This is a genomic window from Nonomuraea sp. NPDC051941 (assembly GCF_044593615.1).
Genome location: NZ_JBIUCF010000032.1, coordinates 1 through 56,445, shown reverse-complemented (window position 1 = coordinate 56,445; position 56,445 = coordinate 1). Strand labels below are relative to the sequence as shown.

General features: G+C 72.6%; 52 protein-coding genes and 1 pseudogene (1 of these 53 only partly in view). 23 read left to right on the top strand and 30 right to left on the bottom strand.

Annotated features, from left to right (window positions below; all coding sequences use genetic code 11):
* A protein-coding gene (locus tag ACIHFD_RS41495; RefSeq protein ID WP_397371593.1) for a DUF305 domain-containing protein crosses the window boundary here: on the bottom strand, positions 1–495 show its 5' portion. Its footprint begins 123 nt before the window's first position; 495 of the gene's 618 nt are visible here — the first part of the coding sequence; the start codon lies at positions 493–495; its stop codon lies beyond the left edge, outside the window.
* A 92-nt stretch (positions 496–587) separates the two neighbouring features.
* Complete coding sequence (locus tag ACIHFD_RS41490) at positions 588–995, bottom strand: DUF6153 family protein (RefSeq protein WP_397371592.1); 408 nt, start codon at positions 993–995, stop codon at positions 588–590.
* Positions 996–1,294: 299 nt separating this feature from the next.
* Between ACIHFD_RS41490 and ACIHFD_RS41485 the strand changes: the two genes are divergently transcribed.
* A complete protein-coding gene (locus ACIHFD_RS41485; protein WP_397371591.1) occupies positions 1,295–2,275 on the top strand; it encodes an NlpC/P60 family protein in 981 nt (326 codons plus the stop codon).
* Positions 2,276–2,285: 10 nt separating this feature from the next.
* On the opposite strand, the gene ACIHFD_RS41480 is transcribed toward ACIHFD_RS41485, so the two are convergent.
* Both ACIHFD_RS41480 and ACIHFD_RS41475 read right to left on the bottom strand, forming a co-directional pair.
* Entirely contained in the window at positions 2,286–2,927 is a 642-nt protein-coding gene (locus tag ACIHFD_RS41480) for a class I SAM-dependent methyltransferase (protein WP_397371590.1), read from the bottom strand.
* 138 nt (positions 2,928–3,065) lie between these two features.
* Complete coding sequence (locus tag ACIHFD_RS41475) at positions 3,066–4,916, bottom strand: hypothetical protein (protein ID WP_397371589.1); 1,851 nt, start codon at positions 4,914–4,916, stop codon at positions 3,066–3,068.
* 139 nt (positions 4,917–5,055) lie between these two features.
* On the opposite strand from ACIHFD_RS41475, the gene ACIHFD_RS41470 reads away from it, so the two are divergent.
* From ACIHFD_RS41470 to ACIHFD_RS41455, 4 genes are all read left to right on the top strand, one after another.
* Positions 5,056–5,781, top strand: a complete 726-nt coding sequence (locus tag ACIHFD_RS41470) for a LuxR C-terminal-related transcriptional regulator (protein WP_397371588.1) — start codon at positions 5,056–5,058, stop codon at positions 5,779–5,781.
* Between the two features lie 79 nt (positions 5,782–5,860).
* On the top strand, positions 5,861–6,388 hold the full coding sequence (locus ACIHFD_RS41465) for a hypothetical protein (RefSeq protein WP_397371587.1): 528 nt from the start codon (positions 5,861–5,863) through the stop codon (positions 6,386–6,388).
* 385 nt (positions 6,389–6,773) lie between these two features.
* Positions 6,774–8,093 carry a cytochrome P450 gene (locus ACIHFD_RS41460; protein ID WP_397371586.1) on the top strand — a complete coding sequence of 440 codons (1,320 nt, stop codon included), beginning with the start codon at positions 6,774–6,776 and terminating at the stop codon, positions 8,091–8,093.
* Positions 8,090–9,337, top strand: coding sequence for an MFS transporter (locus tag ACIHFD_RS41455; protein WP_397371585.1), 1,248 nt, complete (start codon positions 8,090–8,092; stop codon positions 9,335–9,337). The genes ACIHFD_RS41460 and ACIHFD_RS41455 overlap by 4 nt, the downstream gene beginning before the upstream one ends.
* On the opposite strand, the gene ACIHFD_RS41450 is transcribed toward ACIHFD_RS41455, so the two are convergent.
* Positions 9,266–10,408: an AAA family ATPase gene (locus ACIHFD_RS41450; RefSeq protein WP_397371584.1), complete on the bottom strand. Its 1,143-nt coding sequence runs from the start codon at positions 10,406–10,408 to the stop codon at positions 9,266–9,268. The genes ACIHFD_RS41455 and ACIHFD_RS41450 overlap by 72 nt on opposite strands.
* A gap of 430 nt (positions 10,409–10,838) precedes the next feature.
* Between ACIHFD_RS41450 and ACIHFD_RS41445 the strand changes: the two genes are divergently transcribed.
* Positions 10,839–11,345: a hypothetical protein gene (locus ACIHFD_RS41445; protein WP_397371583.1), complete on the top strand. Its 507-nt coding sequence runs from the start codon at positions 10,839–10,841 to the stop codon at positions 11,343–11,345.
* Here the strand turns inward: ACIHFD_RS41445 and ACIHFD_RS41440 are convergent.
* From ACIHFD_RS41440 to ACIHFD_RS41415, 6 genes are all read right to left on the bottom strand, one after another.
* Positions 11,281–12,189: an LLM class flavin-dependent oxidoreductase gene (locus ACIHFD_RS41440; RefSeq protein WP_397371582.1), complete on the bottom strand. Its 909-nt coding sequence runs from the start codon at positions 12,187–12,189 to the stop codon at positions 11,281–11,283. The genes ACIHFD_RS41445 and ACIHFD_RS41440 overlap by 65 nt on opposite strands.
* Positions 12,190–12,245: 56 nt before the next feature.
* Positions 12,246–13,337: an NAD(P)/FAD-dependent oxidoreductase gene (locus ACIHFD_RS41435; RefSeq protein WP_397371581.1), complete on the bottom strand. Its 1,092-nt coding sequence runs from the start codon at positions 13,335–13,337 to the stop codon at positions 12,246–12,248.
* An 87-nt stretch (positions 13,338–13,424) separates the two neighbouring features.
* Positions 13,425–13,895, bottom strand: coding sequence for a MarR family winged helix-turn-helix transcriptional regulator (locus ACIHFD_RS41430; protein ID WP_350732244.1), 471 nt, complete (start codon positions 13,893–13,895; stop codon positions 13,425–13,427).
* 57 nt (positions 13,896–13,952) lie between these two features.
* Positions 13,953–14,303 (bottom strand): cupin domain-containing protein, encoded by a 351-nt coding sequence (locus ACIHFD_RS41425; RefSeq protein ID WP_357749056.1) that lies wholly within the window; start codon positions 14,301–14,303, stop codon positions 13,953–13,955.
* Between the two features lie 9 nt (positions 14,304–14,312).
* Positions 14,313–16,238 (bottom strand): DUF2264 domain-containing protein, encoded by a 1,926-nt coding sequence (locus ACIHFD_RS41420; RefSeq protein ID WP_397371580.1) that lies wholly within the window; start codon positions 16,236–16,238, stop codon positions 14,313–14,315.
* A gap of 77 nt (positions 16,239–16,315) precedes the next feature.
* A complete protein-coding gene (locus tag ACIHFD_RS41415) occupies positions 16,316–17,329 on the bottom strand; it encodes a LacI family DNA-binding transcriptional regulator (RefSeq protein ID WP_397371579.1) in 1,014 nt (337 codons plus the stop codon).
* 227 nt (positions 17,330–17,556) lie between these two features.
* On the opposite strand from ACIHFD_RS41415, the gene ACIHFD_RS41410 reads away from it, so the two are divergent.
* Positions 17,557–18,018: a GNAT family N-acetyltransferase gene (locus ACIHFD_RS41410; protein WP_355202357.1), complete on the top strand. Its 462-nt coding sequence runs from the start codon at positions 17,557–17,559 to the stop codon at positions 18,016–18,018.
* Here the strand turns inward: ACIHFD_RS41410 and ACIHFD_RS41405 are convergent.
* Entirely contained in the window at positions 17,995–20,586 is a 2,592-nt protein-coding gene (locus ACIHFD_RS41405; RefSeq protein ID WP_397371578.1) for a LuxR C-terminal-related transcriptional regulator, read from the bottom strand. The genes ACIHFD_RS41410 and ACIHFD_RS41405 overlap by 24 nt on opposite strands.
* A 77-nt stretch (positions 20,587–20,663) precedes the next feature.
* Between ACIHFD_RS41405 and ACIHFD_RS41400 the strand changes: the two genes are divergently transcribed.
* Together ACIHFD_RS41400 and ACIHFD_RS41395 are read left to right on the top strand one after the other, a co-directional pair.
* The gene (locus ACIHFD_RS41400; protein ID WP_397371577.1) at positions 20,664–21,743 is read left to right on the top strand and encodes a hypothetical protein; all 1,080 of its coding nucleotides are present in this window, start codon (positions 20,664–20,666) and stop codon (positions 21,741–21,743) included.
* A gap of 43 nt (positions 21,744–21,786) precedes the next feature.
* Positions 21,787–23,040, top strand: a complete 1,254-nt coding sequence (locus ACIHFD_RS41395) for an epoxide hydrolase family protein (protein WP_397371576.1) — start codon at positions 21,787–21,789, stop codon at positions 23,038–23,040.
* Position 23,041: 1 nt separating this feature from the next.
* Here ACIHFD_RS41395 and ACIHFD_RS41390 read toward each other — a convergent pair whose 3' ends face one another.
* Together ACIHFD_RS41390 and ACIHFD_RS41385 are read right to left on the bottom strand one after the other, a co-directional pair.
* Positions 23,042–23,917: a dioxygenase gene (locus tag ACIHFD_RS41390; protein WP_397371575.1), complete on the bottom strand. Its 876-nt coding sequence runs from the start codon at positions 23,915–23,917 to the stop codon at positions 23,042–23,044.
* 66 nt (positions 23,918–23,983) lie between these two features.
* The gene (locus ACIHFD_RS41385) at positions 23,984–25,288 is read right to left on the bottom strand and encodes a M28 family peptidase (protein ID WP_397371574.1); all 1,305 of its coding nucleotides are present in this window, start codon (positions 25,286–25,288) and stop codon (positions 23,984–23,986) included.
* 76 nt (positions 25,289–25,364) lie between these two features.
* Here ACIHFD_RS41385 and ACIHFD_RS41380 point away from each other — a divergent pair, with 76 nt between their 5' ends.
* Complete coding sequence (locus ACIHFD_RS41380) at positions 25,365–26,192, top strand: alpha/beta hydrolase (RefSeq protein ID WP_397371573.1); 828 nt, start codon at positions 25,365–25,367, stop codon at positions 26,190–26,192.
* A 46-nt stretch (positions 26,193–26,238) separates the two neighbouring features.
* The gene (locus tag ACIHFD_RS41375) at positions 26,239–27,246 is read left to right on the top strand and encodes a HEAT repeat domain-containing protein (RefSeq protein ID WP_397371572.1); all 1,008 of its coding nucleotides are present in this window, start codon (positions 26,239–26,241) and stop codon (positions 27,244–27,246) included.
* Between the two features lie 56 nt (positions 27,247–27,302).
* Here the strand turns inward: ACIHFD_RS41375 and ACIHFD_RS41370 are convergent, their stop codons facing one another.
* Genes ACIHFD_RS41370 through ACIHFD_RS41325 form a run of 10 tightly spaced genes read right to left on the bottom strand, consistent with a single transcriptional unit; the run spans position 27,303 to position 37,561 of the window.
* Positions 27,303–28,250, bottom strand: a complete 948-nt coding sequence (locus tag ACIHFD_RS41370) for a phosphotriesterase (RefSeq protein ID WP_397371571.1) — start codon at positions 28,248–28,250, stop codon at positions 27,303–27,305.
* A complete protein-coding gene (locus ACIHFD_RS41365; RefSeq protein ID WP_397371570.1) occupies positions 28,247–29,470 on the bottom strand; it encodes an FAD-dependent oxidoreductase in 1,224 nt (407 codons plus the stop codon). The genes ACIHFD_RS41370 and ACIHFD_RS41365 overlap by 4 nt, the downstream gene beginning before the upstream one ends.
* Positions 29,467–30,159: an SDR family NAD(P)-dependent oxidoreductase gene (locus ACIHFD_RS41360; protein WP_397371569.1), complete on the bottom strand. Its 693-nt coding sequence runs from the start codon at positions 30,157–30,159 to the stop codon at positions 29,467–29,469. Before ACIHFD_RS41360 ends, ACIHFD_RS41365 begins: the two co-directional genes overlap by 4 nt.
* Positions 30,156–30,920, bottom strand: coding sequence for an SIS domain-containing protein (locus ACIHFD_RS41355; RefSeq protein ID WP_355202383.1), 765 nt, complete (start codon positions 30,918–30,920; stop codon positions 30,156–30,158). Before ACIHFD_RS41355 ends, ACIHFD_RS41360 begins: the two co-directional genes overlap by 4 nt.
* Positions 30,917–31,780: an ROK family protein gene (locus ACIHFD_RS41350; protein ID WP_397371568.1), complete on the bottom strand. Its 864-nt coding sequence runs from the start codon at positions 31,778–31,780 to the stop codon at positions 30,917–30,919. The genes ACIHFD_RS41355 and ACIHFD_RS41350 overlap by 4 nt, the downstream gene beginning before the upstream one ends.
* Positions 31,777–33,765: a GH36-type glycosyl hydrolase domain-containing protein gene (locus ACIHFD_RS41345; protein ID WP_397371567.1), complete on the bottom strand. Its 1,989-nt coding sequence runs from the start codon at positions 33,763–33,765 to the stop codon at positions 31,777–31,779. Before ACIHFD_RS41345 ends, ACIHFD_RS41350 begins: the two co-directional genes overlap by 4 nt.
* A complete protein-coding gene (locus ACIHFD_RS41340) occupies positions 33,762–34,562 on the bottom strand; it encodes a carbohydrate ABC transporter permease (protein ID WP_350732213.1) in 801 nt (266 codons plus the stop codon). The genes ACIHFD_RS41345 and ACIHFD_RS41340 overlap by 4 nt, the downstream gene beginning before the upstream one ends.
* Complete coding sequence (locus ACIHFD_RS41335; protein ID WP_397371566.1) at positions 34,559–35,476, bottom strand: carbohydrate ABC transporter permease; 918 nt, start codon at positions 35,474–35,476, stop codon at positions 34,559–34,561. The genes ACIHFD_RS41340 and ACIHFD_RS41335 overlap by 4 nt, the downstream gene beginning before the upstream one ends.
* Positions 35,473–36,759: an ABC transporter substrate-binding protein gene (locus tag ACIHFD_RS41330; RefSeq protein WP_397371565.1), complete on the bottom strand. Its 1,287-nt coding sequence runs from the start codon at positions 36,757–36,759 to the stop codon at positions 35,473–35,475. The genes ACIHFD_RS41335 and ACIHFD_RS41330 overlap by 4 nt, the downstream gene beginning before the upstream one ends.
* Positions 36,760–36,793: 34 nt before the next feature.
* On the bottom strand, positions 36,794–37,561 hold the full coding sequence (locus tag ACIHFD_RS41325) for a GntR family transcriptional regulator (RefSeq protein ID WP_350732207.1): 768 nt from the start codon (positions 37,559–37,561) through the stop codon (positions 36,794–36,796).
* Between the two features lie 195 nt (positions 37,562–37,756).
* Between ACIHFD_RS41325 and ACIHFD_RS41320 the strand changes: the two genes are divergently transcribed.
* From ACIHFD_RS41320 to ACIHFD_RS41300, 5 genes are all read left to right on the top strand, one after another.
* The gene (locus tag ACIHFD_RS41320) at positions 37,757–39,484 is read left to right on the top strand and encodes an ATP-binding protein (protein WP_397371564.1); all 1,728 of its coding nucleotides are present in this window, start codon (positions 37,757–37,759) and stop codon (positions 39,482–39,484) included.
* A gap of 14 nt (positions 39,485–39,498) precedes the next feature.
* Entirely contained in the window at positions 39,499–40,638 is a 1,140-nt protein-coding gene (locus ACIHFD_RS41315; protein WP_397371563.1) for an exonuclease SbcCD subunit D, read from the top strand.
* Positions 40,638–43,064, top strand: a complete 2,427-nt coding sequence (locus tag ACIHFD_RS41310) for an AAA family ATPase (protein ID WP_397371562.1) — start codon at positions 40,638–40,640, stop codon at positions 43,062–43,064. The genes ACIHFD_RS41315 and ACIHFD_RS41310 overlap by 1 nt, the downstream gene beginning before the upstream one ends.
* Entirely contained in the window at positions 43,061–44,005 is a 945-nt protein-coding gene (locus ACIHFD_RS41305; protein ID WP_350732201.1) for a hypothetical protein, read from the top strand. The genes ACIHFD_RS41310 and ACIHFD_RS41305 overlap by 4 nt, the downstream gene beginning before the upstream one ends.
* Positions 44,006–44,157: 152 nt before the next feature.
* Complete coding sequence (locus ACIHFD_RS41300) at positions 44,158–45,162, top strand: ABC transporter permease (protein ID WP_397371561.1); 1,005 nt, start codon at positions 44,158–44,160, stop codon at positions 45,160–45,162.
* 5 nt (positions 45,163–45,167) lie between these two features.
* On the opposite strand, the gene ACIHFD_RS41295 is transcribed toward ACIHFD_RS41300, so the two are convergent.
* Positions 45,168–45,554: a cupin domain-containing protein gene (locus ACIHFD_RS41295; protein ID WP_363969380.1), complete on the bottom strand. Its 387-nt coding sequence runs from the start codon at positions 45,552–45,554 to the stop codon at positions 45,168–45,170.
* A gap of 166 nt (positions 45,555–45,720) precedes the next feature.
* On the opposite strand from ACIHFD_RS41295, the gene ACIHFD_RS41290 reads away from it, so the two are divergent.
* Together ACIHFD_RS41290 and ACIHFD_RS41285 are read left to right on the top strand one after the other, a co-directional pair.
* On the top strand, positions 45,721–46,134 hold the full coding sequence (locus tag ACIHFD_RS41290; RefSeq protein ID WP_355202410.1) for a ribonuclease domain-containing protein: 414 nt from the start codon (positions 45,721–45,723) through the stop codon (positions 46,132–46,134).
* A gap of 12 nt (positions 46,135–46,146) precedes the next feature.
* Positions 46,147–46,515, top strand: a complete 369-nt coding sequence (locus ACIHFD_RS41285; RefSeq protein WP_397371560.1) for a barstar family protein — start codon at positions 46,147–46,149, stop codon at positions 46,513–46,515.
* A 16-nt stretch (positions 46,516–46,531) separates the two neighbouring features.
* Here the strand turns inward: ACIHFD_RS41285 and ACIHFD_RS41280 are convergent, their stop codons facing one another.
* The 4 genes and pseudogenes from ACIHFD_RS41280 to ACIHFD_RS41265 form a co-directional block, all read right to left on the bottom strand.
* Positions 46,532–48,250: a hypothetical protein gene (locus tag ACIHFD_RS41280; protein WP_397371559.1), complete on the bottom strand. Its 1,719-nt coding sequence runs from the start codon at positions 48,248–48,250 to the stop codon at positions 46,532–46,534.
* The gene (locus ACIHFD_RS41275) at positions 48,243–49,568 is read right to left on the bottom strand and encodes an FAD-dependent monooxygenase (RefSeq protein ID WP_397371558.1); all 1,326 of its coding nucleotides are present in this window, start codon (positions 49,566–49,568) and stop codon (positions 48,243–48,245) included. Before ACIHFD_RS41275 ends, ACIHFD_RS41280 begins: the two co-directional genes overlap by 8 nt.
* Before the next feature lie 156 nt (positions 49,569–49,724).
* Positions 49,725–50,216: a fasciclin domain-containing protein gene (locus tag ACIHFD_RS41270; protein ID WP_397371557.1), complete on the bottom strand. Its 492-nt coding sequence runs from the start codon at positions 50,214–50,216 to the stop codon at positions 49,725–49,727.
* Positions 50,217–50,617: 401 nt separating this feature from the next.
* A pseudogene (locus tag ACIHFD_RS41265) lies at positions 50,618–50,989 on the bottom strand (MMPL family transporter); the annotation flags it as partial.
* Between the two features lie 150 nt (positions 50,990–51,139).
* Here ACIHFD_RS41265 and ACIHFD_RS41260 point away from each other — a divergent pair.
* Together ACIHFD_RS41260 and ACIHFD_RS41255 are read left to right on the top strand one after the other, a co-directional pair.
* A complete protein-coding gene (locus ACIHFD_RS41260; protein WP_397371556.1) occupies positions 51,140–51,622 on the top strand; it encodes an NUDIX domain-containing protein in 483 nt (160 codons plus the stop codon).
* A gap of 108 nt (positions 51,623–51,730) precedes the next feature.
* Entirely contained in the window at positions 51,731–52,546 is an 816-nt protein-coding gene (locus tag ACIHFD_RS41255) for an alpha/beta fold hydrolase (RefSeq protein ID WP_397371555.1), read from the top strand.
* Between the two features lie 9 nt (positions 52,547–52,555).
* Here ACIHFD_RS41255 and ACIHFD_RS41250 read toward each other — a convergent pair whose 3' ends face one another.
* Positions 52,556–53,410: a nuclear transport factor 2 family protein gene (locus tag ACIHFD_RS41250; RefSeq protein WP_397371554.1), complete on the bottom strand. Its 855-nt coding sequence runs from the start codon at positions 53,408–53,410 to the stop codon at positions 52,556–52,558.
* Between the two features lie 104 nt (positions 53,411–53,514).
* Between ACIHFD_RS41250 and ACIHFD_RS41245 the strand changes: the two genes are divergently transcribed.
* The 3 genes from ACIHFD_RS41245 (at position 53,515) to ACIHFD_RS41235 (ending at position 56,310) form a co-directional block, all read left to right on the top strand.
* Positions 53,515–54,081, top strand: a complete 567-nt coding sequence (locus ACIHFD_RS41245) for a TetR/AcrR family transcriptional regulator (protein WP_397371553.1) — start codon at positions 53,515–53,517, stop codon at positions 54,079–54,081.
* Positions 54,082–54,129: 48 nt separating this feature from the next.
* Positions 54,130–55,050, top strand: a complete 921-nt coding sequence (locus ACIHFD_RS41240; protein ID WP_397371552.1) for a LysR family transcriptional regulator — start codon at positions 54,130–54,132, stop codon at positions 55,048–55,050.
* 96 nt (positions 55,051–55,146) lie between these two features.
* The gene (locus tag ACIHFD_RS41235; RefSeq protein WP_397371551.1) at positions 55,147–56,310 is read left to right on the top strand and encodes an NAD-dependent formate dehydrogenase; all 1,164 of its coding nucleotides are present in this window, start codon (positions 55,147–55,149) and stop codon (positions 56,308–56,310) included.
* Positions 56,311–56,445: the final 135 nt, after the last annotated feature.

The following is a 56,445-nucleotide window of genomic DNA, read 5'->3' as shown; positions in this document are numbered from 1 at the left end:
GATCGCACCCTCGTGATGGGCGATCATCAGCTCGGCGAACTGCCGGTCGAACGCGCCGCCCTTGGCCTTCTCCAGCTTCTTCATGTCGTCCTCGGACATCATGCCGGGCATGTCATGGCCCATCCCGTGGTCCATGCCTTCGGACGGCATCGGCTTGCCCCACGCCGTGAGCCAGCCCTGCATGGTCTGGATCTCCGGGTCCTGAGCGGCCTTGATCTTCGCGGCCAGCTCCTTGACCTCCTTGTCGGCGGCCCTGGTCGCGGCCAGGTCGGCCATCTCGACCGCCTGCCGGTGGTGCGGGATCATCATCTGCGCGAACATCACGTCCGCGTCGTTGAACGCCGCCGCGGGCGAGGCGCTCGCCGTCGTCGCGGCGGGTGCGCTGCTGGACATGCCGGCCATGTCCGGCCCCATCGAGCCGCTGTCGGTGCCGCCGCAGCCGGCGACCAGCGCGAGCACGGCTCCGGCCGCCGCGGTGGCAGCCGGGATCCTCATATTCGTGAACATGGTGTTTTTCCTTCGGTGATGGAGGTACGCAGGCCGTCATCGCGAACCGGGCTTTTCAGCCCGTCCGCCGATATTTCGGCCTATATGCGCATCACCGAGAGCACTGCGGGGTTCGGCGCCAGGCGGCGCGGCGGCGCTCTGGCCGCCGTACGCGCCGGGGACCCCCAGCCGCCCATCCCCGCACGCCAGTAGAGCGTGGCGGCCCAGACGACCGCGATCAGAAGCGCGACGACCGAGGTGAGCACGGCCAGGCACACGTCGCTCGGATCGAACCCGGCCGCGTCCCGCGAGCAGATCGCGACCTCACCCCGGTCCGTCCCGAAAGACTCCACGGGAGAGGCGTGAACGTGCGAGCCTTGAACGACGGCGCCACCATGGTGAGAGCCGAGATGCCCCAGCGTGTGCATGCCGGCCACGCCGAACGCGATCAGCAGAGGCAGCAGAGGCAGCAGCCAGGGGAGGCCGGGCAGGAGCAACCGCCGTGCCACGCGCTCCCCCCCTCACAGCTGCCGACCTTAGTATTCGCGCCAGGATAGCCAGCGGCGTCACTGCTCACCCGGACAACAGAACAACTACAAGCCATAGCAGTAGACGTCCCAACACCATGAGTCTCCCGTTGAACGCCGGAGGCGCGGCGTGCGTATCTCCTCTTGGACCGGCGTGATCGTCCCCTAGTGCAGGTAGTACCCGCCGTTCCGGATTCTCGATGCCGCAAACAGGCCAGACAGCCCTTTCACTTCTGTACTATTTCGCCCCAGGTTCTGGAGATTTACGAGGAGGCGTCGTAGTGGCCCTGCCGACAAGGCTTGGACGAACAGCGGCGGCCGCGGCCCTGTCCCTGGTCGCACTGGCCGTCACTCCCGGCGCCGCCGTGGCCGAGCCGTCGCCGGCCAAGGCCAGAGCCAAGCTCGTGAAGCTGAACGAGCAGGCCGACCAGGTGGTCGAGCGGTACAACCAGGCCACGGAGGCGTACAAGAAGGCCAAGAAGAAGTACGACACCCTCAACACCGAGCTCCGCCTCAAGGACGCCCGAGCCGGCTCCCTGCGCGACGACCTCGTCCGGCTGGCCGTCAACGACTACCAGTTCGGCCCGATCAGGGGGTGGGAGGGGCTCGCAGGCCAGGCCGATCCCACGGCGATCCTGAACAGCATGGCCTCCTTCCGGGAGATGGCCGAGTCCCGGGCGGCCAAGGTCCGCGCCTACGAGGCGGCCACCAAGGAGCTGCGCGACCGGCGCAACGACGCCAAGACCACCCTGGCCGAGTCCGACGCCGCGCGCGACAAGGTCAGCGACGAGAAGTCCAAGATCGAGAAACTGATCGCCGAGCAGACCAAGCTGCTGCGCAGGCTGGGCGCCTTCAAGACCGGCGACCCCAACAGCGCCGGCATCAAGTACACGGGTCCGGCCTCCGGCAACGCCCGCCTGGCGCTGCAGTTCGCCTTCGCGCAGGTGGGCAAGCCGTACCGGTTCGGCGGCACGGGACCGGGCTCCTACGACTGCTCCGGCCTGACCCAGGCCGCCTGGCGGCAGGCGGGGGTCGAGTTGCCCCGTACGACCTGGACGCAGTGGAGCTGGGGCTCCGCCCGCCGCGTCCCCCTGAACGCGTTGCAGCCCGGGGACCTGCTCTTCAGCAAGGGGTTGGGGCACATGGGCATGTACGCCGGCAACGGGAAGATGGTGCACGCGCCGCAGACCGGGGACGTCATCAAGGTCGTCGATCTGGACGACTACTGGCGCACCCGCCTGCTCGGCGCGGTCCGCCCCTGACCGGGGTGCTCTACGTGGTCCGGTGAGCCCGGCCGAGGACGTGCGCGAGGGCGGGGACGGGCGGCTGCGGCGCGAAGGCGAACCGCTCGACCTCGTCCACGGCGAAGCCCGCCCGCCGGATCGCGGCGAGCGTGTCGCGGTTGGGACTGCACCTTCCGGCCATGCGCCGCCACACCGGGGTGATCGCGTCCTGGAGCAGGCCGAGCGCCGGGTTGGATGATCGTACGTGCTCGTAGAAGCGCAGCTCGCCGCCCGGCCTGAGCACCCGGGCGATCTCGGCCAGCGCCGCCGGTGGTGAGGGCACGCTGCACAGCACGAGCGAGACCACCGCGGCGTCGAAGGCCTCGGCTTCGCCCGGCAGAGCCTCGGCGTGGCCGGCCACGACCCGCACGGGCACGGGTGCCGAGGCGGCTTCGGCCTCGGCGAAGCGGCGCAGGGTGTCCTCCGGTTCGACCGCGACGACTTCGCTGACCGTCTTGGGATAGTGGGCGAAGTTGCGGCCGTTGCCGGCGCCGATCTCGATCACCCGGCCCTCGAGCCCGTCCAGGAGCCGTTGCCGGTGCTCCCGCCCGCCGCGCAGGTCCGCGGCGGCGGAGGCCTGGACGTACACGCGGGCCAGGCGGGGATGCTGAAATTCGGACAGGTCAGTCACGACGATCACCTCTGTTAGCGGGCTACCGTCTTCCAGACTGGCTCATGGCGGCCGAAAACGGCCTGCTACCGACTCGCGGGCCCCGGTCGGCGCGGGCGGTGTGCGTGCCGTCGCCGGGACGACGGCACGCACGGGTCGTCATTTCTCGCAGCGGATGGGATAGGTGGTCTGCGCCGTCGGCTTGTTGTGGTTCAGGACCTCGATCTTGATCGTGCCGTCGGTCCTGGCCGGTCGGCTCCAGCTGAACGCCTGGATGCCGAGGACGCCGCCCTCCGGCATCTTGTGGGTGAAGGTCTCCCCGGCCTGGCCGTCGATGACCCAGTGGTAGCTGACCTCCGTGCCCGCCGGCGCCTTGAACTCGCCGAAGGCCGTCAGGTACGGGTCGGCGACGCAGTCCCCGTAGTAGCCGACCGACTCGATCTCGGTGATCTGCACCGTGCCCGGCGACGGGTCGGGCTGCGTGCAGGTCCAGGTGTAGGGCTCCTGCTTGGCCGGCTTGTTGTGGTTCAGGACTTCCAGACGGACCACGCCGGAGCCGCTGGACCTGGCGTTGCTGTACCAGAAGTCGCCGATCCTGCTCCGTACACCGGGCTTGAGCGTGGCGGTCCTGAGCGTGCCCGGCTTGCCGTCGACGACCAGGCGGTACTTGACGTCGGCCTCGCGGTCCGTCACGACCATGGCGTCCGCCATCAGGCTGAACGAGCCGTCGCACTGGCCGGTGAAGTGGGAGGTCAGCATGTACTCGACGGTCAGCTTGGCGTCGCCGCCCTCGTCGACGCAGGTGAAGGAGAACTCGCGCTCGGTCGGCTCGCCGGGGCCGCCCTCGGTCGCGAGGCCGAGCGTGTGGGTGCCGTTCCGGCCGGAGTCGAGGCTCCAGGTGGCGGACACGTCACGGGTGCGGGGCTGGTCGCCGGCGGGGAAGTCGACGGTCTGCGGCGTCCACTTGACGCCGTCGAGGATCCACCGGTACGTGACCTTGCGCGCCGGGCCGGCCGGGAGCGCGATGCGGCCGGTGGCCTGGTACGAGACGGGCTCCAGGCAGCTGCCCTCGTAGTCGCCGGGGGTGACGTCGACGATCTGCGGCACCGGCTTCTGCGCGGGCGGAGGCGTCGTAGGCGGAGGCGTCGTGGGAGGCGGTGTCGTGGGAGGCGGCGTCGTAGGCGGAGGCGACGTCGGCGGAGGTGTCGTGGGCGGAGGCGTCGTGGGTGTGGTGGAGCAGGTAACCTGGTAGGTGGCGCGTCCGGAGTCGCGGCCGCCGGCGTTGAGGATGCGGATGGCCTTCCAGCCGCCGGTGGAGCTGCCCACGGACAGCGGCAGCGTCACCTGCCGGGTACGGGGCCCGCCCGCCGCGAAGTACAGCGACTCGGGCCGCCCCTCCCCCGCGCTGCTGTCGATCCACTGGTAGTCGACCTTGGCGGGCGTGCGCGACACCTGGACGGTGCCCGTGAACAACATCGTCGTGGGGCAGGCGCCGCGGTAGGTCGCCGGGCTCGCCTCGACGTCGGCCGCGGCGACCAGCGGCCTGCCGGGCTCGGCGGGCAGCGGGTGAGCGCCGTCCCACACCACGACGGGGCCCGCGCACGCGACGCTGAAGCGGCCCTTGGCAGACAGCCCCTTCCTGCCGAGGATCTCCACGGCCTGCCAGCCGGAAGTGGTCCGGTCGAACGTCTGGCGGTCGGTCACGACCACCTTGCGCGTGCCGTTGACGCGGAAGCTCTTGATGGCGCCCTTGCTGCCGTCACCGCGTACCCAGCGGTAACGCACGGTTCCCCGGCCCTTGGCCGCGACCACGGCGGAGAAGCCGACCGTGGTGGGGCAGGCGCCGGACTGCTTGGCGGGGCTCGCCTTGACCTTGGCCGTCCTGACCGCAGGCGCGGCCGTCCTGACCGCAGAGGCGGCCGAACTGACGGCGGGGGCGGCGAGCGCCGGAGGGGCGGCCAGCAGGCTGCTGAGCAGCGCGGCACCCAGCAGCAACGCTGTCCTTCTCATCGGGGGTCCCTTTCTTTCCGCAGAAGAGGGACCATGCTCCCCGGCCCGCCTTGGGACTCACTTGGACCTCTCTTGTAACCTCCGCCACAAGTGCCGCCAAGGGATCGGTCAGAATGTCCCCATACGGATGAGGGGGCGTGTGAACGAGAGCGTGGCGTTGGCCCAGCTTGCCCATCGGCTGGAGGAGGTGGTGGGCGAGCTACGCGGCATCCCCGTCGACGTCGAGCGGGTGGAGGACAGCGAGCTCGTCCGGCAGCAGATCGCGCAGGCCGCCGCCACGGCCCGCGAACTGCGCGCCATGCACCCCGTGGGCTCGGCGGAGCACGGCCGCGAGGAGCAGAAGAGCCGGCTCCGCGTGCTGGACGCCCTGCGGCGCGGCATGACGATGCGCACGATCGTCCACGCGAGCGTCCTGGACGACCCCCGCAAGGCGGCCCGGATCAGGGAGCTACACGCCACCGGCGACCTGCACCGGGTCATCGACGAGCCGATCCAGCAACTGCTCGTCTTCGACCGCGCGGTGGCGTTCGTCCGGATCACCCCCGTCCCCTACTCGCCGGGGGCTCTCGTGATCAGGCAGCAGAGCCTGATCGCCATCCTCATCGACCTGTTCGAGCAGACCTGGGCCAGGGCCAGGGAGACCACCGAGCCTGCCCACCGGCTGACCCAGCGGGAGCGCGAGGTGCTCGCGCTGATCGCCGAAGGGCGCTCCAACAGTGCCGTCGCCCGCGCCCTGTCGATCACCGAGGCGGCCGTTGGCAAGCACGTGGCCAGTGTGTTCGCCAAGCTCGAACTGCCCGCGACCGCCGACGACAACCGGCGGGTGCTGGCCGTGCTCGCCTATCTGCGCGGTGCAGCGGGGTAGGGCCAGGACTACCCTGTCCTCGTCCCAGCCCTCCTGTGGCCGGGATCCGGCGCGCACTTCAATGAACGTCATGCAACGTATGACTGGATTGCTGGTCGGCGCGGTCTTCGGCGCGGTCTTCGTCGTCGTCAACGCGCAGAGCCCGCTGAACACCTTGACCGTGAACGTCCTGCGGGCGGCCGCCTGCCTGGCCGCCGCGAGTGTGATCGCCATGTGGTTCGTCACGGCCCGGAGAGAGCACACCGGCGGGGGACCGCGGCCGAACATGTTCGGCCGTGGTTACCTGATCGTCGTCGCCGCCGAGGCGCTCCTGCTCTTCGGCGGGCTCCGGGTGCTGGCCGCCTGGGGGCTCCCCGGGCAGGCCAACGTGGCCTGGGTCGCGTTCGTGGTCGGCGTGCACTTCATCGCCCTGGCGCCGATCTGGAAGGACCGGGGCATCGCCGTACCCGGTGGGGTCCTCACCGTGCTCGGCGTCGCCGGCCTGCTCCTGGCCCCGACGGGCGCGGTCGTCTGGGTGCCGCTCGTCAGCGGCGTGCTGTCCGGGGTGGCGCTCCTGACCGGCGCCGTCGCCTTCGGCTGGCGCAGCGTGACGGCGCGAACGGCCTAGCCCGCGCAATGCCGCGCCTTTATGAAATGTGTGCCGATCCGTGCGGATGCCTGCCATTTCGTGCGACCCCTTGCGCCCCGGTAACCGGGGAAATCAAATGGGGTTCGCGACCGGGCGAATAAAGCCGCGTCGGTCTTCACGCAGAAAGGAGGTGTCGGAGAATGGCATTCGCCAAGCACACCGCTGCCACACTGCTGGGCCTGAACAAGGGCCGGATGGGCGGCCGCTACCCCTGGGCCGACTTCTAAAGAACGGGTGCCCGCCCGGTGGGCGGGCGAATACCCCAGGTGAATGACCGCGGTTTCCGCGCCGGTGCGAGCCCTCCGGCGCGTGCCGGCGTGGGCCGCGTTCGCGATTGCCGGCCACCACCGAAAGGGTCAGAGCGATGAGAAAGCCTGCCGACACAATGCCGCCGGGGCCGCGCGGACGCTGGCCCGTCGGCAACTCCTACGACTACGACCGGGACCGGATCGGATTTCTCCGGCGCTGCCAGGCCGATTACGGCGACATCTTCACCTTCAGCCCGGCCACCATCTTCGTGGCGGACCCCGAGCTGATCGGCGAGCTGTTCAAGAAGTCGAACGAGCTCTATCTCACCGAGGAGTCGCTGTTCCCGGCCCGGCATTCCGACCAGGAGGTGAGCGACCACCTGGACGGCTGGATGCGGGCCCGGGGCCGCGCCTGGCACGGCATGACCAGGAACGTCGTCAGGTCCCACGGGCACCGGGTGACGGACCTGCTCGACGAACGCCTCGCGTCGCTCTCCGGCCGGGCCTTCCACGTGGTGCCGTTCATGCGGAGCTACAGCGCCAAGCTCTCGGCGATGTTCTGTTTCGGCCTGGACAACGAGGCCGTTTTCGATGCCGCGGAGCGGCGTTCGGGGCTGGCGCTGCCGTTCATGGACTCGAGCCTGACCTTCCCGAGCTGGCTGCCGCTGCCGTCCATCAAACGGGTACAGCGGGCCGAGGCCGGGGTGAACGCGGCCATCACCGAGAAGTTCCGGCAGCGCAAGGCCGCGCCGCACGAAACGCCGGATGACCTGATCGACCTGCTGCTGACGGACGATCCCGACATGCCGTCCGAGGACGAGGCCATCAACTTCCTGACGTCGATGATTCTCGCGTCGTTCGGCTCGCCGGGGGCGACGATGGCGTGGGTGATCAGGGAGATGGCCCGGCGGCCGGAGGTGCGGGAGCGGCTGCGGGAGGAGGCGCTGGCCGTCATCGCCGACTCCGGCGGCCTCGCCAACGAACGGAGCCTGCCGTACGCCGACGCCGTGACGAAGGAGGTCATGCGGCTCTATCCGCCGACCTGGCTCATGGGGCGCAAGGTGCGCAAGACCTGCACGTTCGGCGGCTACACCCTGCGGCCCGGCATGGACGTGCGCTTCAGCCCGTACCTCATCCACCGCGACCCCCGGTTCTGGCCGGACGCGGAGGAGTTCCGCCCCGAGCGGTGGCTCGAAGCCACGCAGCAACCCCGGTTCACCTACTTCCCGTTCGGCGCCGGACCGCGGGTCTGCCTCGGCATGCACCTGGGCATCTACCAGGCCATCGTGGGGACCGCGCACATCGCGGCCCACTACGACATCGAGGGGCTCGACCTGCAGGACTCCGACGCCGTCGCCGGTCCGGTGCTGGAGCCGCTGGCGCTGCGGGTCAGGATGAGGCGCACCCACGCGGGACGGACCGTGGTGGGGGCATGACGGCGAAGGCCGGTCGCTTCCGGGACGCCCTGGCCATCGGCGAGTTCCGCGCGATCTTCGCCGCGCACACTGTGTCGATGACCGGGAGCGTCCTGGCCCAGCTGGCCCTGACCGTGCTGGTCTACCTGCGCTCCGACTCGCCGCTGCTGGCCGCGGTGACGTTCGCGCTGCCGATGCTGCCGCAGCTGGTCGCGGGGACGTTGCTGTCGGCGCTGGTGGACCGGGTGCCGAACCGGCGGCTGCTGGTCGGCTGCAACCTGATCTCGGCGGTGCTGGCGGCGGCGATGGCGGTGCCCGGTGCTCCGACGGCGGTGCTGCTGGCGCTCGGGTTCGCGCTGGGGCTGATCCGGCCGGTGTTCGGCGGCGCGCGGGCCGCCACGATGCCGCAGGTGCTGCCGGGCGACGCGTACGTGCCGGGGCGCAGCCTGATGCGGGTGGTGGCGCAGGTCGCGCAGATCGGCGGCTTCGCGGTGAGCGGCATCGCGCTGACCGTGGTCTCGCCCGGCACGCTGCTGCTGGCCGACGCCGTGTCCTTCGGCCTGTCCGCCGCGCTGCTGCGGTTCGGCACGCGGGAGCGCCCGGCGGCCGCGGGCTCCGGGCAGTCGCTGGTGCGCGACTCGCTGTCGGGGATCGGCCGGCTCATGGCGGTCCGGCCGCTGCGGCGCCTGCTGGTGTTCGCCTGGGCGGTGCCCGCGTTCGCGGTCGCGCCGGAGGCGCTGGCGGTGCCGTACGCGGCGGAGCTGTCGGCGGACGACACCGTGGGCGCCGGTCTGCTCCTGACCGCGCTGCCGCTCGGCACGGTGGCCGCCGAGTTCGCCGGGAACTGGACGCTGTCCGCCGGGCGGCAGGTCAGGCTGATGGCGGCGCTGGCCGCGCTGTGCTTCGCACCCCTGCTCGCCTTCGCGTTCCGGCCGCCGATCCCGGTGGCGGCGGGGGTGCTGTTCGTCGCGGGCCTGGGCGCGTCGTTCCAGCTCGGCCTGGACCGCATGCTCCTGGACGCCGCGCCGAAGGAGCTGCTGGGGCGGGCGCTGAGCGTGCGGGCCTCGTGGATGATGTTCTTCCAGGGGCTCGGGTTCGCCGTGGCGGGGCTGGCCGCCGAGTTCGCGCCAACCACGGCCGTGATCACGGGGGCGGCGCTGTGCGGGCTGCTGGCCGCCGGGGTGTTCGCGCTCTCAGGCGTTCAGCCTCGGTACGTTGCGCTCGCGGATCAGGCTCTCGGCCAGGATCCGCAGGGCGAGCGGTGAGCCTCCGGCCTCGACCACGTACCGGCGGCACGCCTCCCGGTCCCGGTGCGCGAACTCGACGTTGAGCGCGGCCGACAGCACCCGGAACGCGTCGTGGTCGCTCAGCGCGCTCAGCTCCATCGGCAGCGCACCCTCCCGGATCACCAGGTCGCTCAGGTACGTCCGCGCGCTCACGACGACCGTGCACGTGGGCGAGCCGGGCAGCAGCGGGCGCACCTGCCGTACCGACCGGGCGTTGTCCAGCACGACCAGCATCAGCTTGCCGGCCAGCACGCTCCGGTACAGGCAGGAGGCCTCCTCCTCGTCGTCGGGCGCCACCCGCACACCCAGCGCCCGCAGAAACCTGACGATCACCGGATGCGCCCCAGCATCTCCCGATAAATCCGCGTAAAGGTGGCCGTCGGGGAACCGCGCCGCCGACCGGTGCGCCCACTGGACGACCAGCGCCGACTTGCCGATCCCCGGCGGCCCGGTCACGAGGACGAGCGGGCCGGCCGCCAGGTCGCCGTACGGCCGCCGCGACCACTCCTCCAGCTGGGCCAGCTGCGGCTCCCGCCCGGCGAACCCGCGGATCGGGCGCGGCAGCTGGCGCGGCACCGGCAGCGCCGGATCCCGCTCGGTCGGGGCGGGATCCGGCGCCTCGCCCGCCGCCGCCGGCGCCGGATCCCGCTCGGCCGGCTCGGGCGTCCCCTCCTCGCCCGCCGCCAGCGCCCGCCAGGCCCGGCGCCACCGCCGCACCTGCTCGGCCGCGTGCCGCTGCTGGCCGCAGGACATCAGGCAGGCCCGTACGAACGCCTCCACCAGGGCCAGCCGCGGCAGGCCGCGCGGGCCGTGACCGCGCAGCACCGCCGAGACCGTCGTCTCCGGGAGCACGTCGACCCAGGTGCCGTCCGCGAGCTCCACCGAGCCGCCGAGGATGCGGAGCCTGCGCAGCGACGGCTGCCCCGACCATCGGCGCAGCGCCACCAGGCGCTGTAACAGCTGCTCCGCGACCGAGCAGCCCTCGGGACCCGGAATTTCCTGGTCGGGGTCTTCCGGGTAAACGGCGTTACCGGGCGTGGGCGCGCGCATTACGGCCGACTGATAACGTCGTGGGGAATGCGCGTAAATGGGGCCCCGGCGTGCTTCGCATGAGCATTTTGTCCCCCGCCGAGTCACGACTTATGCCGGGGGCCGATGTCCGGAATTTGACTTCTCCGCCGCACCCGTTTCTTTCTCGAGTTCGGCCTGGAATTACCGTGGGCGGCCCGGAAAAGATACGCGTTCAGGTGACCACTCTCCGTATATCGCCGGGCGAATTCCGCGGGGAGCGCCGCGCGAATGCCGCCGCACCGTCGACCGTGCGGCAGTTGAAGTTCCGGCTCCGAGCTGCTCGGCTGAGCCACCCCCGTCCTCCCGGCGGGTGCATGCTGAAGGGGGAAGCACACACCCGACCGGGAGGTGGGCGTTGCGGCAAGGACGGGGGCCCGGCGGATCAGCCGGAAAGACACGCAGGGCGAAGGTGGGGGCCCGTGGGGGCGGGCTCCGGCTCGGCGTCGTCGAGCTCTACGGCCTCGGCATGCTGGCGCTGGCCGTGGTGAGCGCGTACTTCGCCGTGCTCGCGGCGGCGCCGGAGATCCGGGCGGCGCGCGGCGAGGGCACCACGGGGACGTTCACGGCCGAGCATCTCGAATGCTCCATCTACGGCATCTGCTCGTGGCAGGGCTCGTTCCGCTCGGACGACGGCGGCCTGCGCCTTGCCGACGCCTGGCTCCACGGCCGCGACGAGGACGAGCTCTCCGCCGGCGACCAGGCTCCGGCCCTGTACGCGGGCCACGGCGGCGGCAAGGTCCACGCCCCGGGAAGCCACGACCTCTGGGCCCTGGGGGCGTTCTTCGTGGTGGACCTGCTCTTCGCGGGTTACGCCCTCACGTTCTTCCCGGGCGTACGGCTGACACGCCGCCTCAGGAGGCCTGGATCGCCTCGCGCACGGCCGGGACGATCTCCCCGGCCCAGCGGCCGAGGGTGACGAGGTCGGCCACGCCGTGATCGGCCGAGAAGAGGATGAAGCCCGACGCGTCGTGCTCCAGCACGGCCCCGGTCAGTTCCTCGACCCACTGGCCGACGGAGCCGCCGATCCAGCGGCCGTCGCCGTCACGGGTGGCGGGCAGCGGCCGGTCGGTGATGCGACCCGGGAAGTTGTAGATCGTACGGATCTCGCGTGGATCCCGGCCCGCGGCCGCCGCCGCCTCGTCGATGATCGGCCGCGAGGTCCGGTAGCGCTCGCTGAGCCAGTCCGCCGCGTGGCCAGGGAGCCAGCCGTCGGCCACCCGGCCGGTGGCGGCCAGGGATTTCGCGCCGTTCGATCCTGTCCACACCGGAGGAGCGGCCACGGGAGCCGGCTCGATCTGGTGCACCTGGTAGTGGCGGCCCTCGTAGGTGACCGGCGGGCCGCCGCCCGACAGCTTCTTGACCAGGACGATCGCCTCCTCGAAGGCGTCCACGGCGGCGCCCGGCGACAGCCGGGGCACGCCCATGTCGGCGATCCGGTCCCACAGCCCGCCCGCGCCCATGCCCAGCACGACGCGGCCCTGCGACAGCGCCGACAACGACGTGACGGTCCTGGCCAGCATGGGAGCCGGGCGGGTCGGCAGGTTGGTGACGTTGACGAGGCCGGCGACGTGCTGCGTACTCCCCAGGATGAACCCGAGGGCGGCGTACGCGTCCAGGCGCCTGCCGATGTAGGGGTGGTCCGACAGCGACAGGAGGTCGAGACCGTCGCGGTCGGCCTGCTGGGCCATGCGCAGCAGCTCCGGCGCCTCGTCGACGCCGCTGTGCGCGCCGAAGCCGAAGACGACGTCGTGTCCGGACAAGGTTCTGCCTTTCCTTTCGAATTTCATGAGCACACCTGCCGCGGCCGGGAGGCCCTTCAGGCGGCGCCGAACTGCTCGGTGAAGCGACCGGTGAACAGGTCGGCGCCCTTGTACGCCGACACCGTCTCGGCCGGGACGACGGCCGGGCCGTCGGGGCCGGGCAGCTGGCCGACGCCGCCGCGCGGACCCAGCGGGAGCAGGATCATGGGGTGGGGCAGGGGCCGGTAGGCGGCAGTGGGCCGCTCACCGCTCAGCTGGGCGAGGATGTTGCCCGCGACCACGTCGGCGTGCTGCATCGCGTACCCGGCCATCTTGGCCTCGGGCACGTCGGTGATGTCGCCGATCGCGTAGACGTGGTCGTACCCGCGGACGTTGAGCGTCTCGGTGACCCGCACCTGCCCTTGCGGGGTGCGGGTGGTGAGCCGGCCGTCGGCGAGGTAGTCGCTGTTGACGCGCACGCCGTAGGCGCGGAACCAGATGTCGGCGGTGATCTCCTCCCCATCGGCGGTGGTGACGGTGAAGGTCCCGGCCTCGCCGGGCTCGGTCGCCGGCGGCGCGGTCAGGTGGGTGCCCAGCCGCAGGTGGATGCCGAGCTCATCGAGCTGACGGTGCAGGTCCTGGCGCAGCTCCGGCTCGAACGCCGGCAGGAGTTGCCCGGCCGGGTCGACGACGGTCACGTGCTTGTGCGCCCAGACCTCCTTGATCTCCCCGGCCAGCTCCAGACCGACCGGGCCGGCGCCCAGGATCAGCACGTGTTCGGCGCCGGCCAGCTCCTTGTGGGTCGCGCGGAGGTCGTCCAGGACCTGCTCGGTGGAGTCGGCGACGGGCTTGGCCGGGTAGGTGTAGCTGGAGCCGGTGGCCAGGACCAGGTAGTCGGCCTCGACCCGCTGCCCCGAGGCCAGGGTGACGCCGCCGGGATCCACGGAGACCGCACGGTCGCGGACCACCGTGCCCCGGGTCAGGAACCCGCTGTAGGGGAAGAACATGTTGCTCCCCCACTCCGGCCGGGTCACCGACCGCAGCGACCCGGCGGTGTTGAAGAACGCGTCCCGGGGATCGACGAGGACGACCTCGGCCTCGGCGTCCAGCGCCTTGGCCAGCGCCGAACCGCCGTAACCGCCGCCGACGACCACAACTTTACGACTCATGATTGCACGCCCCGATCAACAGAATAGGTTGAGTTCGTGCTACGAACCATATTAGTTCGCTACACGAACTGCAACCCGGGGGCGGCTTTACGAGTGGGCCCCCTCGCCGGGCTCCAGGAAGACCACGGGGACCTTGTTGTCCTGCACGACCCGGCCGAGCAGGTCGGCGAGCGCGTCACGGTCGGCGGCGGCGAGGCCCGCCGTCAGGTTCTCGATCCGCGCGCAGGTCTCCGTGTAGAACTCCGCGGCGAGCTCGGAACCCTTCCTGGTCAGCGCGATCCGCAGCGCGCGCGAGTCGTGCGGGTCCGGTCTGCGCTGGACCAGGCCGTTGCGCTCGGTGCGGTCCACCAGGCCGGTGAGGCTGGACTTGGCCAGCCCCAGCATCGCGCCCAGCTCGCTCATGCCGTACGGCTGCGCCATCAGCACGCACAACAACTGCCCCTGTTGCGAGGTGAGGCCATATTCCCTGGCGGACTCGGCGTACACGGCGTTCGTCAGGAACGTGGACCGCACCAGCGCGGCCACCACCCCGATCCGCTCCTCATCATGCTTTTCCACGCGTTCAGGGTAACATTCAAATGCCTGACAATTCGTAGGACGAACTACCCCTTCGGGTCAGAGGCGGGTGGTCACATAGGTCTTGCGCACGGTCTCGTGCACGTGCCACTCCCCCTGCCAGCCCGCGGGCATGACCAGGGTGCTCCCGGGGCCGACCTCCTGGGTCGTGCCGTCCTGGCCGACGATGGTGGCCCGCCCGGACAGGATCTGGCACACCTCGTGGTAGCCGTCGCGCACGGCGGTGAACGTGCCGGGCGTGCACTCCCACACCCCCGCCGTGGTCCTGCCGTCAGCCGACGTCCACGCCTCGAGCGCCGCCTCCTGCTGCCCGCCGCCGACCGAGGTCGGCTTGGCGGCGAACGGCCCCAGGTCGGCGGTGCTCGCGTCCGGTACGACGATGCTGTTCATTCTCTGCTCCTAGTCGTCTGAGCTGCGGCGGGCGATCCTATCGACGTCCCCGACGGCGGGTGACGTCGCGGTATGCCCTTCGACGAGCTCGGGGACGGCGGCGAGGCGGACCGTGATCGGATCCCCGGCGGGCGGCCGCAGGGTGACCTCGTCCCCGTTCACCAGCACCTCCGGCATCGCCGGCTCCCGTTCGGCCGCCGTGAGCAGGACCAGGCCGACGTACACGGCGGTCCCGCCCGGGTGGGCGTCGCGGATCAGGTACGGCGTGGCGGAGTGCGTTCCGAAGGCGTTCACGCCGTGCCCGCTCGCCACGCCCGCCCCCGTGTAGCCGTGCAGCCCGCGCGCCACGCTGGTCAGGCCGTCCGCGCGCCGGGCAAGCGCCCAGGTGTCCCCGGACCGGGCCTCGGGCGGCCGCGGACCGGCCACCGCGTGGCCGCCGTCGCGTACCTGGTGTCCGGCGGGCGCCGTGACCTGGTGGATCCGGATCTCGGCCGCGCCGTCGACCACGGAGGCGGTCACCACGCGGACGGGCCCGTCCTGGTACGCCGAGGCGGCGAAGCGCTCGCCCACGGCAAGGGGTTCGATGCGGCGCCGCCGGGAGGGCGCCCCCTGCGGTGAGACGACGGCGAGCTGCCCGTCGACCGCCTGCTCGCCGATGTCGGGTCCGGTGTGGCTGGTGTAGGCGAGCCTCAGGTAGTGCGGGTCCGGCGGTCCCGCTGGGTCCTGGACGCGGTCGCGGTCGCTGCCGTGGTTGACCAGCCGGACGACGCCGTCCTCGCGGGTGGCGTGCAGCAGCCAGCCCGGCGGGGACATCGCCACGACCTGGTCGGCGCGGTCGACCGGCGCGGCCGCCTCGGCGTCCGTCCAGGCCGGGTGACCGGGCGGCAGCAGCAGGCCGAGGAAGGCCTTGCTGGCCCAGTACGGCGAGGCGGGGCCGGAGTAGTCCTGGGTGCCGGGCGGGAAGGCGTCGTACCAGCCGCAGGTGAGCAGGCCGCGCTCGTCGGGGGCGCCGCGTTCGACGAAGTGGCGCAGCACGCCGCTCGCGATCCGCCTGGTCCGCCCAGGGGGCAGGGGCGAGGCGCCGGTCAGCGCGCCCAGCCAGAGCGGCGCGACCGTCGCGAACCGGTAGATCAGGGACCGCCCCTGGTGCACCGGCCCGCCGTCGGCGGCGAACAGGTGCTGGTAGTGCTCCAGGAACCGGCGCAGGCGGTCCGCGTAGAGCCGCCCGCGGGCGGTGTCGCCGGCCATCCGCGCCCACAGCGACGGATACAGGTGCATCGCCCAGCCGGAGTAGTAGTCGAAGTTCTTGCCCTTGCCGTCGGAGTACCAGCCGTCGCCGACGTACCACTCCTCGATCCGCTCCAGCCCGCCGGCGATCTCGCCGGGGTCGTGCGCCCCGCCCACCTCGGCGAGGAACTGCTCCACGACGACCTGGAACAGCACCCAGTTGTTGTCCGGCGTGCGCCGCCCGACGAACCCGGCCAGCCAGGCCACCACCCGCTCCCGCTGCTCCGGTGACAGCCGGTCGAACAGCCAGGGCCGGGTCTCGTGCAGCGCGAGCGCGATGGAGGCGGCCTCCACGAGCGGCTGCGACATGTCCGTCAAAGGCGGCCAGGCGTACGGGTGCGCGGGATCGGTGCCGGCCACCAGCCCCGCGGCGTAGCGCTCCAGCAGGGCGGGCGGCACGTCGCCGCCCGCCCCGGCGATGCGGAAGGCCGCGAGCAGGAACGTGCGGGCGAACCCTTCCAGCCCGTCGCTGACAGTGCCCGACCGGCTCGCCCGCCCGGGCAGGCGGTATTGGGCGAAACCCTCCGTGGCGTACGGCGCCACGGAGTCGAGCAGGTGGTCCGCGACGCTCTCCCAGTGGGCGCGGGTCCAGCCGGTGAAATCGGACAGCTGCGGGTCGGCAGGCGGGAGGCGCAGGGGGGAGGACATGAACCGGATACTACGGCATCTACCTGGGCAGACCTTCGACGGAATGGCACCATCCCTGTAAACGGTTTAACTCCGCCTCAGACGTGCAGAAGAGGGCGGACGGAGTCACGGACGATGATGTGCGTGCCGAGCATCACGTGCCGGCTCATCCCGGCCGTGTCGGTGTCCAGGGCCAGCCGCACAGCGGTCCGGCCCAGCTCCTCGTGCGGCACGTGCACGGTGGTCAGGTCGATGTCGTCGGCCGGCGGAAGGTCGTCGAAGCCGACCAGCGACACGTCGTCCGGCACCCGCAGGCCGCGCTCCCGCAACGCCGCCCGGGCCCCGGCCGCCAGCAGGTCGTTCCCGGCGAACACCGCGGTGAAGTCACGCGGCCCCGCCTCCAGCCGCTCCCGCATCATGCGGTAGCCCTCGCGCCGGTCCATCACCACGCTGTCCACCTCGAGCCCGGTGTCATGCGCCACCCGGTGCGCGGCCAGCGCCGCCCGATAGCCCGCGATCCGGCTCTCCGGCGTCGTGTAACCGGCCCGCCGCCCGAGGAACAGGATCCGCCGGTGACCGACCGAGAGCAGATGACTGGTGATCGCATGGGCGCCACCGGTGTTGTCGTACTCCACCACGATGGCCGGCACCTCCTCCCCCAGCGCCGGACGCCCGCACAACACCAGCCGCGACCCCGCCACCGCCAGCGCCCGCGCGTAGTCCGCCATCCGCTCCCGGTAGGCGTCGTCGATCGGCATGTTGCCGACCAGGATCACCGCCTCGGCGTGCTCCTCCCGCAGCAGCCGCACCATGGCCAGCTCCCGCTCGGCGTCCCCGCCCGTGGTGCCCACGATGCACAGCCGGCCCTCGCGCACCGCCTGGTCCTGCACGCCCTGCGCCACATGCGCGTAATGCGGGGACACCACCGAGTTCACCACAATCGCCACGCTCTTCGGCCGCGCTCCCGCCAGCCCCCGCGCGTGCGCGTTGGCCACGTAGTCGAGCTCCCGGACCGCCCGCATCACCTTGCTCCGGGTGGCGGGAGCGCTCGGGTACGAGCCCGACAGGATCCGCGACACGGTCGCCACCGACACACCGGCGTGCTTGGCCACGTCCCGGATCGTCGAGGGACGAGGCCGACCATCCTCAGGAACGGCCCGGCGAGGCATCCATCCCCCTTATCCCCGCTGTTAAAGCGGTTTAACGATATCGCACGACCGCGCTTCAGGCGCGAGTCATCCCCTCGTGACCGGCACGCTACCGGGACGCCAGGCGGCGCAGCGGGCGCGACCGGCCGCTGATGACGGCGTCCGCCCCTGGGCCTCGTAGGCTGGCCCGCGTGGAGATCCGCGACAGAACCCCCGACGACCTGGACGCCTGCACGAAGGCCCTCGCCGAGGTCCAGGCCAGCGACCGCTACCCCGTGGACTGGCCGCGCGACCCGGCCGGCTGGCTGACGCCGGACGGCCTGATCGGGGCGTGGATAGCCGTCGAGGCGGAGGCGGTGCTCGGCCACGTGGCGCTCACCCGGGACATGGAGGTCACCCGCCTGTTCGTCACCCCCGCCGCCCGCGGGCGCGGCCTGGCCGCCCGGCTCCTCGACACCGTGCGCGCCGCCGTCGAAACCCCTCTCAAGCTGGAGGTCTCCTCCGAGGGGACGGCCGCCATAGCGTTCTATGAACGGTCCGGCTGGCGCAGGGTCGGCAGCGGCCGCGCCCGCTGGCTCAACGCGGCCGGTGAGCCGGCGCTGGTGTACCACTACGTGAGCCCGCCCCGGTCAGGTGAAGAGCAGGTCGGCTAGCTCGGCCCGGCTGTTCAGTCCGGTCCGCTCGTAGACCTGCACCAGCGTGTTCGCGACCGTCCGGCGGGAGAGCACCAGCCGGTCGGCGATGTCCTGGTTGCTCAGGCCCGAGGCGGCCAGCTGCGCGATCTGCCGCTGCCTGGCGGTCAGCTGCGGCGCGGCCAGGCCGGTCAGCGCCGGGGTGCGGGCGCCTTCGCAGCGGCGGGCCAGCCGCCACGCGCGGGTCTCGGCGGCCCGCTGCCGCCGCGGCAGTCCCTGCCTCCGGTACGCGGCCGCGGACTGGGCCGCGGCCTCCGCCGCGTGCAGCAGCATGCCGAGCGACTCGAAGGCCAGCGACACCGCGTCGAGCTCCTGGGGATCGTCCTCGGCCGCCGCGTGCCGGGCGAGGATCGGGGCCAGGTCGCCTTCCACGGAGGCGGCCAGCCGGGCGAGCCGGTCGGCGACCAGGCCGGAGGCGCCGAGCCGGACGGCGTCGTGCAGGGCGTACAGCTCGTACGCTCGGAGCTCCCCGGCCGCGTCGGCGGTCTCGAGCGCCGCCTCGACCGCCCCGGCCAGGTCGCCGTCGGCCGCGAGCGCCCACGGCCGCGCCAGCCGGAAGGCGAACTCGACCTGGTGACCGACCCGCAGGCCCAGCTCTCCGGCCAGCTCCGTGGTCGCCCGCACCGCGGCCACGTCGCCGGTGAGCGCGTACGCGTGGGCCAGCTCGGCCAGGCACAGCCCGCCGTGCAGCGTACGGCCCCGCAGCCGCACGGCGGCCTGCCTGCACAGCCGGACGGCCTCGGCGGGCCGCCCCTGGAGCCTGGCCACCCGGCCGCGCAGCGCCCCGAACATGATCAGCGCACGGTCCCAGCCCACGTAGTCCTCGCCGATGCGGTACCCCACGTCGGCGAACCGGCGCGCCGCGGCCAGGTCACCGGCGAGAACGGCGGCGCCGACCCCCGTCTCCGCCAGCGTGGCCGTGACCGACGGCAGCCCTCCGGGCAGGTCTCCGACGCTGCCGAGCGCCTCGTCCACGCGGGCGACGGCCTGCCGGGCGCGTCCTTCGTGGACGAGCCGGCCTCCCTCCAGCGGGGCCAGCCCGAGCTCGAACCGGGAGCTGAGCGGGGCGATCCGGCGGATCTCCGCGACCGACCGCCCGACCTGGTCGAACATGCCCATCATGTACTCGATGGAGCCGCGCATCACCAGCAGGCCCTGGCGCGGCTCCGTAGCGGTCATCGTGGCGCAGGCGTCCGTCAGCATGGCCCGGGCCTCGGCCTCCCGGCCCAGCCCCCAGAAGAGGTTGAGCGCATGCACGGACATCAGGTCGGCCCGCGTCATGTCGTCCGTCGGAGCGTCGGCCAGGTCCGGCAGGACGGTCTCGGTCTCGTCGTACCGGTCGTCGTAGAACAGCACCGACGCCAGCGCCAGGGCGGCCGTGAATCCACCCCCGGCCGCCAGCGCGGCCCGTCCGAGCCGGGCCGCGAGCCGCAGGTCGCGGACGTTCCGCGCGATGTTGCACGCCTCGACGAGCGCGGCGGGGTCGCCGGCCGTCCCGCTGTCGAGCCGCCAGACCGCGACGCGGAGCGGGTCCGCGCCGGTGCGGCCGCCCACCTCGTCGGCCAGGCTCCTGAGCACCTCGCGGGTACGCAGCGTGCCGCACCCGGCCCGGATCACCTCGCCGTAGAGCGGATGCGCGAGCCGTACGGACAGCGGCTCAGGAAAATACAAGGGTTCCAGGGGTCGGGCGGGCAGGGGCTCCGGGGAGATCGTGACGAGCTGGCGATCCTCCAGACGCCGAAGGGTGTCCAGCGGGGCGAGCGCGGTCAGCGCGTCCACGGACAGCGGCTCGCCGTGGGCGACGAGCTCCAGCGCGGCCCGTTCGCCGGGGTCGACGTCGCCGATCCGGCTCTCGATCAGCTCGCGCAGCCGCGTCGTCACCGAGATCTCGCCCGACCAGTGCCACACCCCGCGCCGCTCGGCGAGCGCGCCGCCCGACTCGCCGGCCAGCACCAGCTCGCGCAGGAACAGCGCGTTGCCCTCGCTGGCCCGCCACAGCCGCCGGACCGTGGGCGCCTCGACCTGCCCGCCCAGCGCTCCGGCCAGGACCAGGCCCGCCTCCCGGAGCGTCAGCGGGGCCAGGTCCAGACGCGGGAGCAGGTCGTCCTTCCACAGCGCCGTCACGGCGTCGGGCGCGCGTTCCCCGCTGCGCGTCGTCACCAGCACGCGTGCCCGGCCGCCGGTCACCAGGTGGTGCACCAGTACGGCCGAGACCGGGTCCAGCAGGTGGGCGTCGTCGACCATGAGCACCAGCCGCTCGCGGTCCAGGGCGTCGGCGGCCCAGCGGATCACGTTGCCGTGCGGCGGCTGGGCGGGCAGCAGGTGGGCCATGGCGCCCAGCGGCAGGTCCGAGGCGGCGGCGGTGGCGAGGATCCAGGTCACGTCGCCGGCGCCGGACAGCGCCTCGGCCGCCAGGCGGCTCTTGCCCGCGCCCGCCGGCCCGGCCACGACGGCGCCGCCGGCCTCCACCGCCGATCGGATCGCCGCGAGCTGGGATTCCCGACCGGCGAAGGGCCACAGATGACGCACAGAGGGATGGTACGGGCGAACGTTTGAGTAGGCCATGCTCTATGCGGGACCTCGCGGGGCGGGAGACGGTTCTGTACATGACCGCGATGCCATCCCGCGCCCACCTCACCCCTCTTGTACGGAAATATCTGGACGATGAGGGCGCCGAGGTGGAGTCCATCCGCGTGGAGCCGATCGACCACACGTCCGGCACCCCGTCCACCGGCGGCCTGCGCCGGGTCAGCGGCACGACCGCGTGCGGCCGCACCTGGTCCTTCTTCGTCAAATCCCTGCATTCCGCCCGGCACTGGGCGAACATCGACGTGATCCCCGAGCCCGCCCGCACGGAGTTCGTCGCCGGGTTCCCGTGGCGGACCGAGGCCGACGTGTACACCTCCGGCCTGCCCCTCCCGCCCGGACTGCGGCTGCCCCGCCTGTTCCTGGTCGACGACCTCGGTGACGAGCGCCTCGACCTGTGGCTGGAGGACGTCCGCACCGCCCCCGGGGAGTGGGACCTGACCAGGTACGCCGCCGCGGCCCGCGCGCTGGGCCGGCTCGCCGGGCGGCGTCCCGCCGACGACTCCCGCCCCCGTACGGCGCTGCGGACCTACGTCGGCCAGTTGCTCACCCGACACGCGCTGCCCATCCTGCGCGACCCCGCCCTCTGGCGGCACCCGCTCGTCGCCGCGCACGCCGACCCGCTCCTGCAGATGGACCTGGACACCCTGGCCCGCCGCATCCCCGCGCTGCTCGCGGCCGCGGACCGCCTGCCGCACACCATGGCGCACGGCGACGCCGGGCCGCAGAACCTCCTCGTGCCCGCCGACGACCCCGGCCGGTTCGTGGCCATCGACTGGGGCTGGCAGGACCCGGTGCCGATCGGCTTCGACCTCGGCCAGCTGCTCGTGGGCCTGGCGCACGACGGCCTGACCGAGCCCGGCGAGCTGCCCGTGATCCATCGCGCGATCCTGGCCGCGTACCAGCGAGGGCTGGCCGACGAGGGCGTGCCCGCCGGTGACGCCGCAGCCGGGTATGTCACGACGCTGGTCCTGCGCAGCGCCTTCACCGCGATCCCCGCCGAGCACCTCGGCGAGCCGGTCACCGACGACCTGCGCGAGCTGTTCCGCAAGCGCGTCGGCCTGGCCCGCTTCATCGCCGACCTCGGCCTCGCACTCTGATACATCACGAAATTAAATAAATCTCTGATATATTTTGCCGTCGATGGCACCTGAGCAGGAGACGACGATGAGCGACGAGACCCGGAGCCCGCTGGCGCCGGAGCCGATCCACGTGCCCGACGACGTGCTCGCCGACCTGCGGCGGCGCCTGGAGCTGACCCGCTGGCCGGACGACGCGGGCAACGACGACTGGAGCTACGGCGTCAACCGCGCCTACCTGCGGGAGCTCGTCGACTACTGGCACACCGGCTACGACTGGCGCAAGGCCGAGGCCGCGATCAACGCCTACGAGCACTACCGCGTCGAGGTCGACGGCGTCCCCGTGCACTTCATGCGCAAGCCCGGCGTGGGCCCGAGCCCGACGCCGCTGATCCTCACCCACGGCTGGCCGTGGACGTTCTGGCACTGGTCCAAGGTCATCGACCCGCTGGCCGACCCCGGCGCGCACGGCGGCGACCCGGCCGAGGCCTTCGACGTCATCGTCCCCTCGTTCCCCGGCTTCGGCTTCTCCACGCCGCTGCCGGACCACCCGGACATGAACTTCTGGAAGGTCGCCGACCTCTGGCACATCCTCATGACCCAGGTCCTCGGCCACGAGCGGTACGCCGCCGCCGGCTGCGACGTCGGAGCCATGGTCACGGGGCAGCTCGGGCACAAGTACGCCGCCGAGCTGCACGGCATCCACATCGGCTCCGGGCAGAAGCTCACGCTGTTCAACGGCGACCGGGCCTGGGACCTCAGCGGCGGGCAGCCCATCCCCGACGGCCTGCCCGCCGACGTCCACGCCCGGATCGTCGCCCTGGACAGGCGCTTCGCCGTCCACCTCGCCGCCCACGTCCTGGCCCCGAGCACGCTCGCCTACGGCCTGACCGACTCGCCCGCCGGAATGCTCGCCTGGATCCTGGAGCGCTGGGCCAGTTGGAGCGACCACGGCGGCGACCTGGAGTCGGTCTTCACCAAGGACGACCTGCTCACCCACGCCATGATCTTCTGGGTGAGCAATTCGATCGGCACCTCGATCCGCACGTACGCCAACAACAACCGCTACCCCTGGACCCCCTCCCACGACCGGCAGCCGCCCGTCGAGGCCCCCACCGGCATCACCTTCGTCGGCTACGAGAACCCGCCCGGCGTCACCACCGACCAGCGCGTGCGGCACTTCGCCGGCAGTGACCGCGGCGCCTGGTACAACCACGTCAACCTGACCGTGCACGACCACGGCGGCCACTTCATCCCGTGGGAGATCCCCGGGGAGTGGGTCGACGACCTGCGGCGCACGTTCCGCGGCCGCCGATAGGTCACCGGCTCTCGCGCAGCCGCAGCTCCACGTGCGCGTGGCGGAACGGGACGGGCACGCCGTACGCCGCCGCCAGGTCCGCGTCCTCGGCGCGGACGAAGTCCAGCACCAGGCTGTCCTTGACCCCGAACACCGCGTCCGAGTCGAGGTAGGGCGACTCGGAGACGAACACGTGCGTGGTGAGCGGCGCGTGGCCGTCGGCGCCGGCGATGAAGTGGATGTGCGCGGGCCGGTAGGGGTGGCGGCCCGCCGCCGCCAGGAGCTCCCCGACCGGCCCGTCGTCGGGGATCGGGTACGGAGCCGGAAGGATCGTGCGGAACGCGAAACGTCCCTGGTCGTCGCAGGTGAACAGGCCGCGCAGGTGCCCAGCGGGGACGTCGTCCCGCTGGACGTCATAGAAGCCCTTCTCGTCGGCCTGCCAGACGTCCACGACCGCGCCCGGGAGGGGGTCGCCGCCGGCCGCCAGCACCTGCCCGGTGACGAGCGTCGGCTCGCCGCCGGGCACCAGGGAGATCGGATCCCCGAGCCGCCGCGGCGGGGAGTCGACCATGTGGAACGGCCCCAGGACGGTGGAGTCCGTGGCCCCGGCGGGCGCCCGGTTGGCCATGGTGTCGACGAGCATCGACAGGCCGAGCACGTCGGACAGCAGGACGAACTCCTGGCGGGTGTCGTCGCAGGTCTGCCCGGTCCTGGTGAGGAAGCCGACGGCCGCGTCGAGCTCGGACTGGGTGAGCTCGACGTCCTTGGCGAAGGCGTGCAGGTGGCGGACGAGGCTGGTGAGGACCTGCCGCAGCCGGGCGTCATGGGCACCGGCGAACGACGCCGCGACGACGTCCTCGGAACGCTCTTCGGAGAACCGAACGGGAGTCTGTGACATCGTGATCACGTCCTGGCGGCGTTGGGGGCGTTGTCCCCCAGCATGACCATGGCCGGCGGGGCGCCGCTACCCGCGGAGGTCCGCCGGGGTCCAGCCGGCGGTGCCCGCCACGATCCGGACGGCCGCGCGGGCCAGCGGCTCCAGCCCTGCCACGTCGATCTTGTCGATCGTGTCGGCCGAGTCGAACAGGTACATCGGCGCCGACAGGAAGTGCACCAGCGGCACCCCCTCGGGGTGGAAGAACGCGCCGTCCGTCGGCGGCATCGGCGAGAACACGTCCGGGGGCAGGACGAACGACCGCCGCAGGTCCTCCGCCTCCAGCGTCGCGGCGACCAGTTTCTCCAGCCGGGGGGCTCGTGTCGTGAACCACCATCTGACCTCGGGCTCGGCGGTCGGCACGAGCGTGCCGTCCACCGCCTCGCAGCGGAGCGCGGCGTGCTCCAGGTGCAGTTCGAGCACGACGCCGGCCAGCTCCGGCCGGTGGCGGTCGATGAAGGCGCGGGTGCCGGCCGCGTGGGCCATGTGCCCGGAGGTGAGCAGGAACGTCAGGTTGTGCGGGCGCTCCTCGGCCGGGACGCGGGCCCAGCGGCGGGCGGTGGCCAGGACGAGGGCCAGGCCGGAGGCGTCCTCCACGGCCGAGGCCCACGGGGCGTCGTGGTGCGAGGCGACGATGACCGTGTGGGGCGAGCTGCCCGGGAGGGTGGCGACCACGTTGTGGGTGATCACGGTGTCGGTGGCGGACTCGGCGATCAGCTCCCCCTCGCACGGGAGGCGGGCCAGGAGCCGGCGGGCGTCCGTCCCGGACAGCCACAGCGCGGGGATGGGCCGCTCGACCGCGTCGTACGGCACGTAGTAGTCGCGGGTCTCCCAGGGGAGGCCGGTCAGCGCGCCGATGAAGCCCGCGGCCCCGGCGGCCAGGGCGGGCTCGACGACCTCCATCATCCGCGGGCCGAACGGGATCGTCTGGACGAGGGTGTCGAAGACGCCCTCGGGGTCGTACGCCGAGGTGGCGAGCGTCTTGACGTACGACTGCGGCAGCTCGCCGAAGGTCACCTCGTCCACGACGATGTCGCCCGGCCGGGCGTCGGCGAGCCGCGCGATCCGGCCCCGCAGGCCGCCGGTCGGCGCGGTGTGGGGCAGCGGCATGCCGGTCCACGAGGTGCCGTCGTCGAGGCGCAGCAGCCCGGTGCCCGGCTGCCAGCGCGGCACCTCGACCGGCTCGAGCGTGACCTCCAGGCCGAACTCCGCCAGGCGCTCGGCCAGCCACCGCTCGGTCCACGCGTCCGCCGGGTAGCCGGGGCGGCGGACGCCCTGCCCCACGACGGTCTCGATCCAGCCCAGCATCTCCGCCGCGGAAGGCACGTGCTCCATGGCCACGATCCAACCATTGACACGACCCACTTGTGAAGCGAGAGTTTCGGTCATCCGTACAAATTATGGAGGCTGTATGAAGTTCGTCGTGGCCGCCGTCGCGCTCGTACTCGGGCTCCTGGCCAGGCCCGCCCAGGCCGCGGACACCATCGAGGCGCACTACAAGGTCGCGGGCCCGTGGACGGTCGCGACCGCCGATGCGACCGGATACAAGCTCTACTATCCGGCCGACCTCGGGGCGGGCGGCTTCAAGCACCCGATCATCACCTGGGGCAACGGGACCAACGCGGTGCCCACGCAGTATCCGGGGCTGCTCAACCAGCTGGCCTCCTGGGGGTTCGCCGTGGTCGCCTCCACCGACACCACGACGGGCACCGGGTCCGAGATGATCGCCGCGGCCCAGTACTTGATCGACCGGAACACCGACAGCTCCAGCGTCTTCTACGGCAAGCTCGACGTGACCAAGGTCGGCGCGGTCGGCCACTCCCAGGGCGCGGGCGGTTCGGTGAACACCGCCACCAAGTCCGGCGGGCTCATCGACACCGTCGTCCCCATCGCGCTGCCCGCCCCGATCTGGGTGAGCGCGGGCGACGCGTTCCACGTGGACCAGCTGACCTGCCCCGTGCTGTTCGTCAGCGGGTCCAGCGACACGATCATCTCCCCCAACTCGGCGCTGCAGACGTACTACGACCAGGTCCCGGGCGCGGCGGCCAAGGCGCTGCTCAAGGGAGCCGGCCACAACACGATCCAGGGCACGGGCGGCGGCTTCCTCGGCTACGTGACGGCGTGGCTGATGTACCAGCTCCAGGGCGACACGTACGCGCGCGGCGCCTTCGCGGGCACCTCGCCCGAGATCAACACCAACGCCAGCTGGCAGAACCAGGTCGAGAAGAACCTGCCTTGAGGAAAACGGATGGCCGCACGACGCTCGGCGCGCGACCATGCCTCCCATGGACGTCATCGCCGAAGCGGTCGAGTTGATCAGGAACGCCACCTGTCCGGGCGACTACGACCAGGCGTGGGAACTCGTGGGCAAGGCCACACAGGATCGGGAGACCGCGGCGGGGCGGGGTTTCGCTCTGGTGCGGTCGCCCGATCCGGCCGAGCGCAGGATCGGCTGCGACCTGCTGGGCAGCGTGGCGCAGGTCGAGGAGTCCCTGCGGGAGCCGGTGCTGCTCGCGGCCCTGGAGCTGGTCGCGACCGAGACCGAAGACGCCGTGCACGCCTCGATCGCGCGGACGCTGGGCTGCACGGGCGACGAACGGGCCGTGCCCGAGCTGCTGCGCCTGGCCGAGCACCCCGACGAGGACGTGCGCTTCAACGTCGCGTGGTCGCTGCCGCTGGGCCGCGCGAACGACGACGCGGTGATCGAGGCGCTGATCCGGCTGACCACCGACCCCGAGGACGAGGTACGGGACTGGGCCACGTTCGCCCTGGGGACCCAGTGCCAGGCGGACAGCCGGGCGATCCGGGAGGCGCTGTGGGCCCGGGTCGGCGATCAGGACACCGAGGCGCGCGAGGAGGCGATCGCCGGGCTGGCCCGCCGTCGTGATCGCCGCGTCGTGCCGCATGCCGCCCGTCTGCTGGACAACGGCGGATTCAGCCCCAACACGCTGACGGCGATCGCCTGCCTCGGGGATCCGGCGCTGGTGCCGTACCTGGAGGACTACGAGGAGGACCAGGGAATCACCGATGCGCTGGGCGAGTGCGATCCGGCGTCGCGCGCGGCGCGCGACGCCTTCGCCGCCGGTCTGGCCGAGGCCCTGCACGCCCGCCTGCCCGAGCTGGACTTCGGCGTGTACGGCGAGCTCTGCGAGCCCGGGCTCACCCTGGCGGCGTCCGGCTACATCTGGTCGGTCGAGCGGCTCCGCGACCGGGTGAGCGGAGACCCGGTGCGCGCCGCCGACCTCGTCGCCGCCGAGCTCTCACCAAGCGAGTCCCCGAGCGACGCCGCCTGAGCCCGCGAGTCGCCTGACGGCCCGCCCGCAGCACGGAGGCGACGCCAGGTTGGCGATCAGCGCGGCCGTAGTGCGAAGGCGACGCGCGGGTTGGCGATCAGCGCGGCCTTGGCCGCCTCGCCGAGCCCTTCCGCCTCCAGCCGCGGCACGAACCGCTCCAGCAGATACGTCAGCCCCGGCCCGCCGCCCAGCCCCGGCCAGTACGACCGCCGCGCCAGGTCCATCCCGAACAGGAGCCGATCCCCCAGCCCGCGCCCGGCCAGCTCGGCGACGAGCGCGACGATCTCGCTGTCGGGCCCGTACTTGATCCGCCCGGGGCGGTCGAAGGCCAGGTACGCCCCCCTCTCCGCCAATGAGGTGAGATATCCGGCGTCGGGATTATGGTCGATGTGCCCGAGCACCACCCGATCGGCCTCCACGCCGTGCGAGGACAGCGCGTCCAGCAGCTCGTGGCCCATCGTGCCCTTGTCGCAGTGGGTGACGACCGGCACGCCGGTGCGCACGGCGGCCGCGGCCACCGCGCCGACCAGCCGCTCCACCCCGCGCCCGAACGCGTGGTACGAGGTCGCGATCTTGATGGCCCCCGCCCGCGCCGGCGACCGCCGCACCAGCGGCCCGACCAGCCCGTACTCGTCCATGCCGAGCTCGATCTCGGCCACCAGCAGCTCGGCGATCTCGTCGGTCGAGTAGTGGTGCAGCCAGTGGGCGTCGCTGTAGTAGGTGCTCTTGTGGAAGCCGGTCACCGCGATCACGTGCAGCCCGGTCCGCTCGGCCAGCGCCTTCATCAGCGACGGGCTGCGGCCGAACCCGAGCGGCGTCATCTCGACCACCGCAGACAGCCCGAGCCGCCGGGCCGCCGTCACCTCGGCGACGGCCGCGTCCAGGGAGTCGAGCCGGTAGTCGGGCTCGTTGCGGACAGGCCAGTCACCGGTCATGAAAAAGTGCTCATGCGCATAGGTGAGGCCGATCTGCTCGACGTCCCCCAGCACCGTACGAACCGTCACAGGAGCGCTCCTTCCTCGCGAAGCCGGGCGCGCAGCAGGTCCACGTCCACCGCCGCGGGCTCCACCCCGGCCTGTACGGCCAGCGCCGCCGCCGTCCCGGCCGCCTGCCCCATCGCCATGCACTGCCCCATCGACCGGGCCGAGGCGTGCGCGTCGTGCGTGGCCGACAGGCACCGCCCCGCGACGATCAGCCCCTCGACCTCGACCGGCAGCAGGCACCGGTACGGGATCCCGTAGGTGCCGTAGTCGTGCACGTACTCCCACCGGGTGGCCGCCCCGGCGGCGTGATCCTCGATGGGGGCGCCGCACCGGGCGATCGTGTCGGGAAAATCCCTCCCGGCCAATACATCATCAGAAGTCAGGACATATCGTCCGACGAGGCGCCGCGACTCCCGCACCCCGATCCGCACGGACGTGCTCAGCAGCACCGCCGACTCGTACCCGGGCACCTTGGCCCGCAGGAAGCGGACGTACTCCCGCACCTGCGCACGTCCCTCGCGTTCGGCGCGCGACAGCTCGAACGGGTCGGTCGGGTCGAGCCCGATCACTCTGGTCAGGTTGGTGTGCACGATCCCGTCGTTGACGGTCCTGTGCACGGAGCCCTCGCGCCTGGGCAGGTCGGCGTCGGCCATCAGCGCGTGCAGCTCGGCCGTGCTGGTGGCCGACAGGTCCACCCCGCCCATCCGGAACGTGGCCGTCATCGGCTGCGAGCGCATGCTCGGCCGCTCCAGCGTGGCCCCGGCCCGCCAGGCCACCTCACCGTCGCCCGTCGCGTCCACGACCACCCGGGCCTTGACCAGGAACCGGCCGGCCACGGTCTCCACCTCGACCCCGGTCCCCGGCACGTACGCGCACACCCGCGCGTGCAGCAGCACGCCCGCGCCGGAGGTGAGCTCGTCCCAGACGAGCTTGAGCTCCTCCGGCTCGTACGTGACGCCGGTGCCGGCTCCGTACGTGTTGGGCCGCTCGAAGGCGGCTCCGGCGGAGAAGAGCCGTTCGCACGCCTCCCAGCCGATCCCGCCGACGACCCGCCGCGAGACCGGGCCGGGGGCGTAGAAGCCGTAGAACGTGTCGAGCACGGCGACGCCGGTGCCGCCGAGGAAGCCGGACGGCTCCACCAGCAGGCACGACGCGCCGGCGCGGACCGCCGCCACGGCCGCCGCGCACCCGGCGCTGCCGCCACCGGCGACGACCACGTCGCCTTCCCACAGGACGTTCACCGCAGATGCCACCCTCCGTCGACGGGAATGACCGCGCCCGTGGTCCGCCCCGACGAGGGCGAGAGCAGCCACAGCACGGCCTGCGCGACCTCCTCCGGCCCGCAGGGGCTCGCGCCGAGGGGCATGAGCGCGGGCATCCTGGCCTGGACGGCGGCGGACGTGCGGGCGCGGACGCTCATCGGCGTGGCCACCAGGCCGGCCGATACCAGGTTGACCCGCACCCCGCGCGGCGCGGCCTCGCGGGCGGCGGTCCTGATCAGCGGGATCAGCGCGCCCTTGGCCGAGGCGTAGGCCACGGTGCGGAAGTCGTCGTCGATCGACGTGCCGAGCGCCGAGCCGATCACCACGATCGACCCGCCCTCGGGCAGCGCGGGGATCGCCGCGCGCAGCAGCCGGAACACCGACTCGTGGTTGACCCGGTGCACCTCGTGCCAGGCCTCGTCGGTGCACTCGGTCACGCCGCCGTCGCCGAACCTGCGGCCGGACATGCCGACCGCGTGCACGACTCCGGCCAGCCGCCCGTGCCGGGCCGTGGCCTGGGCCAGCGCCTTCTCGACCCCGCCTGGCTCGGTGATGTCGATGCCGCCGGCGAGGTCCACGCCGTACGCGCTCGTGCCGGACGCCTCGACCGCCTCCACGCAGGCGCGGCCGATGCCGCCGTCCGAGCCCGCCACCAGGACGGCGCTCATGGCTTCCTGAGCACGGCGGCGGCGCGGCGGGCGTGTTCGAGGTAGGCGGCCTCGAAGAGCTCCTCGGAGCGGGGTCCGCCGACGAGCTTGGCGCTGGAGATGACCGGCGGCGTCCAGCCGCCCGCGACCAGCAGCTCGGCCGTGCGCACCTTGATCTCGTTGACCACGGAGACGGCCGCCAGCGTGCTGCCGGGGCCGACCGGCTCGGCCAGCCCTTCGACGTGGCACAGCGCGTCGCCGACCGGGGTGCGCAGGTCGACCACCACGTCGGCGTGGTCGGCCAGCCGGGTGCCGCTGGGGTGTCCGGGCTCGACGGCCATGGTCTCGTTCATCGAGGTCACGGCCACGACGGACAGGCCCGCCTTGCGCAGCCCCATCGCCATCTCGATGGGCACGGCGTTCAGCCCGCTGACGCTGAAGACGATGGCCGCGTCGCTCGGCCGCAGCTCGAAGTTGCCCAGGATGGCCTCGGCCAGCCCTTCGACGCGTTCGATGAACATGGCCTGGCGCATCCCGTTCGAGCCGGCCACCTGGGTGTAGAAGGTCGTGGACAGGTCGACGATGGGGTGGAAGCCGGGGTAGGAGCCGTAGCGGGGGAACATCTCCTCCACGCCCATCCGCGAATGTCCGGTTCCGAACGTGTGCACCACTCCTCCGCCGAGGATCGCCTCAGAGGCGATGCGAGCGGCTTCGGCGAGGGCGTCCTCCTGTGTCCGTTCGATCTCGCCGAGCAGCTCCATGGCGCGGCTTATCCACTTCATCCAGATCTCCTCCCATAGAGTGCGGCGCCGATGGCCCCCGCCATCGGGCCGAGTACGGCGGGCAGCACCGTGACGTCTCCGATCAGCGGTCGTCTGCGCGCGAGTTCGTTGTGCAGGGTGTCTCGCATGAGGTCGAGCGCGCCGGAGACGCCGCCGCCGACGACCACCGAGCCGACGCCGAAGAACGCGGCCGCGTCGCCCAGCGCCACGCCGAGCGCCCATCCGGCCTGCTCGAACACCTGGGCCGCACGCTCGTCCCCGGCCCTGGCGGCCTCGGCCACCTCCGCCGCGGTGGCCTTCGGCGTCCCCGGGCGGAAGGCCCGCACGATGCCCGGCCCGCCGGCGAACGTCTCCACGCAGCCCCGGTTGCCGCAGCAGCAGACCGGCCCCCAGGGGGAGACGGTCAGGTGACCGATCTCGCCGAGGTTGTCGCGCGGCCCGACGAGGACGGTCCCGCGCAGCGCCACGGCCCCGCCCACGCCGGTGCCGAGCACGGCGAACAGCACGTCGGCCAGCCCGCGGGCGGCTCCCAGCGCCAGCTCGGCGCGGGCGAACGCGCGGGCGTCGTTGACGACGGAGACGGGGACCCCGGTCAGCTCGCGCAGCCGGGCCCCCACGGAGTAGCCGTCCCAGTCACCCGGCGGATTCGGGACGAACAGGGCGGTCCCGGTGTCGCGGTCCACGTGGCCGGGGAGCCCGATCCCGATGGATCCGGCGTGCGGGGCCAGCGAGGCCGCGAGCTTCACCGTCTCGTCGGGGCCGGGCGGCGTGGCGACGGTGCCCGAGCCGGAGACCGCGTCGCCTTCCAGCGTCACCCATTTGATGTACGTGCCGCCGACGTCGACCCCGAGCGCGGTCACGGCCCGACCTCCAGCGCCCGGGAGGCGAAGCGGGCCCCGCCGCGCGGCCGCCGGAAGGGTTCGACGCCGAGCAGCCGCAGGTAGGCCAGCAGCGGCTGGGAGTGGCTGTGCAGGTTGGCGACCGGGTACGCCTGCATGGCGACGCCGACCTCGGCCAGGTCCCAGGTGCGCCCGGGGCGGCCGGTCTCGGGGGCCAGGTAGGCGTCGGGGCCCGACAGCGTGCCCTCCCAGACGTCCGGGTAGGCGGCCGTGTGCGCGGCCAGCGTCATCCGCCGCCACCAGTCCCAGGCCAGGTCGGGGAGGTGTTCGGCGGCGGCCCAGACGAGCGTCATGTTGATCGCGTACCAGATCGTGCCGACCCCGCCGGGGCCGTACGCGTCGGCGGCGGGCCAGCGCAGCCGGGCGCCCAAAGGGGAATCGGCGGCTGAAGTGCGCTCGATCGTGCGCAGCAGCTCCACGGCCCGCTCAGGTGGGGCGGCGCCGCACAAAATGGCCCAGGGCTGCACCTCCAGCCACAGATCGTCGTCGCCGACGACCGCTCCCGGGCCGTACGCGCGGCGGTACCAGCGCCCGTTCCACTCCCCCGCGACCAGGTCGCGCAGCTCCTCGCCGAGCTTGCGGGCCTCGGCGGCGGTCGCCTGGTCGCCGAGCCGCTCGGCCAGCGTCGCGTAGCGGGGCAGGACCCAGGCGGCCATGGCGGAGTTGAGGACGGACTCGCCCCGGGCGATCATCACCTCGCGCGGCACGCCGCTCTCGGTGATGGCCATGTCGTTCCAGTCGGCGTTGAGGATGCGGACGTGCCCGTGCTCGCCCCGTCCGACCACCTCGGCGAAGAACCTGAACTGCCTGCGCAGGTTCTCCAGCAGCGGCACGCCAGGGGTCTCGTGGACCGGGTGGTACGGCACGTCCGCGTGGAAGGCGGCCTCGTCGCCCGTCGCGCTGAGGTACTCGGCGGCCAGCCACAGGGCCCACAGGTTCTGGTCCGACGGGCGGAACAGGTCGGTCCAGGGCCGCTTGTCCGGTCCGAGCGCATACGGCAGGTCGCCGTCGGGTCCGCCCCACGCGCACGTGTTGCGCAGCACGGACAGCGCCAGATCGGGCTCGATGTAGACGAGCGGCAGCGCGTGCTGGAGCGGGTCGCGGGCGGCGCCGTTGAAGCCGTGCCGGAAGGAGTAGCAGGATCCCTGGTCGAGGGTGTGGCCGCCGAGCACGCCGTCGGCGCAGGCCGCGCCGGTGAGCAGGGCGGCGTGCCAGGGGATCTCCCGCTCGGCCTCGGGCGCCCGCGCGGCGGACGCGCGCGGCAGCCGGCCGCGCAGGGCCTCCAGGCTCTCCTCGAACGTCGCGGTCCCGGTCGAGGAGCCGAGCAGGCCGTAGCGGAGGTCCAGCACCCGCTCCTCGCCCGCCGCCAGCTCCAGCGGGAGCACGAGCCGCCCGGTCCGCGTCCTGGCGCCGCTGATCAGCTCCAGTTCGAGCCCGGGGTCGTCGGCGTCGGCGCGACACTCGACCGGGCCGGTGATGAGCTCGACCCGGGCCGGCCTGGCCGCCCACTCCTCGGTCGCCTCCAGCCGTACCGGCGTGTCGAGCAGGTTGCGCACCCGCAGCCGGATCAGCACCCACGGCTGTTCGCCCTCCGGGCAGAGGACCGTGCGTTCCAGCGCCACCCGCTCGTCGGCCACCCGGACGACGGCGAAGGTCGGCCCGAAGATCCGCTCAGATCCCGAAATATCGGTGGAAAGCTCGCCGATGCGGGTCACGCCGGTCCCCCGGGTGAGCCACAGCAGGCCGGTGTGCTCGTCGAACAGGTCGCTCAGCCCGTAGTTGTCCGACACCAGCGTGATCCGCCGGTTGCCCACGTGCGCGAAGTGCCGCCGCGTGGGCGGGTCCAGCACGGGGTCCCACTCGGCGCGCGGGTCCCGCTCCTGGTCCAGCGTGTACGCGAACGCGGGCAGCCCGTACGCCGTCGTCCACTCCCCGTACGAGCTCATTTGCGCACCCCTCCCAGGGTCAGCCCGGCGACGTAGTAGCGCTGCAGCAGGAACATCAGCGCCAGGGGCGGCACCGCCGTGATCAGCGCGGCGGTGCTGACCAGGCCGATGCTGAAGTCGTACTCGGTCTGGAGCTGCGACAGCCCCACCGGCAGCGGCCACAGGCCCGGGTTGTTGGCCACGATGAGCGGCCAGAGCAGGTTGTCCCACTGCGCGAGGAACTGCAGCAGGAAGAGCGTCAGCAGCGCGGGCCGCAGCAGGGGCACGCCGATGCGGGCGAAGATGCGCAGCTCGCTCGCCCCGTCCACCCGCGCGGACAGCAGCAGCTCGCGCGGCAGCGCCAGGGCGAACTGGCGGACCAGGAACACCCCGAAGGCGCTCATCATGAACGGCACGATCATGCCCTGGAAGGTGTCGATCCAGCCCAGCGCCTTGACGATGAGGTACATCGGCACGAGCACCACGATCGGCGACAGCGACAGCGTCCCCACGATCACCGCGAACAGCGCGCGGCTGCCGGGGAAGCGGAGCTGCGCGAGCGCGTACCCGGCGGCGGCGGACAGGATCACCTCGAGCACCGCGATGCCGAGCGAGAGGATCAGGCTGTTGCGCAGGTAGAGCGGGAAGCCGCCCTGGCCGAACAGCTGCGCCACGTGCGCGCCCAGCTGGGAGACGTCGAACGACAGCCCGCCGAGATCGCTCGCGTCCGAGGCCGAGGAGACCGCGAACATCGCGTACACCGGCAGCAGCATGACGGCCACGACCAGCGTCAAGACGGTCCCGCGTAAGACCTTCACCCGTCATCGCCTCCCCGCAGCACGCGGAACTGCGCGATCGACAGCGCCAGCATGGCCACGAGCAGCACCATCGCGATGGCCGACGCGTAGCCCATGCGCTCGAACGTGAAGCCGGTCGCCCACATGTAGAGCGGCAGCACCTCGGTCGCGCCCGCCGGGCCGCCCTTGGTCAGCAGGAAGGCCGGCACGAACGACTGCATCGCCCCGACCACCGCGATCACCAGCACGAACAGCAGCGTGCGGCGCAGCAGCGGCAGCGTGATGCGGAAGAAGATCCGCACCGGCCCGGCCCCGTCGAGCCCGGCGGCCTCGAAGACGCTCAGCGGCAGCCCCTGGAGGCCCGCCGTCAGGATGATCACGAACAGGCCGAGGTGCTTCCACGTCGTCATGATCACCAGGGCCCAGAGCGCCAGACCCTCGTCGGTCAGCCACGGCTTCGGCTCCGCGCCGGCCAGCCCGATCAGCGCGTTGGCCAGGCCGTCCTCGGCGAAGATCACCGACCAGGTCAGCGAGGTGGCCACCAGCGGCATCGCGGCCGGGATCATGATCAGCCCGCGCAGGAAGGCGTTGTAGCGGCCCGGCTTGCTCAGCGGCACGGCGATCGCCAGGGCGAGCACGATCGACGGCACCACGGAGCCGGCGGTGTAGACGGCGGTGACCCTGGCCGAGTTCCAGAAGCCGGGATCCTCCAGCATCCTGCGGTAGTTGTCCAGGCCCGTCCACTCGGGGGCGCCGGCGAGGTCGTAGCTGGTGAAGCTGAGGTAGACCGCCGACACGAACGGCACGACCCAGAAGACCAGGAAGTACAGGGCGGCGGGGAGGGACAGCAGGGCGCCGGTGCGCGCCTCCACCCAGCGCTGCCCCTGGCCCGAGACCCGCGCGACGCGAGGTGCGAGCCCCAGCGACAGCGTCATAGGGCGATCCGCATCGCCTGGTCGAAGTCGGCCGCGGCCTGCTCGGGGGTCTTCTTGCCGAACGCCACCGCGTCGCCGGCGTCGGTGAGCGCCTTGGCCATCTCGTTCCAGACGGGCGTCTGCGGGCCGAAGTCGGCGTGCGGGGCGGAGGCGGCCATGATGTCGATGGCCTTCTGGTCGGCCCCGGGCAGCTTCTCCCAGCCCTTGACCGGGGTGAGCAGGCTGGCGTCCTTGAGCTGCTTGGCGGCGACGTCCTCGCGCTGGAGGTAGTCGATGAAGTGCCAGGCGGTGAACTGGAGCTTGGACTTCTGGGCGACCGCCCAGCCCCACGTGTAGGCGGGGGCGACCGGCCGGCCCGACTCCCAGCGGGGCATCGGCGCGATGTCGAAGCCCTTGCCGAAGGTCAGCTTGGGGTTCAGCGTCGGGAACAGGTCCATCGCGAACAGCCCGGACACCAGCATGGCCGCCTCACCGGTGGCGAACAGCCCGAAGCCGGACAGCGGGTTCGACAGCTTGGGGTTGCCCAGACTGCCGTAGTAGCGCAGGGCCTCGACCCCGGCGTCCGAGGCGAGCGTGGCCTTGGTGGCGTCGGGGCTGAGTATCGTGCCGCCCTTGCCCTTGACCAGGGCGAGCAGCTGCATCAACGTCCACTGCGGGCTGCCCAGGATCCACTGCAGGCCCACCTTCTTGCCGTCGGCCGAGGTCAGCCGCTTGCTGTACTCGGCGACCTCCTCCCAGGTGGTGGGCGGCTTGTCCGGGTCGAGCCCGGCTTCGGCGAACCTGTCCTTGCGGTAGTAGAGGTAGCAGATCGTGTAGTCGATGGGGACGCCGTACAGCTTGCCCTCGTACGACAGCGAGCCGATCGCGTGCTCGTCGTACGCCTGGACCAGCGCCTTCTCGTCGGCCACGCCCATGGCCTTGGGGATGATCGGGGCGAGGCGACCCTTGCGGGCGTGGCCCGGGATCGTCCAGCCGCCGATCTTGACCAGGTCGGGCGGGACGTCGCCGGCGAACGCGGTCAGCAGCTTGGCGTCGAGCTTGTCGACCGGCACGTACAAGGGGGTGATGTCGACGCCGCCGAACTCCTGCATGTAGCTGCGCAGCAGCGGGTTGAAGACCTTGTCGTACGCCTTGGTCTGGTGCAGCCAGACGGAGAGTTTCCCGCGCGGCACCCCGTCGGCGGGGACCGTGGCGGCCGGTTCCGAGCCGCAGGCGGCGAGCAGGCCGGACGCCGTCGCGAGGGTGGCGGTTCTGAGCAGGGCACGGCGGGTCAACCTGGTCATGCTCGACCTCCCGGTATGGGGCCGGTATGGGGGTTTACTGGCCCATGAGAGCGTTGTTGGGGTCGTTGAGCTCCACGGAGAACACGGTGAGATCGCCGCGGGCGTGGCGGATGGTGTATTCGAGGGCGATCCCGCTCTCGGTGCACGTGCTGCGGGCGGTGGCCAGCAGGGCCGCGGCCATGGGCACGCGCAGCAGCTCGGCGAGCCGGTAGTCGGCGTTGACCGCGCCGATCGTCTCCCGGCCGCTCGCGGGGGTGAGGCCGTACTTGGTGCGCAGCAGGTCGTAGAGGGAGCCGGTGAGGTCCTCGTCGAGGATGCCGGGGACCAGCTCGACGGGCAGGTGGGCGCTTTCGAGCATGCAGGGCACGCCGTCGAGCAGGCGCAGCCGCTCGACGAAGACGATCTCCTGGTCCTCCCGCACGCCGAGCGCGGCGGCGGCGTCGGACCCGGCCTGCTGGAGGTGGGCCTTGAGCAGCCGCGTCGCGGGCTTGCGGCCCAGCCGCGCCATCGTCTCGGTGAACCCGACCGGCCGTGAGCCCAGCTCGGGGGCCACGGCCTGCGGGGCGGTGTAGGTGCCGCTCCCCTGCCTGGCCACCAGCAGCCCTTCCTGGACCAGGTCGCCGATCGCCCGCCGGGCCGTCGCCCTGCTCACGCCCGCGTAGACCATCAGGTCCTTCTCCGCGGGGATCATCGTGTCGGGCTCGCAGTCGCGGATCACCGCCCGCAGGCGCTCGCGCAGCTGGTAGTAGAGCGGCACCGCGGCTGACGGGTCGAGCGCCAGCCTGCGTTCCCAGTCGGTCATGACGTCTCCGCCTCAGTTGTACGGACGACCGTATCTTTTCTGCTCACCGGTCGAGTGTCAACCATGTGATCCCGCAGGACGCGAGCGCACGTGAAATGCGCCGGACGCACACCTCGGGGCCACTACGCTCCTTTAGAAGGGCGTTTCGTGGGGGCGGAGGGATGAGTGACGGTCAACGGGGCGGTAAACCATCAGGTGAGCACGGCGGCGGCCACAGCGGGTGAGGCCGTCGGGCGGGTGCTCGGCACGCAGGCGGCCTCGCCGCTGTCGTTCTGGGTCGGCCTGGAGCCGGGCAAGGTCGTCCAGCTCGACGACGTGGTGGTGACCAGGCGCGAGGTGCCCGGCCACGGTACCGTGCTCGTGGCCGGCGTGGTGACGACCGTGGAGGCCAGGCACGAGGGCGCCGCGTACGACTCCGACGTCTTCCTGATCGCCGACGGCGCACTGCCGGCCGCTGTGGTCGAGGTGGCGGAGGTGCGGGTGACGCGGGTCGAGCCGGAGGTGTTCGTGCCGCCGCTGCCCGGCTCCAAGGTCTTCCTGGCCGGCTCGGGCGACCGCGACCAGGCCCTCTACTTCGACGTGATGGACCGCCGCATCCCCTTGGGCATGGGCCGCGACGGCCAGCCGCTTTACGTCAACTTCGACTTCCTCGACGGCACCCGCGGCGCCCACGTGTCTATCTCCGGCGTCTCCGGCGTGGCCACCAAGACCTCCTTCGCGACCTTCCTGCTCTACTCGATCTTCAATTCGGGCGTGCTGGAGGGAGAGGCCGCCAACACCAAGGCGCTGATCTTCTCCGTCAAGGGTGAGGACCTGCTCTTCCTCGACCACGACAACGTGCGGCTCGACGAGCGCGCCAGAGGCGTCTACGCCCGGCTGGGGCTGCCCGCCAGGGCGTTCGGCAGCGTCCACGTCTTCGCCCCGCCCCGGCCGAACGACCCCAACGGCGTGCCGCACGTCTCGGCGCGCACGCAGGGGGTGAGCTCCTTCTACTGGACGCTGGTCGAGTTCTGCCAGGAGGAGCTGCTGCGCTTCGTGTTCGCCGACTCCGACGACGAGCGGGCCGGCTACTCCCTGCTGGTCGGCCAGGTCGCCGCCCGGCTGAAGGCGTGGGCCGAGCCGGTCGGCGACGGCGGCGCGGTCATGGTGCGGGGCACGTCCTGCCGTACGTTCACCGACCTCGTCGAGCTGCTGTCCGACGAGCTCCAGGACGAGGGCACGCGCGGCGAGTGGACCGGCGCGCAGACGCCGCTCGGCACCGTCAACGCGTTCCTGCGCAGGCTCCGCAGCGCCGTGCGGCCGCTGTCCCCGATCGTCCGGGGCGACCTGCCGTTCTACCGCAACCACTCGGTCCGCACCTCCGACGCGCAGGTGTCGATCGTGGACCTGCACAATCTGCCGGAGCGGGCGCAGCGGTTCGTGGTGGGCGTGGTGCTGCGCGGCGAGTTCCACCGCAAGGAGTCCTCGGGCACGGCCCGGCCGCTGCTGTTCGTGGTGCTCGACGAGCTCAACAAGTACGCCCCGCGCGAGGGCGACTCCCCGATCAAGGAGATCCTGCTGGACGTGGCCGAGCGGGGCCGCTCGCTGGGCGTCATCCTCATCGGCGCCCAGCAGACCGCCTCGGAGGTGGAGCGGCGCATCGTCTCCAACAGCGCCGTACGCGTCGCCGGCCGCCTCGACCCGGCCGAGGCCGCCCGGTCCGAGTACGGCTGGCTGCCTCCGGCCGTCAGGGAGCGCGCCACGATCGCCAAGCCCGGCACCATGTTCGTCGCCCAGCCGGAGATCCCGGTCCCGCTGGCCGTCGCGTTCCCCTTCCCGGCCTGGGCGACCCGGCCGGCCGAGGCCGCGACCGAGCCGGCGAAGGTGTCGGCCGATCCGTTCCAGGGCCTGCCCGGCGTCGAAGACGACATCCCGCCCTTCTGACCACAGGTGGTTTCGTGAAGATCCTGCACACCGCGGACTGGCACGTGGGCAAGGTGCTCAAGGGCCGCCCCCGCTTCGACGAGCACCGGGAGGTGCTGCGCGAGCTGGTCGCCGCCGCCCGCACCCACGACGTCGACGCCGTCATCGTGGCCGGCGACCTGTTCGACACCTCGGCGCCCACGCCCGAGGCCCAGTCGCTGGTGCTCAACGCGCTCATGGCGCTGCGCGGCGACGGCAGGGACGTGGTCGTGCTGGCCGGCAACCACGACAACCCGCAGCTGCTGGAGGTCTACCGGCCGGTGCTCGGCAAGCTGGGCCTGCACGTCATCGGCTCGTTCCGGCGCCCGGACGCGGGCGGCACGCTGGCCTTCACGGCGCGCTCGGGCGAGCCGGTGCGGCTGGCGGTGCTGCCGTTCCTGTCGCACCGCTATGTCGTACGCGCCGCCGAGGTCCTCACCGGCACCGCCGCCGACCACAACCGCGACTACGCCGCCCGCATCGGCGAGCTGATCGGCGCGCTCACCGCCGGCTTCCACGCCGACACCGTCAACCTGGTCACCACCCACGGCACCCTGCCCGGCGGGGCGTTCGGCGGCGGCGAGCGGGAGGCGCAGTCGATCTTCTCCTACTACTTCGAGCCGACCGCGTTCCCGGCCACCACCCAGTACGCCGCCCTCGGCCACCTGCACCGCCGCCAGCAGATCCCCGGTCCGTGCCCGATCTGGTACAGCGGCTCGCCGCTGGCCGTCGACTTCGGCGAGGAGGGCAACACCCCGGGCGCGCTGCTGGTCGAGGTCACCCCGGGTAAGCCCGCCGTGGTGCGGGAGCTGGCCTTCGCCTCGGCGCGGCGGCTGCGCACGGTACGCGGCACGCTGGAGCAGCTGGAGGCCATCGAGCCGGGCGACGACTGGCTCAAGGTGATCGTGGAGGAGAAACCCCGGGTGGGTCTCGCCGACGACGTGCGCGGCCTGCTGAACGGCGCCGTGGACGTGGTCCTGGACGAGCGGTTCCGGCCGGTGCCCGCCACGCGCAGGACCGGCTCGGCCGAGCACAGCCCGCGCGAGCTGTTCCGCGAATACCTGACCGCCACCGGCCGCCACGACGAGCAGGTGGCCACGCTGTTCGACCGGCTCTACGACGAGGTGACCGGCTGATGCGACCCCTCCTGCTGCACCTGGACCACTTCGGCAGCTTCCGCGAGCCGGTGACCGTCGACTTCTCCGACACCGAATACTTCGCGCTCGTGGGCCCGACCGGCGCCGGCAAGAGCACGATCATCGACGCGATCTGCTTCGCCCTGTACGGCACGGTGCCGCGCTGGGGCAGGGAGAACTCCATCGCCCACGCCCTGGCCCCGTCCGTCGCGGCCGGCAAGGTGGCGATGGTGTTCGACAGCAACGGGCGGCGCTTCGGCGTGGCCCGGTCGATGGTGCGCGACGCCAAGGGCGCGGTGCGCACCAAGGAGGCCAGGCTCGACGAGCTCGACCCGGCCGCGCCGCTCGAGCAGGCGTTCGACGCGGTGGTCAAGCCGCTCGCCGAGGGCGAGAACGTCACCCCGGAGGCACAGCGGGTGACCGGGCTGGAATACCGGTTCTTCACCCAGTGCGTGGTGCTGCCGCAGGGGCGCTTCGCGGAGTTCCTGCACGCGGCGCCGCGCGAGCGGCAGGACCTGCTGGTGCAGCTGCTCGACGCCGACGTCTACGAGCGGATCAGGCAGAGCGCCGCCCGCGAGGAGGAGGCCGCCAAGCAGGCCGCCTCCTTCGCCCGCGACCAGCTCACCAAGCTGTCCGGCGCGACCGCGGAGGCCGAGCGGGAGCTGGCGGAGCGGCTGGAGGCGCTGCGGCGGCTGGCCGAGACCATCGGCGCCGACCTTGACCTGCTGCGGGCCCGCGAGGGCGACATCCGCCGGGCCGAGCAGGAGCTGGCCGTCATGGCCGAGCGCCGGTCGATGCTGTCGGCGCTGCGCATGCCCGCCGCCGTACCCACGCTGGCCTCGGCCCGCCGCGCCGCCGCCGAGGCGGTCGAGGCGCTGACCGGCGAGGTGGCCACGCTGGAGGCCGACGACCACGAGGCGTACGAGGCGCTGGCCGCGCTGGGCGACCGGGGCGCGCCTCGGGCGGCGCTGACCGCGCTGGACGCCCGCGAGCGCCTGGCCGCCGACGCCGCCCGCGCGCGCGCCGAGGCCGCGACGGCCGCCGCGTCGCTGCGGGACCTGGCCGGCGCGCGGGAAGCCGCCGAAGAGGCGCTGGCCGCCGCCGAGACCCAGCGGGAACGGCTGCGCGACGCCCACGCGGCCGCCCACCTGGTCCCGCGACTGGCCGTGGGCGAGCCGTGCCCGGTCTGCCGGCACCCCGTCTCCGAGCTGCCCCGGCACGAGCCGCCCGCCGACATCCGCGCCGCCGACCGCGTCCTCGCCGGCACGCGCGAACGCGCCGAGCGCGCCAGGGCCGCCCACGCGCGCGCCGAGACCTCGGCGTCGATGCTCACCGCGCAGGCCGCGCGGGCGGAGTCCGAGCTGGCCGCGCTGCCCGCCCCCGGGGACCGGGCCGAGCTCGAAGGCCGGCTGGCCGCGATCGCCAAGGCCGACGAGCTGGCCACCCAGGCACGCAGGGCGCTGCGCGCCGCCCGCGGGAAGCTGGACGAGGCGCGGGCCGGCGCCGAGCGGACCGAGCGGCAGGCCGAGAGCGCCTGGCGGGAGCTGGAGGCGGCCCGTGACCGGCTGCTCGTCTCCGGCCGGCAGGAGGACCCGCCGCCGCTCCTCGACCGGCGCGACCTGCACCAGGCGTGGACCGAGCTGCTCGGCTGGCGGGACCGGGCCGCGCAGGCCGCCCGCGCCGAGCTGGCCGAACGCGAGGAGCAGCTCGCGCAGGCCCGCGCCCGGCTCACGGCCGACCGCCGCCGGCTGACCGAGCGGCTGGCCGAGCACGGCGTGGTCGCCCCGCGCGACGCCTCGCCCGACCAGCTCGGCGCCGCCGTCGCCGGGACCGTCGCGCGCGCCGACAGCGCTCTCGAACGCCTCAAGGAGGAGCGCAAGCGCGCCGCCGACCTCGAGCTCCAGGTCTCGGGGAAGGAGCACGAGGCCAAGGTCGCCCACGAGCTCGCCCTGCGCCTGCGGGCCAACGCCTTCGAGCGCTGGCTGTGCGCCGAGGCCCTGGCCGTGCTGGTCGCCTCGGCCTCCGACACGCTGCGCGAGCTGTCCGACGGCCAGTACGAGCTGGCCCTCGGCGACAAGACCGGCGACATCGAGGTCATCGACTACGGCGAGGCCGGCCTGCGGCGCAGCGCCCGCACCCTGTCCGGCGGCGAGACCTTCCAGGCCGCCCTCGCGCTGGCCCTGGCGCTGTCCGGCGCCGTCGCCCGGGGCCTGGACTCGATCTTCCTGGACGAGGGGTTCGGCACGCTCGACCCGGCCACGCTCGACACCGTTGCCGGCACCCTCGAACGCCTGGCCGCCGGCCAGGACCGCCTGATCGGCGTCGTCACGCACGTGCCCGCGCTGGCCGATCGCGTGCCGGTGCGCTTCGAGGTCAGGCGCGACGGCAAGGGCTCCCACGTGCGGAAGGCGGCCATCGCTCCATGACGGGATTCACCGTCGACCCGTGGGACCCCGGCTACGCCGCCGCCCTCGCCGTCGAGAACCTCTCCGAGATGGGCGCCACCAGCGCCGAGCTGGTCATCGACATCGAGCGGCCGGCCGCCGACTGGAAGCCCGTCACGCCCGGGCCCGACGCCTCCCCTCCCGAAACGCTGCTGGTGGCCGACGGGGTCCGCAGGATCGACGCCCGCGTGTGGGTCGACGATCCCGACGCGCCCATGCCCGTCCCGGGGATCGCGGCGTCGTACGCGGCCGGCATCGTCCGCTGCGGCCCGGACGGCGCCGACCTGGCGGCCATCCAGGTCAACCGGTCGCTGATCTCCGCCTCGCCGCACACGCCCGAGGTCAAGACCACGCACGCCACGTACGAGCCCAGCAAGGCCGCCGACGCGAGCTTCGAGGAGCTGTCCCTGGCGTTGCAGCGGCTGGTCACCCAGCTGGAGGTGGACCTGGCGGTGCGGCACCGCGACCGCGGCGACGACCTGCTGCTGGTGGACGGGCCGCTGCGGGGGCGTACGCACCTGCCGCGCACGATCGGCTACATCAAGACCCACCACACCGCCTACCTACCGCCGCCGCAGTCCGCGGTGGTGGCCGCGCTCGCGCCGGGCCAGCGCACGCCCGTGTTCCTGATGGGCACGAGCTGGCGGCGGCACGCCTGGTACCTGCGGCTTCCCGTCCAGTCGTCCGCGCCGTGGGCGGGCGTGGCGCGTTGCGAGGCCAGCGCCGAGCTGGACCCGGCCCAGGTCGTACGGCTGGCCGACGCGGTCACCCTCGCCCTGCCGCCGCTGGCCGGCGTGGACTACAAGGACCCGCGCGCGCCGCAGAACCTGGTCCCCATCGGCGGCCTGGAGAAGCTCCTGCGCCACCACCTGGGCGACAGCCGCCTGCTCTACCGCGCGCTGCGCACGGCGGCGGCCGGATAACCGCCCGCTCCGCACGGCGACGGCCGGTCGGCCACGTGCTCCACCGCGGGCCGGCGCGTTCTGGGAACGGGCCCGTCACGAAAAGCTTCGCTAGCCGTCAGGGAGGGAATGTCAGCGGCCCTGACCGGCGGGCGCCTGCCTAGCGTGGGCGCATGGGTGACTGGTGGGCGGCCTTCAAGCGATCGCCGTACTTTCCCGCGTCCGTCCTGGCGCTGATCCTCTCGGCGGGGGCGGGGCTGTTCGCCGGGTCGTACACGTACGCCATGGCCTCCCCGACGCCGCACCACATGCCCGTGGCGGTCGTCGGCGTCAGCGCCCAGACCGTGCGCGGGAAGGCCTTCGTCGCCGGTCTGGAGCAGTCTTTGGAGTCGTCGCTCGTCCTGCGCTTCCAGCGGACGTACGCCGACGCCGTAAGAGCCATCGAGGAGCAGCGGGCCTTCGCCATATTCGCGGTGCGCGGGAACGACGTCGAGATGGACGTCTCGAGCGCCTCGGGCGCGTCGGTGGCGCTGCTGCTCGTCGAGCAGGCTCCACGCGTCGCCGCCCGGGTGGGGGTGCGCCTCACGATGAGGGACATCAAGCCGCTCCAGCGAGCCGACCCGCGCGGCCTGGCGATCTTCTACATCACGCTCGCCGCCGTGATCATCGGCTTCACCGGGGCGGCCCAGCTGAGCGCCAACGCCGCCCAGCTCAATCCCGGCGAGCGGATCGCCTTCACCGCCGCCTACGCCGGGCTCGGGGCGTTCGCCATCGTGGCGATCGTGGACTGGCTGCTGGGCGCGTTGAAGCTGCCGGTCCTGGAGTCGTGGTTGATCCTGGCGCTGACCATGTTCGCGACGGGGATGGTGTTCACCATGTTCCACGCCTTCCTCGGACGCTGGGCGATGCTTCCCACCTGGGGGCTGATGGTGCTGCTGGGCAACCCCTCCTCCGGCGGGGCGGTGTCGTGGCCGCTGCTGCCGTCACCGCTGGGCGTCATCGGCCGCTGGCTGCCGCCGGGTGCGTCGGTCAACGCCCAGCACACCGCCGTCTACTTCCACGGCCACCAGAGCCTGATGCCGTTCCTGGTGCTGGGGGCGTGGTCGCTGGTGTCCTGCGTCGTCTTCCTGATCTGGCGCAAACGCCACCCCGGGGGCCGCACCGACGCCCCCTCATGAGCCGGTCAGCCGCGTGGGGCGCGGCGGTCGCGGCGGCGTTCGAGCTCTTCCTCGCCGACCAGGGTGAGCATCGGCTCGCCCGGGGCGCACAGCATCACGACGACGAAACGGCTCCACGTGTCGGGGAGGTTGTTGGCCGCCTGGTAGTGGATGACGTCACCGCCCGGCTCCCAGAAGGCCTCGCCGGCGCGGATGACCCGCTCGGGCTCGCCCTCCAGCTCGAAGATCATTTCTCCTTCGAGCATGTAGCCGAAGACCGGGCCGGCGTGGCGGTGCGGCGGGGTGCCCGGGTCCCCCGGTGGCAGCTCGATCAGGGCGGTCATCGAGCAGGCCCCTTCGGGGACCGTGGGGTGCTGCTCCTGAAGGAGGGTCAGGACGGTGTTGGATTGCATGTCCAGGAGGCTATGGGCCATTCGGCCCTATGAGATAGGCCATTTGCGGTCCGACCGATTGGACCAATTCCCAGTGTTCATCTTTCCTTTAGTGATCTTTGTCGTTATTTGCCCCATTCTGCGGGGATCATTGCGGTGTCCGTCGCACCCCCCACGAGGAGGCTTCGTGCACACCCCGCAACGCTCCGGACGTTCCTGGCCGGTGAGGCTCACCGTCGTCCTCACCGCCTTCGTGTCCCTCATCGGCCTGGTCGGCATCACCCCCGCCAACGCCTCGGTCTACAACTCCTGCACCATCTCGCGGTGCTCCGACGCGCGCTCGGCCAGCTCGACCTGGGCCTCCAAGGGCTACCCCACCTCCAGCGGCTGGTACTCCTGGCCGGACGGCCGCTACAACTACACCGGTGGGCGCTTCTACAACCGCGAGGGCCAGCTGCCCAGCGGCGCCACCTACTATGAGTACGACGTGTACTCCCGGGCGCGCGGGGCCGCGCGTGACGCGTACCGGATCGTCGTGAACCGCAGCACCGGCGTGGTGTGGTTCTCGCCCAACCACTACACCGACTTCTACCGCCTGTAGGGACGCACGCCCATGACCTCCGCCGAACGTCCCCTGCCGTCCTGGCTCACGGTGTCCACCGGCCCGGCGCCGGCGGTGGTCGACGGGCGGGCCTGCCGGACCCGCGCCACCTTCTTCGAGGAGGTGGCGCGGGTGTTGCGCCTGCCCGCCTACTTCGGCCGCAACTGGGACGCGCTCACCGACTCGCTGCGCGACACCGGCGCCGTCGCCCTGTTCGTGGCGCACGCCGAGGAACTGCTCGGCGACGAGCCTCCCGAGCAGTTCGCCACGCTGCTGGCGGTCCTCTCCGACGCCGCCGAAGCCGGGCTGACCGTCACCCTGAACACCGAGCCCACCCATGAGGCCCTGCTCCGGGAGCGGACCGCCGCCGCACTGAGCTGAACCAGGGCGACCAGCACTATGGGGAGCACAGGTACGGGCGGGAGAGTGTCAGGGCGGTCGCCGTGAGGGCCATCCCGAACAGGACCGGCGCGAGGTGCCAGAGGTCGACGTACCCGATGGCCAGGTGGGTGAGGACGGCAGGCACGAACCCGGCGACGGCCGCGAGCGACAGCGTCCACCAGACCCACGACTCACCCCGCCGCCATCCCCAGGCGCTCAGCAGGGTGATCGCCGCCGCGGCGGCCAGCAGCGCCCCGCCGAACCCGGCCCTGTCGTGCGCGACGAACGGCAGCAGCCGCGTCCCGGCCGCCGCCCGCAGCGCGTCCGGCCCGGTTCCCAGGTACTCCAGGTCGCTCGGGACGAAGACGCCGCCGAGACCGACGGCCGACACGGCCACGCCGCCGACGAACAGCCCGGCCCCGGTGACCACCATGAGGAGCTGGCCGGTGAGCGCCCGGCGGCGTTCGCGTTCGGGTCCGTCCGGGCGGGAGATCCATCGAGGGCGCTCCCGGGGCCGCCGGGCCGCGGCCAGGAACATGGGGAGGAGCACGACGGCCAGCGCCGTGTGCAGCGGCTCCACGTACCCGTGGGTGAAGAGGTAGGGCACGGCGGCGAACCCGATCGCCCCCGAGACCAGGTACGCCTCGCGCGCCCACGGCCACCCGCGGCGCATGCCTCCGGCGGTGAGTCCGAGGTAGAGGACGCCGACGGCCACCATCGTGCCCGCCAGCGTGATCCGGTCGTGCCGCAGGAAGTGGACCAGGTGGTGGTTGACGGCGTGTAACGCCTCCTGGTCCATGTCGAGGAAGGCGCGGTCGTACCAGAGCAGCACCGGCCCGAGCGCGACCGCCGCGGCGACGAGCCCGGCGACCGCGATGACGGCCCCGGTCACCAGCCCCCACCACCAGCCGGGCCACCGTCGGGGGTCACGGCCGACGGCCCGCAGCGAGGGGGCGGGCGCGGTGGTGGTCGCCGCCTCCATCACCCGCCCGAACCACCCGGGGCCTGCCTCGATCAGCAGGGCCGGTGTGGCGAGCACGATCTTGGCGGGATCGGCAAGAATGCGGGCCGCCGCTCCAACGGCCGGGGAAGCGGGCAACACGATGCCCCCTTCACACACCCCCACACCGCACTCGGCCCCGCCCACTCCCACGCCGCGCTCAAGTTCACCCTCCTCCAGTCCGCGCTCCCCCCGGGGCACGCCGCGCTCTGCCTGGGGCTCCTCCACGCCCTGGTCTAACCGAGGCCACTCCACGTCGCGCCCCGACCGAAGCTCCTCCTCGCCGCGCTCCGCCCGAGGCTGCTCCTCGTCGTCCGTCGGCAGGATCGCGTCCGCGTGTGCTGCCAGGGCGGCGGTCACGGCCGGGTCCCCCGTGCGGACCAGCAGCGGCACCCGCCTGCCCGCGGCCGCCTCCCGTACCAGCGGCACGTCCGCGAGCCCGACCGGCTCTACCAGGATGAGCCCCGCCCCGAGCGGCGGCAGCGCACGTACCGCGTCCCGGGCCACCTCCGGCGGCACCGCCGCGCCCAGCCGGCTGCGCACCGCCACTCCGCCCACGGTGCCCGACAGGTGCGCGGGCGGGTGCCGATGCCCGAGCAACCGCGCGACCGCCCGCCCGCCGCCGGGCAGCGATCCCGTCCAGGCCAGCGTCCGGAGCGCCACCCGCCGCGACCGCCGTACGCCCAGCAGCGCCCCCGCTACCCCCCGCAGCGGCTGGTACGTCCAGTCAGGCATCGCTCCCCGGCCCTCCGTTCGGCCCTCCACCCGGCATTCCATCGAGCTCGGGCGGCGGGTCGGTGCCCCGTTCCGCCGACTCGGGTGGCGTCCAGCCGAGGAGTGGATCCATCGACCGCAGCAGCAGCCTGGGCGGCACCAGGCGGGCGGCGAGGTTCCGTGACCACGCCCCCGGTCCCCACGCCATCAGGGACGCCGCCCCCATCCGGGCCGATCGGCGCACGATCGCCTGGGTACGGGGCCGCCGCACCCGGTCGTACCGTGCGAGCGCCACGTCCACGTCGCGGTCCGAACGCAGGCAGGCGGCCAGCGTGACCGCGTCCTCCAGCGCCGTGCCCGCCCCCTGCCCCAGCGCCGGGTCCATCGCGTGCGCCGCGTCCCCCAGCAGCGCCACCCTCCCCCGCACGTACGTGGCCAGCGGCGGCATCGCGTACACGTCGTGCCGCAGCGCGGCGTCCTCGGGCACGGCCGCCAGCAACTCGGGCACCGGATCGGGCCAGCCGCCGAACCTGCTCACGAGCCCCGCGTACGCGTCCTCCTCGCCGCCTTCGGGCGCCCGGGCCGCAGCGAAGCAGTAGAACCGCCCGCCCGGCATCGCGGCGAACCCGAAGCGCTCCCCGCGCCCCCAGAAAATCGCCCCTTCGGCGCCTCGCCCGCCCAGCGGCTCGGTCACCGCCCGCCACGCCGTACACCCGGCATACCGAGGCGCCCGCGCCTCCGGCCACCCCTGCCGCCGCACCCGGCTACGGATCCCATCGGCCCCCACCACCAGGTCCGCCCGCACCCGCCCGGCTCGGCGCTCGGCCGACTCCTCCTCACCGCCCGCCCAGACCCGCCTGTCCCGGTGCTCGACCACCACCCCCGCGCCGTCCACCCGCGCCCGTACGTCCCGATACTCGACCACCACCCCGTCGCCGTCCGGCCGCACGGCTTGCACCTCGATGCCGGGCCGCAGGAGGTCCGCCGGCAGTGCCGCCACGAGGACCCGCACCAGCTCGGCCCGGTGCACCATGAGCAGCGGCCACCCGTGCCGCCTCGCCACGTCGGCGTTGTCGGTCCTGGACAGCCATCGCCCGGCCCGGTCCCGCACCCCGCCCACGGTCTCCACGCCGGCGATCGCCCGTACCCGGTCGGCCAGGCCCAACGCGGCGAGGGCGCGCGTGGCGTTCGGCCAGAGCGCCAGTCCCGCCCCGATCTCGCCGAACTCGATGGCCCGCTCCAGCACGGTCACCCGCCACCCGATCCGGTGCAGCGCGATCGCCGCCGCCAGCCCTCCGATCCCCCCGCCGACCACGACCGCAGCAGGCACGACCCGCACCCCCGACATCCTTTTGAGCGACTGCTTAATCAGACCATAGACCGATTTAAGCGATCGCTCAACCGCCTCGATGGCGGCAACCCTGGCATGGGAAGGACGGGAGCCGGCGGGGAGCGCGGCCGATGGTGACCGCGCTCCCCGATAGGACAGATCCCGTCAGTGGGGCAGCAGGATCTTGTCGACGATGTAGACGGTGGCGTTGCTCGTCGTCACGCCGCCGCAGACGATCTTGGCGTCGTTGATGGTGAGGTTCTCACCGGAGCCCTTCACGGTCAGGGACCCGCCCTGCATGGTCTTGAGCGTGGCACCCTCGACCAGGTCGGACGGCGCCTTCTTGCCCATCACGACGTGGTAGGACAGCAGCTTGGTCAGCGCTTCCTTGTTGGCCATGAGCTTGTCCTGGGCTTCCTTCGGGATCGCGTCGAACGCCTTGTTGTCCGGCGCGAAGACCGTGATGTCCGTGGCGGAGTCCAGTTTCTCCTCGAGCCCGGCCTTCTTCACCGCCTCCGACAGCTTGGACAGCTCGGAGATCTTGGAGAGTGCGGTGCCGACGGGCTGGTCCGCGGCCTCGGCCAGGTTGCCCTCGATCGCGGAGCAGCCGGGTCCGGACGGGCTGGCGGCGGCGGTCGCGGTCGGCGAGGGCGACATTTCCGGAGAGGTGGGCGACATCTCTGGCGAAGTCGGCGACATCTCCGGGGCGGCGGTCGTTTCCTCCGGCGATGGCACCGGCGTACGCGTGTGGACAGCTGCGCCGGCGGTACCAGTGGCACCGGCGGCCAGCGCCAGCGCCGCCGCGAGAAGCACTTGTTTCACTGTGATCCCCCCGAGTTCGGAGTGCCGCGGCGGGCGAACCTGCCACGGCTCGAACGCAGCCCCGGGCTCGCACCCCGGCTGCCTCTCCAGTGTGGGCAGCCATTGAGAACACGGGAGTTACATTTCACCCAAAAAGCCACAAAAGCCGTACACCACAACTTTTGCCCGCCATATCTCGGCGCAGGTTTGGAACCCGACGGGCCCGGCCCGCCGGGGCCCGCGGGCGTCGGGTCCCTTTAAGAAGCGTTCAGAGCACCGGCCGCAGGGCGATGATCGCCGTGGCTGGGCAGCGGCGGCTCAGCCGCCGCGAGCGGGGCGGGGATCGACGACAGCGCGCCGGTCTCCGCCTGCGGGACGTCGAGGGGGATCGCGATGATGGCGGCCCGGCCGTCGGCGGAGACGGCGTTCTTGACGTTCCCGGCGAACGGGCTGGTCACCAGCGCGACCTGGTCGAGCCGTTCGATGTCCCGTACGGCCGCCTCCACCGCGCTCCTGACGGCGGGCACGTCGGCGCGAGCGTGCTCCGGCATCACCACCACCATCCGCGCCGACGTGCCGCTGACCTCGGGGAAGACGTGGGAGAGGTGGTCGAGTGCGTCCTGTGACTGCGAGCCTGACGGACCCGGCGCGGCGCGACGCCGTCGCGATCGGGGCGGGGGTGCCCCCGAGCGCGCGGCCGGCGTGGCGGCCGGGCTGGCGCGCTGAGAGACGGCCCGGCGCTACCGGGATCCCGGGGGCGGAACGGGTAGCGTGGACGGATGAGCAAGTCGTTCCTGGAGCCGGCCGAGTGGTACGCGACCCTTCCGGCGTTCTACGCCTCGGCGTGCGTGCTGCTCACCGATACCGAGGACCGGGTCCTCATGGTCAAGCCCAACTACCGGCCCCACTGGGCGATCCCCGGCGGCATCATGGAGGCCGACGAGCACCCCCACGAGTGCGCGGTCCGCGAGGTCGAGGAGGAGCTCGGACTGCGCGTGACGGTGAGCGGGCTCCTGGTGGTGGACTGGGTGCTGCCGGTGGGCGACCGGCCGCAGAGCATGGCCAATTTCCTGTTCGACGGCGGCACGGTCACGGATCCGAGCCAGATCGTCCTGCAGGCCTCGGAGCTCGACGACTTCGGCTTCTTCCCCTGGGACGAGGCCGCCGGACTGCTCCCCGCCGCCACCACCGCCCGCATCCCGGCGGCACGGCGGGCACGCAAGGACACCCGCACCGTCTACCTCCCCTTCACCCCCCAGTAGCCCCTCTCGGTACGTCCAGGCACCTGTGGTGCGTTCCGCGCGTCCCCAAAACCTAGGGACTCTAGGAAATAGGCTAGCATTCCTAGGAGCGACCGAAAGGGGATCATCATGGCCACGCTGGACGTACCAGGCGCCAGGCTTTACTACGAGGTCAGCGGCGACGGACCCGCACTTTTGCTGCTGCCCGGCGGCGGCGGTGACGCGGCGATCTTCGACGCACTGGCCGGCCCGCTCGCCGAGCACTTCACGCTCATCACCCTCGACCCGCGCGGCTACTCGCGCAGCCACCTCGACGGCCCGGCCGTGGACCAGCGGGTCGAGGTGCAGAGCGAGGACGCCCGCCGGCTGCTCGACGCCGTCACCCCCGACCGGCCCGCCTACGTCTTCGGCGGCAGCAGCGGCGCCATCGTCGGCCTCGACCTGCTCGCCCGGCACCCTGAGCGGGTGCGCCGCCTGGTCGCCCACGAGCCGCCGTGCTTCGCCGTCCTCCCCGACGCCGCCGCGCAGCGGGCCTTCGTCGAGGAGGTTCACCGGCTCTTCCGCGAGCAGGGGCTCGCGGCCGCGTCCGCCCGGTTCATGGAGGGCATCGGCGGGACCCTCCGGCCGCTGCCGGACCCGGTCTCGCTGCCGCCCCGGGCCGCCGAGATGATGGCCCGGCTGATGAACAACGCTCCGATCATGATGGAGCATGAGTTGCGGCAGTTCACGTCGTACGTCCCCGACCTGGCCGCGCTCGGCCGCGTCGCCGACCGGCTGGTCCTGGCCGCCGGGCGCGAGACCAGGGGGCACCTGCCGTACCGGCCGGCGGCGCTGCTGGCGGAGCGGCTCGGGCTCGGGCTGGTCGAGTTCCCCGGCGGGCACAGCTTCACCGACGCCCCCGAGGAGTTCGCCAAGCAACTGATCGAGGTGCTCACCGCCCCCTGACCGGGGCTCTCACGCGCCGGCCACCTCGCGCATCAGCTCGGCCGAGGCCATCGGGTTGCCGTAGTCGCGCGAGTGCACGATGAGCCCGTCCCGCACCGTCACGATCATGACGTACGTGGAGGCGAACGGTCTGCCCGTGGCCGTGACGGACCCGTGCAGGGTGAACTCGGCCACCACCACGTCCGGGTCCGCGGTCTCCAGCAGGTTGACCGCGTCCGCGCGCTCGAATCGCCACAGCCCCTTCACCGCCTCGACCCGGGCGCGCAGGAGGTCGCTGCCGACCGAACGCGTGGGCACGCCCGGCGGGGCGAACGGGATCTCGATGACCACGTCCGGCGCGTACAGGGCGAGCATCGCCTCGTAGTCGCCGGTCGCCGAGACCTCGATCAGCCGCGCGGCGACCTCCCTGGCGCTCCCGGGCCGCACGGGCGCGAGCACGGCCGCCAGTTCGGGCAGCATGCCGACGGCTTCGGCGGCGCCCACGGCGTTGGGGTAGTCGAGGTAGGAGACCACGGCGCCGTCGCGGACGCGGATCACCCCGAGGGACGAGGCGAACCGGAACGGCGTGCCACCGGCGCTGCCCTCCGGCTCGAACTCGACGACGACCACCTCCGGGTCGGCGGCCTCGTAGACGGTGGCGTGGACGTCGTCGAAGCTCAGCAGCCGAGCGATCCCGCCGGAGGCGCCCCGTTTCATGTGCTCACGGATGGTTTGCGCGCCTTCGAACCGGCGCGGCTGCCCGGGCATGCCGAACCGCAGCTCATAGACGGCGTCGTCGGCGAACACGGCGGTGAAGGCGTCGGCGTCCCTGCTCGCCAGGGCCTGGCGCAGGTGCTCGACGACCGCCTGAAGGTTCTCGGACATGGTGAATCCCCTCGGAGAGAACGGAATAGAATCGGAACGCACGCCCCGTTTCAGGATTGGACGATACGGAACGCGCGCCCCGTTTGTCTAGAAGGGAGCCATCGATGACGCCGGACAAGCCGCTGCGCGCCGACGCCCGCCGCAACCGCGACCGCGTGCTGCAAGCCGCCGAGGCCGCGTTCTCAGCCGAGGGCATGGCGGTGCCACTGGACGAGATCGCCCGGCGGGCGGGCGTCGGCGCCGGCACGGTCTACCGGCACTTCCCCTCCAAGGAGGCGCTGTTCGAGGCCGTGATCCACGACCGGATCGGGCAGTTCGCCGACGAGGCCCGCACGCTCTCGGCGGCGGAGCGGCCCGGCGAGGAGTTCCTCGCGTTCCTGGGCCGGGTGATCGATCAGGCGATGCTCAACAAGGCGTTGTGCGACGCCCTGGAGGCCGCCGGATCGCCGGTCAAGCCCTCCGACGGCGTCCAGCGCGACGTGTGGGAGGCCTTCGGCGCCCTGCTCGGCGCCGCCCAGCGCGCCGGCGCCGTCCGCGCCGACGTCGACGTCTCCGACCTGCGGGCCCTGCTGTCGGGGGCGCTCGCCATGGAACGCCACGCCCGCGACAGCGACCGCCCCGCCGGTCGGCTGACCGGGTTCCTGTTGGACGCCCTGCGCCCTCGCCCCTGACCCCGCGAAAAGATGGACGCGGCAGGGGCCCGCGGGGCATCCTATGGCGTGCTGTTGCGCCAGTTGGAGTATCTGGTGGCCCTGGCCCGGGAGCGGCATTTCGCCCGTGCCGCCGCGGCCTGTCACGTCTCCCAGCCGTCGCTGTCGGCGGCCATCCGCAAGCTCGAACGCGAGCTGGACGTCCCCCTCGTCCGGCGCGGCCAGCGCTTCGCCGGGCTGACCCCGGAGGGCGAGCGGGTGCTGCTGTGGGCCCACCGGATCCTCGCCGACGCCGACGCCCTGCGCCAGGACCTGTCGAAGATGCGCGAAGGACTGTCGGGCACGCTGCGGATGGGCGCGATCCCGACCGCGCTGACCGCCGCCTCGCTGCTGACCACGCCGTTCTGCGAGCGCTACCCGCACGTACGGGTCCTGCTGACCTCGCTGTCGTCGCGGGAGATCACGCGGCGGCTGGCCGAGTTCGAGATCGACATGGCGATGACGTACCTCGACGACAAGGAGGAGTTCGGCGAGGTGCATCCCCTCTACGAGGAGCGCTACCTGCTGCTGACCCCGTCCGACGGCGAGCTGGCCGAGCGCCGGGTGGCACGCTGGGCGGAGGTGGCCGCGCTGCCGCTGTGCCTGCTGGCCCCCGAGATGCGCAACCGCCGCATCCTGGACGCCAACTTCCGCCAGGCCGGCGCGGTGGCCGTGCCCGCGATCGAGACCGACACCGTCTCGGCCCTGTTCGCGCACGTCGCGACCCACCGCTGGTCCAGCGTCATCGCGCACGCGTGGCTGCACATGTTCGGGGTGCCCGAAGGCATGCGGGTCGTCCGGCTGGAGCGGCCCGCCCGGGAGCCGCGCGTGGGGCTCGTCCTGGCCGGCACGGGCCCGGAGTCGGTGATGGCCCGGGCGCTGCTGGACCTGGCCCGCGACCTCGACCTGCGCGAGGTGTTCGACCGGCTCACCCACGACCACCTGGCATAGAAGCCCTCTATCATCCGATAGGCACAAACGCTTTGACCTGCTGATATACGGCGGCGGACAGTGAGATCATCCCCCGACCGACGAGGAGCAGAGGCCATGGCCAAGGTGCTGTGCGTGCTGTACGACGACCCGATCGACGGATACCCGACCACCTACGCGCGGGACGGCCTGCCCGCGCTGACCGGCTACCCGGGCGGCCAGACGCTGCCCAGCCCCAAGGCGATCGACTTCACCCCCGGCCACCTGCTCGGCAGCGTCTCCGGCGAGCTGGGCCTGCGCCGCTTCCTCGAAGAACGCGGCCACACCCTGGTGGTCACCTCCGACAAGGACGGCGACGACTCCGAATTCGACCGTGAACTGGCCGACGCCGACGTGGTGATCTCCCAGCCGTTCTGGCCCGCGTACCTGACCGCCGAGCGCATCGCCCGCGCACCCAAGCTGAAGCTGGCCGTCACCGCCGGCATCGGCTCCGACCACGTCGACCTCGACGCCGCCATCGCCCGCGGCATCACCGTCGCCGAGGTCACCTACTGCAACAGCATCAGCGTCGCCGAGCACGTCGTGATGATGATCCTGTCCCTGGTGCGCAACTACCTGCCCTCCCACCGGACGGTGCTGGACGGCGGCTGGAACATCGCCGACTGCGTCGCCCGCTCCTACGACGTCGAGGGCATGCACATCGGCACCGTCGCCGCCGGCCGCATCGGCACGGCCGTGCTGCGCCGGCTCAAGCCGTTCGACGTGCACCTGCACTACACCGACAAACACCGCCTGCCACGCGAGGTCGAAGAGGAGCTCGGGCTCACCTTCCACCCCGACGCCGCCGCCATGGTCCCGCACTGCGACGTGGTGACCGTCAACGCGCCGCTCCACCCGCAGACCGAAGGACTGTTCGGCGACGAGCTGATCGGCTCGATGAAGCGGGGCGCGTACCTGATCAACACCGCCCGCGCCAGGATCGCCGACCGCGACGCGATCGTGCGCGCGCTGGAGAGCGGGCAGCTCGCCGGGTACGCGGGCGACGTCTGGTACCCCCAGCCCGCGCCCGCCGACCACCCCTGGCGGACCATGCCGCACCACGGCATGACCCCGCACATCTCCGGCTCCTCCCTGTCCGCCCAGGCGCGTTACGCCGCCGGCACCCGCGAGATCCTCGAATCGTGGCTGGACGGCACGCCGATCCGGGAGGAGTACCTGATCGTGGAGGGCGGCGCCCTGGCCGGGGCCGGCGCCCACTCCTACACGACCCGGACGCGTTGACGCGACCGGGTCGGAAGCGGGGGGGGGGGCCCCCCCCCCCCCCCCCCGGGGGGCCGGCGCCCCCCCCCCCCGCCGCCCCCGCCCCCCCCCCGCGGGCGGCTCCCCCCGCCCGGGCCCCCGGTTCAAGTGCGTCCG

Excerpts from the sequence above, each read along its gene's own strand:
- ACIHFD_RS41475 (WP_397371589.1), bottom strand. The coding sequence starts at position 4,916 with ATGAGAAGGACAGCGTTGCTGCTGGGTGCCGCGCTGCTCAGCAGCCTG.
- ACIHFD_RS41465 (WP_397371587.1), top strand. The coding sequence starts at position 5,861 with ATGACTGGATTGCTGGTCGGCGCGGTCTTCGGCGCGGTCTTCGTCGTC.
- ACIHFD_RS41460 (WP_397371586.1), top strand. The coding sequence starts at position 6,774 with ATGAGAAAGCCTGCCGACACAATGCCGCCGGGGCCGCGCGGACGCTGG.
- ACIHFD_RS41455 (WP_397371585.1), top strand. The coding sequence starts at position 8,090 with ATGACGGCGAAGGCCGGTCGCTTCCGGGACGCCCTGGCCATCGGCGAG.
- ACIHFD_RS41450 (WP_397371584.1), bottom strand. The coding sequence starts at position 10,408 with ATGCGCGCGCCCACGCCCGGTAACGCCGTTTACCCGGAAGACCCCGAC.
- ACIHFD_RS41435 (WP_397371581.1), bottom strand. The coding sequence starts at position 13,337 with ATGAGTCGTAAAGTTGTGGTCGTCGGCGGCGGTTACGGCGGTTCGGCG.
- ACIHFD_RS41425 (WP_357749056.1), bottom strand. The coding sequence starts at position 14,303 with ATGAACAGCATCGTCGTACCGGACGCGAGCACCGCCGACCTGGGGCCG.
- ACIHFD_RS41420 (WP_397371580.1), bottom strand. The coding sequence starts at position 16,238 with ATGTCCTCCCCCCTGCGCCTCCCGCCTGCCGACCCGCAGCTGTCCGAT.
- ACIHFD_RS41400 (WP_397371577.1), top strand. The coding sequence starts at position 20,664 with ATGACCGCGATGCCATCCCGCGCCCACCTCACCCCTCTTGTACGGAAA.
- ACIHFD_RS41395 (WP_397371576.1), top strand. The coding sequence starts at position 21,787 with ATGGCACCTGAGCAGGAGACGACGATGAGCGACGAGACCCGGAGCCCG.
- ACIHFD_RS41390 (WP_397371575.1), bottom strand. The coding sequence starts at position 23,917 with ATGTCACAGACTCCCGTTCGGTTCTCCGAAGAGCGTTCCGAGGACGTC.
- ACIHFD_RS41385 (WP_397371574.1), bottom strand. The coding sequence starts at position 25,288 with ATGGAGCACGTGCCTTCCGCGGCGGAGATGCTGGGCTGGATCGAGACC.
- ACIHFD_RS41380 (WP_397371573.1), top strand. The coding sequence starts at position 25,365 with ATGAAGTTCGTCGTGGCCGCCGTCGCGCTCGTACTCGGGCTCCTGGCC.
- ACIHFD_RS41375 (WP_397371572.1), top strand. The coding sequence starts at position 26,239 with ATGGACGTCATCGCCGAAGCGGTCGAGTTGATCAGGAACGCCACCTGT.
- ACIHFD_RS41360 (WP_397371569.1), bottom strand. The coding sequence starts at position 30,159 with ATGAGCGCCGTCCTGGTGGCGGGCTCGGACGGCGGCATCGGCCGCGCC.
- ACIHFD_RS41355 (WP_355202383.1), bottom strand. The coding sequence starts at position 30,920 with ATGAAGTGGATAAGCCGCGCCATGGAGCTGCTCGGCGAGATCGAACGG.
- ACIHFD_RS41345 (WP_397371567.1), bottom strand. The coding sequence starts at position 33,765 with ATGAGCTCGTACGGGGAGTGGACGACGGCGTACGGGCTGCCCGCGTTC.
- ACIHFD_RS41335 (WP_397371566.1), bottom strand. The coding sequence starts at position 35,476 with ATGACGCTGTCGCTGGGGCTCGCACCTCGCGTCGCGCGGGTCTCGGGC.
- ACIHFD_RS41330 (WP_397371565.1), bottom strand. The coding sequence starts at position 36,759 with ATGACCAGGTTGACCCGCCGTGCCCTGCTCAGAACCGCCACCCTCGCG.
- ACIHFD_RS41325 (WP_350732207.1), bottom strand. The coding sequence starts at position 37,561 with ATGACCGACTGGGAACGCAGGCTGGCGCTCGACCCGTCAGCCGCGGTG.
- ACIHFD_RS41310 (WP_397371562.1), top strand. The coding sequence starts at position 40,638 with ATGCGACCCCTCCTGCTGCACCTGGACCACTTCGGCAGCTTCCGCGAG.
- ACIHFD_RS41305 (WP_350732201.1), top strand. The coding sequence starts at position 43,061 with ATGACGGGATTCACCGTCGACCCGTGGGACCCCGGCTACGCCGCCGCC.
- ACIHFD_RS41300 (WP_397371561.1), top strand. The coding sequence starts at position 44,158 with ATGGGTGACTGGTGGGCGGCCTTCAAGCGATCGCCGTACTTTCCCGCG.
- ACIHFD_RS41295 (WP_363969380.1), bottom strand. The coding sequence starts at position 45,554 with ATGCAATCCAACACCGTCCTGACCCTCCTTCAGGAGCAGCACCCCACG.
- ACIHFD_RS41285 (WP_397371560.1), top strand. The coding sequence starts at position 46,147 with ATGACCTCCGCCGAACGTCCCCTGCCGTCCTGGCTCACGGTGTCCACC.
- ACIHFD_RS41280 (WP_397371559.1), bottom strand. The coding sequence starts at position 48,250 with ATGCCTGACTGGACGTACCAGCCGCTGCGGGGGGTAGCGGGGGCGCTG.
- ACIHFD_RS41270 (WP_397371557.1), bottom strand. The coding sequence starts at position 50,216 with ATGTCGCCCTCGCCGACCGCGACCGCCGCCGCCAGCCCGTCCGGACCC.
- ACIHFD_RS41260 (WP_397371556.1), top strand. The coding sequence starts at position 51,140 with ATGAGCAAGTCGTTCCTGGAGCCGGCCGAGTGGTACGCGACCCTTCCG.
- ACIHFD_RS41255 (WP_397371555.1), top strand. The coding sequence starts at position 51,731 with ATGGCCACGCTGGACGTACCAGGCGCCAGGCTTTACTACGAGGTCAGC.
- ACIHFD_RS41250 (WP_397371554.1), bottom strand. The coding sequence starts at position 53,410 with ATGTCCGAGAACCTTCAGGCGGTCGTCGAGCACCTGCGCCAGGCCCTG.
- ACIHFD_RS41245 (WP_397371553.1), top strand. The coding sequence starts at position 53,515 with ATGACGCCGGACAAGCCGCTGCGCGCCGACGCCCGCCGCAACCGCGAC.
- ACIHFD_RS41235 (WP_397371551.1), top strand. The coding sequence starts at position 55,147 with ATGGCCAAGGTGCTGTGCGTGCTGTACGACGACCCGATCGACGGATAC.